This window comes from Microbacterium sp. NPDC090281 (genome assembly GCF_044769635.1).
Classification (GTDB): domain Bacteria; phylum Actinomycetota; class Actinomycetes; order Actinomycetales; family Microbacteriaceae; genus Microbacterium.
In genome coordinates this window covers 1199513-1255676 of record NZ_JBIVYH010000001.1, presented here as the reverse complement: position 1 = coordinate 1255676, position 56164 = coordinate 1199513, and the positions used below count along the sequence as shown (strand labels likewise).

At 69.6% G+C, this 56164-nt stretch carries 55 protein-coding genes (1 of these 55 only partly in view); 29 read left to right on the top strand and 26 right to left on the bottom strand.

The features are described from left to right. Positions 1-345 carry the 3' end of an ABC transporter ATP-binding protein gene (locus tag ACIQTX_RS05970; protein ID WP_402970154.1) on the top strand. The gene continues 711 nt to the left of window position 1, outside the view, so the window shows 345 of its 1056 coding nt (coding positions 712-1056); the start codon falls outside the window, past its left edge; it ends in the stop codon at positions 343-345. Beyond that, on the top strand, positions 342-1121 hold the full coding sequence (locus ACIQTX_RS05965; protein WP_402970151.1) for an ABC transporter permease: 780 nt from the start codon (positions 342-344) through the stop codon (positions 1119-1121). Before ACIQTX_RS05970 ends, ACIQTX_RS05965 begins: the two co-directional genes overlap by 4 nt. 118 nt (positions 1122-1239) lie before the next feature. On the opposite strand, the gene ACIQTX_RS05960 is transcribed toward ACIQTX_RS05965, so the two are convergent. Next, the gene (locus ACIQTX_RS05960; protein ID WP_402970148.1) at positions 1240-2235 is read right to left on the bottom strand and encodes an NADP-dependent oxidoreductase; all 996 of its coding nucleotides are present in this window, start codon (positions 2233-2235) and stop codon (positions 1240-1242) included. Between the two features lie 9 nt (positions 2236-2244). Continuing rightward, the gene (locus ACIQTX_RS05955; protein WP_402970145.1) at positions 2245-2955 is read right to left on the bottom strand and encodes an SDR family oxidoreductase; all 711 of its coding nucleotides are present in this window, start codon (positions 2953-2955) and stop codon (positions 2245-2247) included. Positions 2956-3059: 104 nt separating this feature from the next. Between ACIQTX_RS05955 and ACIQTX_RS05950 the strand changes: the two genes are divergently transcribed. After that, positions 3060-3665 (top strand): TetR/AcrR family transcriptional regulator, encoded by a 606-nt coding sequence (locus ACIQTX_RS05950; protein ID WP_402970142.1) that lies wholly within the window; start codon positions 3060-3062, stop codon positions 3663-3665. A gap of 21 nt (positions 3666-3686) precedes the next feature. On the opposite strand, the gene ACIQTX_RS05945 is transcribed toward ACIQTX_RS05950, so the two are convergent. The 5 genes from ACIQTX_RS05945 to ACIQTX_RS05925 form a co-directional block, all read right to left on the bottom strand. After that, positions 3687-5072, bottom strand: a complete 1386-nt coding sequence (locus tag ACIQTX_RS05945) for a DUF6716 putative glycosyltransferase (RefSeq protein ID WP_402970139.1) — start codon at positions 5070-5072, stop codon at positions 3687-3689. Then, the gene (locus ACIQTX_RS05940) at positions 5069-5941 is read right to left on the bottom strand and encodes an N-acetylneuraminate synthase family protein (protein ID WP_402970136.1); all 873 of its coding nucleotides are present in this window, start codon (positions 5939-5941) and stop codon (positions 5069-5071) included. The genes ACIQTX_RS05945 and ACIQTX_RS05940 overlap by 4 nt, the downstream gene beginning before the upstream one ends. Positions 5942-6034: 93 nt before the next feature. Further along, the gene (locus ACIQTX_RS05935) at positions 6035-7195 is read right to left on the bottom strand and encodes a cytidylyltransferase domain-containing protein (RefSeq protein WP_402970133.1); all 1161 of its coding nucleotides are present in this window, start codon (positions 7193-7195) and stop codon (positions 6035-6037) included. A gap of 14 nt (positions 7196-7209) precedes the next feature. Beyond that, positions 7210-8562 carry a polysialyltransferase family glycosyltransferase gene (locus ACIQTX_RS05930; RefSeq protein ID WP_402970130.1) on the bottom strand — a complete coding sequence of 451 codons (1353 nt, stop codon included), beginning with the start codon at positions 8560-8562 and terminating at the stop codon, positions 7210-7212. Further along, positions 8559-9539 (bottom strand): glycosyltransferase family 2 protein, encoded by a 981-nt coding sequence (locus ACIQTX_RS05925; protein WP_402970127.1) that lies wholly within the window; start codon positions 9537-9539, stop codon positions 8559-8561. The genes ACIQTX_RS05930 and ACIQTX_RS05925 overlap by 4 nt, the downstream gene beginning before the upstream one ends. A gap of 406 nt (positions 9540-9945) precedes the next feature. Between ACIQTX_RS05925 and ACIQTX_RS05920 the strand changes: the two genes are divergently transcribed. Together ACIQTX_RS05920 and ACIQTX_RS05915 are read left to right on the top strand one after the other, a co-directional pair. Next, positions 9946-10863, top strand: coding sequence for a hypothetical protein (locus ACIQTX_RS05920; RefSeq protein ID WP_402970124.1), 918 nt, complete (start codon positions 9946-9948; stop codon positions 10861-10863). 9 nt (positions 10864-10872) lie between these two features. After that, positions 10873-11175: a DUF4229 domain-containing protein gene (locus ACIQTX_RS05915; RefSeq protein ID WP_402970121.1), complete on the top strand. Its 303-nt coding sequence runs from the start codon at positions 10873-10875 to the stop codon at positions 11173-11175. A gap of 15 nt (positions 11176-11190) precedes the next feature. Here the strand turns inward: ACIQTX_RS05915 and ACIQTX_RS05910 are convergent, their stop codons facing one another. Genes ACIQTX_RS05910 through ACIQTX_RS05900 form a run of 3 tightly spaced genes read right to left on the bottom strand, consistent with a single transcriptional unit; the run spans position 11191 to position 12884 of the window. Continuing rightward, positions 11191-12165, bottom strand: a complete 975-nt coding sequence (locus ACIQTX_RS05910; protein WP_402970118.1) for a 1,4-dihydroxy-2-naphthoate polyprenyltransferase — start codon at positions 12163-12165, stop codon at positions 11191-11193. Between the two features lie 51 nt (positions 12166-12216). Further along, the gene (locus tag ACIQTX_RS05905) at positions 12217-12507 is read right to left on the bottom strand and encodes a DUF4287 domain-containing protein (RefSeq protein ID WP_402970115.1); all 291 of its coding nucleotides are present in this window, start codon (positions 12505-12507) and stop codon (positions 12217-12219) included. A gap of 14 nt (positions 12508-12521) precedes the next feature. Next, positions 12522-12884: a cupin domain-containing protein gene (locus tag ACIQTX_RS05900; protein ID WP_402970113.1), complete on the bottom strand. Its 363-nt coding sequence runs from the start codon at positions 12882-12884 to the stop codon at positions 12522-12524. 45 nt (positions 12885-12929) lie between these two features. Between ACIQTX_RS05900 and ACIQTX_RS05895 the strand changes: the two genes are divergently transcribed. Further along, positions 12930-13955: a DUF5937 family protein gene (locus tag ACIQTX_RS05895; protein ID WP_402970110.1), complete on the top strand. Its 1026-nt coding sequence runs from the start codon at positions 12930-12932 to the stop codon at positions 13953-13955. Between the two features lie 15 nt (positions 13956-13970). Here ACIQTX_RS05895 and ACIQTX_RS05890 read toward each other — a convergent pair whose 3' ends face one another. Further along, entirely contained in the window at positions 13971-14429 is a 459-nt protein-coding gene (locus ACIQTX_RS05890; protein WP_402970107.1) for an Lrp/AsnC family transcriptional regulator, read from the bottom strand. A gap of 72 nt (positions 14430-14501) precedes the next feature. Here ACIQTX_RS05890 and ACIQTX_RS05885 point away from each other — a divergent pair, with 72 nt between their 5' ends. Further along, positions 14502-15941 carry a DUF6421 family protein gene (locus ACIQTX_RS05885; protein ID WP_402970105.1) on the top strand — a complete coding sequence of 480 codons (1440 nt, stop codon included), beginning with the start codon at positions 14502-14504 and terminating at the stop codon, positions 15939-15941. Positions 15942-16072: 131 nt separating this feature from the next. Then, the gene (locus ACIQTX_RS05880; RefSeq protein WP_402970102.1) at positions 16073-16732 is read left to right on the top strand and encodes an SDR family oxidoreductase; all 660 of its coding nucleotides are present in this window, start codon (positions 16073-16075) and stop codon (positions 16730-16732) included. A 27-nt stretch (positions 16733-16759) separates the two neighbouring features. On the opposite strand, the gene ACIQTX_RS05875 is transcribed toward ACIQTX_RS05880, so the two are convergent. Further along, entirely contained in the window at positions 16760-18214 is a 1455-nt protein-coding gene (locus tag ACIQTX_RS05875) for an MFS transporter (RefSeq protein ID WP_402970099.1), read from the bottom strand. Between the two features lie 83 nt (positions 18215-18297). Here ACIQTX_RS05875 and ACIQTX_RS05870 point away from each other — a divergent pair, with 83 nt between their 5' ends. Beyond that, positions 18298-19365, top strand: a complete 1068-nt coding sequence (locus ACIQTX_RS05870) for a threonine aldolase family protein (RefSeq protein ID WP_402970096.1) — start codon at positions 18298-18300, stop codon at positions 19363-19365. Between the two features lie 12 nt (positions 19366-19377). Here the strand turns inward: ACIQTX_RS05870 and ACIQTX_RS05865 are convergent, their stop codons facing one another. Next, positions 19378-19983: an NUDIX hydrolase family protein gene (locus tag ACIQTX_RS05865; protein WP_105526273.1), complete on the bottom strand. Its 606-nt coding sequence runs from the start codon at positions 19981-19983 to the stop codon at positions 19378-19380. A gap of 72 nt (positions 19984-20055) precedes the next feature. Between ACIQTX_RS05865 and ACIQTX_RS05860 the strand changes: the two genes are divergently transcribed. Beyond that, positions 20056-20712, top strand: coding sequence for an alpha/beta hydrolase (locus ACIQTX_RS05860; RefSeq protein WP_402970093.1), 657 nt, complete (start codon positions 20056-20058; stop codon positions 20710-20712). 72 nt (positions 20713-20784) lie between these two features. Here the strand turns inward: ACIQTX_RS05860 and ACIQTX_RS05855 are convergent, their stop codons facing one another. Further along, entirely contained in the window at positions 20785-22542 is a 1758-nt protein-coding gene (locus ACIQTX_RS05855; RefSeq protein ID WP_402970090.1) for a siderophore-interacting protein, read from the bottom strand. A gap of 1 nt (position 22543) precedes the next feature. Beyond that, positions 22544-23536, bottom strand: coding sequence for an ABC transporter substrate-binding protein (locus ACIQTX_RS05850; RefSeq protein ID WP_402970087.1), 993 nt, complete (start codon positions 23534-23536; stop codon positions 22544-22546). Positions 23537-23692: 156 nt separating this feature from the next. On the opposite strand from ACIQTX_RS05850, the gene ACIQTX_RS05845 reads away from it, so the two are divergent. The 5 genes from ACIQTX_RS05845 to ACIQTX_RS05825 all read left to right on the top strand — a co-directional run bounded on the left by ACIQTX_RS05845 (position 23693) and on the right by ACIQTX_RS05825 (position 29232). Next, positions 23693-24436 carry a helix-turn-helix domain-containing protein gene (locus ACIQTX_RS05845; protein ID WP_402970084.1) on the top strand — a complete coding sequence of 248 codons (744 nt, stop codon included), beginning with the start codon at positions 23693-23695 and terminating at the stop codon, positions 24434-24436. Positions 24437-24491: 55 nt separating this feature from the next. Beyond that, positions 24492-25541 carry an iron chelate uptake ABC transporter family permease subunit gene (locus ACIQTX_RS05840; RefSeq protein ID WP_402970081.1) on the top strand — a complete coding sequence of 350 codons (1050 nt, stop codon included), beginning with the start codon at positions 24492-24494 and terminating at the stop codon, positions 25539-25541. Continuing rightward, positions 25538-26587: an iron chelate uptake ABC transporter family permease subunit gene (locus ACIQTX_RS05835; RefSeq protein ID WP_105526279.1), complete on the top strand. Its 1050-nt coding sequence runs from the start codon at positions 25538-25540 to the stop codon at positions 26585-26587. The genes ACIQTX_RS05840 and ACIQTX_RS05835 overlap by 4 nt, the downstream gene beginning before the upstream one ends. Continuing rightward, positions 26584-27357, top strand: coding sequence for an ABC transporter ATP-binding protein (locus ACIQTX_RS05830; RefSeq protein ID WP_105526280.1), 774 nt, complete (start codon positions 26584-26586; stop codon positions 27355-27357). Before ACIQTX_RS05835 ends, ACIQTX_RS05830 begins: the two co-directional genes overlap by 4 nt. Positions 27358-27618: 261 nt before the next feature. Beyond that, positions 27619-29232, top strand: coding sequence for an ABC-F family ATP-binding cassette domain-containing protein (locus tag ACIQTX_RS05825; RefSeq protein WP_402970077.1), 1614 nt, complete (start codon positions 27619-27621; stop codon positions 29230-29232). A 103-nt stretch (positions 29233-29335) separates the two neighbouring features. Here the strand turns inward: ACIQTX_RS05825 and ACIQTX_RS05820 are convergent, their stop codons facing one another. From ACIQTX_RS05820 to ACIQTX_RS05810, 3 genes are read right to left on the bottom strand one after another with little or no spacing between them, the layout of a single operon-like run. Next, entirely contained in the window at positions 29336-29995 is a 660-nt protein-coding gene (locus tag ACIQTX_RS05820; protein WP_402970074.1) for a response regulator, read from the bottom strand. Continuing rightward, positions 29992-31263: a histidine kinase gene (locus ACIQTX_RS05815; protein WP_402970071.1), complete on the bottom strand. Its 1272-nt coding sequence runs from the start codon at positions 31261-31263 to the stop codon at positions 29992-29994. Before ACIQTX_RS05815 ends, ACIQTX_RS05820 begins: the two co-directional genes overlap by 4 nt. 34 nt (positions 31264-31297) lie before the next feature. Then, positions 31298-32059 carry a DUF998 domain-containing protein gene (locus tag ACIQTX_RS05810; RefSeq protein WP_402970068.1) on the bottom strand — a complete coding sequence of 254 codons (762 nt, stop codon included), beginning with the start codon at positions 32057-32059 and terminating at the stop codon, positions 31298-31300. An 11-nt stretch (positions 32060-32070) separates the two neighbouring features. On the opposite strand from ACIQTX_RS05810, the gene ACIQTX_RS05805 reads away from it, so the two are divergent. Then, positions 32071-32241, top strand: a complete 171-nt coding sequence (locus ACIQTX_RS05805; RefSeq protein WP_402970066.1) for a hypothetical protein — start codon at positions 32071-32073, stop codon at positions 32239-32241. 18 nt (positions 32242-32259) lie between these two features. Here ACIQTX_RS05805 and ACIQTX_RS05800 read toward each other — a convergent pair whose 3' ends face one another. The 3 genes from ACIQTX_RS05800 to ACIQTX_RS05790 are packed head-to-tail and all read right to left on the bottom strand — an operon-like array spanning position 32260 to position 34448. After that, positions 32260-32655 carry a hypothetical protein gene (locus ACIQTX_RS05800; RefSeq protein WP_402970063.1) on the bottom strand — a complete coding sequence of 132 codons (396 nt, stop codon included), beginning with the start codon at positions 32653-32655 and terminating at the stop codon, positions 32260-32262. Positions 32656-32711: 56 nt separating this feature from the next. Next, the gene (locus ACIQTX_RS05795) at positions 32712-33119 is read right to left on the bottom strand and encodes a DUF6157 family protein (protein ID WP_402970060.1); all 408 of its coding nucleotides are present in this window, start codon (positions 33117-33119) and stop codon (positions 32712-32714) included. 33 nt (positions 33120-33152) lie between these two features. Further along, positions 33153-34448, bottom strand: a complete 1296-nt coding sequence (locus ACIQTX_RS05790; protein WP_402970057.1) for a PA2928 family protein — start codon at positions 34446-34448, stop codon at positions 33153-33155. 80 nt (positions 34449-34528) lie between these two features. Here ACIQTX_RS05790 and ACIQTX_RS05785 point away from each other — a divergent pair, with 80 nt between their 5' ends. The 8 genes from ACIQTX_RS05785 to ACIQTX_RS05750 all read left to right on the top strand — a co-directional run bounded on the left by ACIQTX_RS05785 (position 34529) and on the right by ACIQTX_RS05750 (position 46651). Continuing rightward, entirely contained in the window at positions 34529-35848 is a 1320-nt protein-coding gene (locus tag ACIQTX_RS05785) for a hypothetical protein (protein ID WP_402970054.1), read from the top strand. Further along, positions 35845-36945: a hypothetical protein gene (locus ACIQTX_RS05780; RefSeq protein WP_402970052.1), complete on the top strand. Its 1101-nt coding sequence runs from the start codon at positions 35845-35847 to the stop codon at positions 36943-36945. Before ACIQTX_RS05785 ends, ACIQTX_RS05780 begins: the two co-directional genes overlap by 4 nt. Continuing rightward, entirely contained in the window at positions 36942-38609 is a 1668-nt protein-coding gene (locus ACIQTX_RS05775) for a hypothetical protein (RefSeq protein WP_402970049.1), read from the top strand. The genes ACIQTX_RS05780 and ACIQTX_RS05775 overlap by 4 nt, the downstream gene beginning before the upstream one ends. Further along, positions 38606-39931: a CHAT domain-containing protein gene (locus ACIQTX_RS05770; protein ID WP_402970046.1), complete on the top strand. Its 1326-nt coding sequence runs from the start codon at positions 38606-38608 to the stop codon at positions 39929-39931. Before ACIQTX_RS05775 ends, ACIQTX_RS05770 begins: the two co-directional genes overlap by 4 nt. 37 nt (positions 39932-39968) lie before the next feature. After that, entirely contained in the window at positions 39969-44549 is a 4581-nt protein-coding gene (locus ACIQTX_RS05765; RefSeq protein WP_402970043.1) for an ATP-dependent helicase, read from the top strand. Positions 44550-44572: 23 nt separating this feature from the next. Then, positions 44573-45403, top strand: a complete 831-nt coding sequence (locus ACIQTX_RS05760; RefSeq protein ID WP_402970040.1) for an EI24 domain-containing protein — start codon at positions 44573-44575, stop codon at positions 45401-45403. Further along, positions 45390-46163, top strand: a complete 774-nt coding sequence (locus ACIQTX_RS05755) for a DNA-formamidopyrimidine glycosylase family protein (RefSeq protein ID WP_402970037.1) — start codon at positions 45390-45392, stop codon at positions 46161-46163. The genes ACIQTX_RS05760 and ACIQTX_RS05755 overlap by 14 nt, the downstream gene beginning before the upstream one ends. A gap of 80 nt (positions 46164-46243) precedes the next feature. Next, entirely contained in the window at positions 46244-46651 is a 408-nt protein-coding gene (locus ACIQTX_RS05750) for a DapH/DapD/GlmU-related protein (protein WP_028502548.1), read from the top strand. A gap of 27 nt (positions 46652-46678) precedes the next feature. Here ACIQTX_RS05750 and ACIQTX_RS05745 read toward each other — a convergent pair whose 3' ends face one another. The 3 genes from ACIQTX_RS05745 to ACIQTX_RS05735 form a co-directional block, all read right to left on the bottom strand. Beyond that, on the bottom strand, positions 46679-47887 hold the full coding sequence (locus tag ACIQTX_RS05745) for an Ig-like domain-containing protein (protein ID WP_402970033.1): 1209 nt from the start codon (positions 47885-47887) through the stop codon (positions 46679-46681). 89 nt (positions 47888-47976) lie between these two features. Beyond that, positions 47977-48636 carry a LuxR C-terminal-related transcriptional regulator gene (locus tag ACIQTX_RS05740; protein ID WP_402970030.1) on the bottom strand — a complete coding sequence of 220 codons (660 nt, stop codon included), beginning with the start codon at positions 48634-48636 and terminating at the stop codon, positions 47977-47979. Continuing rightward, on the bottom strand, positions 48629-49876 hold the full coding sequence (locus tag ACIQTX_RS05735) for a PspC domain-containing protein (protein WP_402970027.1): 1248 nt from the start codon (positions 49874-49876) through the stop codon (positions 48629-48631). Before ACIQTX_RS05735 ends, ACIQTX_RS05740 begins: the two co-directional genes overlap by 8 nt. Positions 49877-49991: 115 nt before the next feature. Here ACIQTX_RS05735 and ACIQTX_RS05730 point away from each other — a divergent pair, with 115 nt between their 5' ends. Genes ACIQTX_RS05730 through ACIQTX_RS05715 form a run of 4 tightly spaced genes read left to right on the top strand, consistent with a single transcriptional unit; the run spans position 49992 to position 53402 of the window. Next, entirely contained in the window at positions 49992-51584 is a 1593-nt protein-coding gene (locus ACIQTX_RS05730; protein WP_402970024.1) for a PspC domain-containing protein, read from the top strand. After that, on the top strand, positions 51584-51895 hold the full coding sequence (locus ACIQTX_RS05725) for a hypothetical protein (RefSeq protein ID WP_028502551.1): 312 nt from the start codon (positions 51584-51586) through the stop codon (positions 51893-51895). The genes ACIQTX_RS05730 and ACIQTX_RS05725 overlap by 1 nt, the downstream gene beginning before the upstream one ends. A gap of 9 nt (positions 51896-51904) precedes the next feature. Then, on the top strand, positions 51905-52645 hold the full coding sequence (locus ACIQTX_RS05720; protein ID WP_402970021.1) for a substrate-binding domain-containing protein: 741 nt from the start codon (positions 51905-51907) through the stop codon (positions 52643-52645). 40 nt (positions 52646-52685) lie between these two features. After that, positions 52686-53402 carry a GMP synthase gene (locus tag ACIQTX_RS05715; RefSeq protein WP_402970018.1) on the top strand — a complete coding sequence of 239 codons (717 nt, stop codon included), beginning with the start codon at positions 52686-52688 and terminating at the stop codon, positions 53400-53402. A gap of 29 nt (positions 53403-53431) precedes the next feature. On the opposite strand, the gene ACIQTX_RS05710 is transcribed toward ACIQTX_RS05715, so the two are convergent. Both ACIQTX_RS05710 and ACIQTX_RS05705 read right to left on the bottom strand, forming a co-directional pair. Then, positions 53432-53902 carry a glutaminase gene (locus ACIQTX_RS05710; RefSeq protein WP_402970015.1) on the bottom strand — a complete coding sequence of 157 codons (471 nt, stop codon included), beginning with the start codon at positions 53900-53902 and terminating at the stop codon, positions 53432-53434. Beyond that, complete coding sequence (locus ACIQTX_RS05705) at positions 53899-55113, bottom strand: cation:proton antiporter (RefSeq protein ID WP_402970012.1); 1215 nt, start codon at positions 55111-55113, stop codon at positions 53899-53901. Before ACIQTX_RS05705 ends, ACIQTX_RS05710 begins: the two co-directional genes overlap by 4 nt. 116 nt (positions 55114-55229) lie before the next feature. Between ACIQTX_RS05705 and purU the strand changes: the two genes are divergently transcribed. Next, complete coding sequence (gene purU / locus ACIQTX_RS05700) at positions 55230-56081, top strand: formyltetrahydrofolate deformylase (protein WP_402970009.1); 852 nt, start codon at positions 55230-55232, stop codon at positions 56079-56081. The last annotated feature ends 83 nt before the right edge of the window (positions 56082-56164 follow it).

Genomic DNA, 56164 nt, shown 5'->3' with positions numbered 1-56164 from the left:
ACCTTCGGATTCGCGGATGCCGCCGAGGCGGCGAGCGCCCGCGCCGTGGTCGCCCGGCTCAGTTCCGCCGAGGTCGCCGTCGATGACGCCTCGGTCTCGGTCGCGGTGCAGGACGGCGACCGACTGCTGCCCGTGATCGTGCGCGAGCTCGACGCCGCGGGCATCCTCGTCCGTCGCGCAACCGGTGTTCCGCCCACGCTCGACGACGTCTTCCTCGCCCTCACCGGACGCACGCTGCGCGAAGCCGGGGAAGGAGCGGATGCCGCGGGCGAAGCATCCGAATCCGCCGCCCCTGCCGACACCCGCACCGCTTCCGAGAACAGCACGACAGGAGTCCTCTCATGATCACCAACGACACGCTCGTGCGTCCGAATCTCGCGCGCGACACCAGGAACGTACTGACCCGCGAACTCAAGCCCGTGCTGCGCGACCCGTTCACGCTGATCTTCAGCCTGTTGCAGCCGCTCATCTTCCTCGGGCTGTTCGCGCCCCTGCTGATCGGCGATTCGGGCCAGCCGGCCGGCGAGACGCTCGCCTGGTTCGTGCCGGGTGTGCTGGTGATGATCGTGCTGTTCGGCACCGGGTCGACCGGCTCGAACCTGCAGTACGAGATGATGACCGGCTCGCACGAGCGCACCCTGGTCGCCCCGCTCGCCCGCTCTTCACTGCTGGTCGGACGCGCACTCAAGGAGATCGCGCCGATCGTCGTGCAGGCGCTCGTGATCGTGCTAATCGCCTGGCCGTTCGGGTTCGCGGCCGACATCCCGGGCCTGCTGATCGGCCTGGCGCTGCTGGCGGTGTTCGGGGTGGGCCTCGGCTCGCTGTCGTACTCGCTCGCACTGGCGACGAAGGACCGGGAGTGGCTGTTCTGGGGCGTGCAGCAGTCGCTGATCTTCCCGCTGCTGATCCTCTCCGGCATGCTGCTGCCCCTGGACGCAGCCCCCGAATGGATGCAGGTCGTCGCCTCGGTCAACCCCGTGAACTGGGTGGTTCAGGCCGAGCGGGCGCTGTTCGCCGGAGACCTGGGAGATGTGACCGTGCTCTGGGGCTGGGTCTCGGCGCTCGCTGTCGCTGTAGTCGGCCTGATCGTCGGAGTACGTGCGATCCGTCGCAGCAGCTGAGTTCTGCGGAGGTGCGCCGCTGGGTCGAAAGCCCAGCGGCGCACCATGGGGGTGTTCGGCCGTGGCACGCCGACAACAGCACGAGACGTCTGGATCCTCGGCACCCGCCTCGAGGGGGTCAGCCGTTCGTCACCACGATCTTGCCTCGGGTCACACCGGCGGCCAGGTCTGTGAGGGCCGCCGGCAGCCGTTCGAAGGGATAGGTCCTGGCGACGACGGGCCGGATCGCACCGCTGTCGACGAGCGCCGTGATCTCGCGGAGCTGGTCGCCATCCGCGCGCATGAAGAGGAACTCGTACCGCACGCCGAGATTCTTCGCCTGAGCTCGGACCTTCCGGCTGAGCGCGGCGACGGCGAGGCGAACGACGAGGTTCAGCCCCTGTTCCTTGGCGAATGCGGGGTCGGGCGGACCGGAGATCCCGACGACCAGCCCACCCGGCTTCAGGATTCGCAACGACTTCTCGAGGTTTTCGCCACCGAGGCTGTCCAGGACGAAGTCATAACCCGACAGCTCCTCGGCGAAGTCCTCGCGGCGGTAGTCGATGACGATGTCGGCTCCGAGCTCGCGCACGAAGTCGGCATTCGCCGAGCTGGCCGTGGTCGCCACCGTGGCTCCGAGATGCGCGGCGAGCTGGATGGCGATGGATCCGACTCCGCCGGCACCGGCATGGATGAGCACCTTCTGCCCCGCGCGCACGTTGCCGCGCTCGACCAATGCCTGCCACGCCGTGAGTGCGACGAGTGGAAGCGAACCGGCCTCTGCCATCGAGAGCCCGGCTGGCAGGAGGGCGAGATCCTTCTCCGCGACGGCGATCCGCTCGGCGAACGTGCCGATGCGGCCTGCGTCCGGACGCGCATACACGCGGTCCCCCGGCCGGAACATCTCCACGAGGCGCCCGACGCGGATCACCGTTCCCGCCAGATCGTTGCCGAGGACGAGCGGCAGGTCGTAGGGCAGGATCTGGGCGAACTCGCCCGCCCTGATCTTCTCGTCCAGCTGGTTGACCCCCGCGGCTTCGATGCCGACGAGCACGTCACGCTCGCCCACCTCGGGTTCGGCGACCTCGCGTTCCTCGATCGGCTGTCGATACTTGCTGACGACGAATGCGCGCATCACGGCACCTCAGGCGTCTGCCCGCAGCTGCTGGTAGACGGCTTCCAGGGGTGCACTGAGACCCGCCTTCAACTGCACCGAAGTCTGATCGGCGAGCACTTCATACTCGCCGCGCTCCGTGGCGTCGAGGACGGCGGCGACGAGGTCGGTGGGATCGGTCTTCGGGTCCGAGACGTGCTCGGCCATCGCCGTGTCTACATAGCCGACGTGCACTCCGACGACGTGCACTCCGGCTGGGGCCAGTTCGAGACGGAGCGAATTGGTGGCCGACCACAGCGCGGCCTTGGTCGCACTGTAGATCCCGCCGACGGCGTACCAAGCGAGAGCCGAATGGATGTCGATGATCGTGGCTCCGGAGCGCCCGGCGAGAAGCGGGGCGTAGGCACGGGCCAAGAAGAGCGGGCCGAGGAAGTTGGTCTCCACGTTCCGGCGGATGTCCTCGTCGGAGTGGGTGAGTATCCCCGCCGAGGGGACCGACGCGCCGGCATTGTTGATCAGCACGGTCACGTCGGGCGCCGCATCGATCGCGGCCCGGATGGACGCGGAATCCGTGACATCGAGCACGAGCGGGACGACACGCTCGTCGTCCCACTCGCGCGGTGTGCGGGCGCTCGCGTAGACCTTCGCTGCCCCTCGGGCGAGCGCCTGGGCGACGAACTGTGTACCGATGCCTCCGTTCGCTCCGGTGACGAGGACGACGGCTCCGTGGAGTGACGGCATGGGATGCTCTCTCTTCTTGCGACAATGAGTGATATCTGAGTGCGCGCGTAAGCGACTTCACTCATAACTGACTGCAATCAGTTTCTATTCCGAAAGAGAAGCACATGTCGACTTCCGAAGCGGCGACCGTCGGGCGTCGCGAGCGCAACAAGCAGCAGAAGCTCGAGCGGATCACGGCCGCCGCGGCCGAACTGTTCGCCGAGCGCGGCATCGACGACGTCACGACGCAGCAGATCGCCGAACGGGCCGACGTCGGCACCGGGACACTGTTCCTCTACGCCAAGACCAAGGGAGAGCTGCTGCTCCTCGTGCAGAACGCGCACTATGCGGTCGCGCTCGAGAAGGGGCGGGCGGGCGCCGAGGCGAAACCTGCCCCGCGAGAGGCGATCATCGCGCTTCTCCGGCCGATCGTCGAGTGCAATCGCGTCCAGGTCGAGAACGGACGCACCTACCTGCGGGAGATGGTGTTCGCCGATGCATCAGACGCACATCATGGCGAAGCGCTCCGCATCGTCGGCGAGACGGAGGAAGCGGTGGCGGGGATCCTTCAGCGCGAAGACGGGACAGGCGCCGAACGTGCAGCTGCCCTCGCTCGTATCGTGTCCGCCATCATGTTCCTCACCCTGACGCCGAGCGCGAACGTCGCGCTGAGCATCGACGAGCTCATCGACGAGATCGATCGCCAGCTCGCCGCCCTCCTCGGAGGCTGACCGAACGAACGTCCCACCCACTCAGCGGCGGAGGGAGTCGTGGAACGGATTGGGCTCGATCGTGTAGTCGCTTGAGGCATCTGCCCACGTGCCACCATCCGATGGTTCCCTGCGTCGACGCAGTGCGGCGAGGGCCCGCGTCGCCGGAGAGCCCACCGCGAGCGCCAGGGACCCCTGGACCGTGCGATCCTCTGCGCCGAGCACACTCGCCCGATGCCAGGCCTCATGCAGCGATCCGCCTCGGGCTGCAGGCACCCGTCTGGCGGGCAGCGCCCCCGAGCGTCGCAGGGCGACGAGCTGCTCGACCCGCTCCCACCACGTCGATTCCGCCTCGGGGTGGAAGTAGTTGTCGCGGAGCCAGTCGGGATGCGGATGCCGGAACCTCCCGGCGACGACCTCGCTGCGACCGCCGAGGAGGCCGCTTCCCACGAACACCGTGTTCAGCAGGCTCTTGCTCACCCCGAAGGAGTCGAGCGCGATCACGGGCACACCGACGGCCGTGGCCTCGATCGCGGCGGTGGAGCTCACCGTCACGAGACCGGCCGCCCGCTCCAGTGCAGTCGCCATGGAGTCGTACGAGAAGACGAGGTTCTTCGGAAGGCGCGAGGGCAGCAGCCCCGCATACGGCTCGCTTTCGAGGTGCGTCTCCGACTCCCCCGGCCGCGATCGCAGCTTCACCACCACGCGGCGTCCGGGCTCGGCCTCGGCGGCCCGGACGAGCATGGCGGCGATCTCGGCGCGTTCCTCCCTCGCGACGGGGACGAGGGCCTGCGCGGCGAAGACGATGTCGGTCGCCGCGGGCCGCACAGGTGTCGACGGCGGACGTTCGGCGATCGCGACGCCACCGGGGGCCCTGCCCACTGCGTCGACGCTGATGCGCTCCGGCCGCAGCATCCGCTGCCTCCTCCTGGCGAACGGCAGAGTTGCGAGCGCCACGGGCGTCTGCACGCCGATCCGGCGGCCGAGCTCCTCGAAGGCCCGCACCTCACGGTGCGAGTGCACCACCAGTAGGTCGGTGTGCCGACGGTAGTCGAGAGCCCCCCGCTGTGCGGGGATAGCCATGCCCGGCAGACCCGAGACCGTGACCGGCCGATGCTCCAGCGAGTCGATCACGCGCCCCATCAGCCGCACGAACGGCCCCCGTCCGGCGAGGAGCACCACATCAGGACGCTGCCCAGCCAGCCAGCCGGCCGCCTCCGCGAAGCCGATGCGGGTGACGTCTTCGTTGCGAAGCGCCGTTCCCGCGAGCGCGGTGCGCTGCTGTTCGATGCTCGCTGTGAGCGGCGTGCGCACCAGCAGCAGGTGGGGGCGGAGCCCCGGTACGGATCCCAGCAGCGATGCCGCCCACTTCACGAAGGAGTCGGCGTCCGCGATGGCGACGACGCGGATGCCGGAGGCCCCGGTCATGCGGGGACGCGGCGCAGTTTCGCCATCGGCGCCCGCTCGCTGTCGAACACCCGCTTGACGCCGTCGCCGGTCGCGCGCTCGATCACGCGGATGTCGCGCACCAGGTGCGCAAGCCCCGTCGGCTCGAGCGATGCTGCGTGGTCGGAGCCCCACATCGTGCGGTCCAGCGTGATGTGACGCTCGACCGCGACCGCGCCGATGGCCACGGCGGCGAGCGAGATCTGGAGACCGCGCTCATGCCCCGAGTAGCCGACAGGCACGCCGGGGTAGCGGTCGCGCAGGGTCGCGATCACCCGCAGGTTCGCCTCCTCGGGCTCCAGCGGGTAGGTCGAAGTCGCGTGCATGAGCACGACGCGATCGGTGCCGAGTGTGTCGAGAGCCCGGTCGATCTGCTCGATGGTCGACATGCCGGTGGAGAGGATGACGGGCTTGCCGGTCTCGCGCAGGGCGACCAGCAGCTCGGTGTCGGTGAGGCTGGCCGAGGCGACCTTGTGCGCCACGACATTGAGCTCTTCCAGGAAGTGGACGCTGGGAACGTCCCACGGCGAGGCGAACCAGTCCAGGCCCAGCATCGTGGCGTGGTCGCCGATCTCGACGTACTCGTCACGACCGAACTCGACGCGGCGGCGGTAGTCGAGGTAGGTCATCACGCCCCAGGGCGTCTCGCGCGGAACGTCGCGCATGTGCTCGGGCGTGGATATCTCGGGCGTGCGCTTCTGGAACTTCACGGCGTCGGCGCCGGCACGGGCCGCGACGTCGATGAGCTTCTTCGCGATGTCGACATCGCCGTTGTGATTCAGGCCGATCTCTGCGATGACGTAGGCAGGACGCCCGCCGCCGATCACTCGTGAGCCGATGCTGACAGTCATGATTCCTCCGGTGTTCGAGCGTTGGTGCTACCCCTCCCTCCTGGATACGGGCCGAGGATGAACACCGGGCGACCGCCGGGTTACCGGCATCGGTCAGCTCGACAACACCCGTTCGATCAGCTCCCGCACCGCGCCCTCTCCACCTCGGCGACGAAGCACGACGCGGGCCTCTTCGATCACCAGCGGATGCGCGTTCGCCACCGCGACCGGCCACCCCACGATCCGCATCGCCGGCAGGTCGTTGACGTCGTTGCCGAGATAGGCGATGTCGGCGAGCGGCACCGCGTTGTCCCGCGCCCAGTTGCGCAGCGCCTTCTCCTTGTCGTCGATGCCGTGCAGCACGGGCACCCTGAGCTTGTCGGCACGAGCGCGGACCACCGGGTTGACCTCGGTCGAGAGGATCAGCAGGGGAACACCGGCTCGGCGCAGCAGAGCGACCCCCATCCCGTCTTCACGACTGACCCGCACCCGTTCGCCACCGTCGGCATCGATGAGCGCGGTGTCATCGGTGTGCACCCCGTCGAAGTCGGTCACGACCGCGCGCACCGGGATGGGCCCCGGAACCTCGTGCAGGGCCGCGAGCGCTCGGGCGACCCTGAGCTGATCCGCATCGTCGATCTCGATCGCCGTCCACTCCGGCACAGCGGCGATCCGGATCCTGCCGAAGAAGCGATGCCTGCTCTCACGGAAGCCCGCGGCGCGGAACACATAGAACGCCCCGGTCTCGAGGTGGTGCGGGTCACGGTCTTGCCGCCTCGGTCGGTGCGCTGCCTCGTGATTGATCGCGATCGCGTCGCCGTCTTCGCCTTCCCGCCACAGGAACCCGTAGGTCTCGTGGGCCGCGAACACGCTGTCGGCCCGATCGGCGCGAATCTCCTCAACGCCCGCGGCGAGCGCATCGCTGGGGATGAACGGTGAGGTCGCCTGCAGGAAGGCCACGATATCGACCCTTTCCCCGGTCTCCTCGAGTTCATCCAGCGCGTGCAGGATCGCGCTCTCCGAGGTCGCGGTGTCGCCTGCGAGCTCGGCGGGGCGGCGGATGACACGGGCTCCCGCGCCCGTCGCCACCGCGGCGATCTCATCATCGTCGGTCGAGACCACGACCAGATCGATGCCCGATGTCGCAGCCGCCGCGCGGACGGCGCGCTCGACCAGCGGCACCCCGCCGACGCGCTGGAGGTTCTTGCGCGGCACCTGCTTCGATCCGCCGCGCGCCGGAATGATCGCCACCGTGAGGGGCCTGTGCTCGTTCATGGTCCACATCCTCGTCATCGTCCGCGTATCGCTCGCCAGGCGCGCCATGCTCGTTCGGCACGTCGTCGCACTCCGAGGCCGGTGAGTCGCCACTCCTCGATTCTGCTGACCCCGCCGGCAGGACGGAGTCTGCGACGCAGGGCATTCTCCGGCGGTGCGCCCGGCAGTCGGAGCTGAGCGAGCCGCCGAGGCGTGAAATAGCGATCCCGTTCCGCCGGGTCCAGATCGTGCAGCAGCTCCTCGGCTCGACCCCGCAAGTGGCCGGCGATCTCGGGCTGCATCGCATAGCCGACGGCGTCCACCAGCAGCTGCAGCCGCGCGGGATCGGAGTACGGGGACCGGTCGCGAGTGAGGGCATCGACCAGGGTCACGGGAATCCGGTTGCTGTTCTCGAACGGAGTCAGTGCTGCGAGTACCGCGTCGTTCCCCGTCGAACCGATCGTGCGCCCGAAGAGCGTTCGCGCGGTCGGCAGCGCCGTGGAGAACCCTGCGACCACCGCCACTGCATCGAGGCGTTCCGCGAGTATTTCCGCGATGAGCGGGCCGCGATACTCGATGAAGTCGATGCCGTGCGCGAGCGCCCGCGCCCGGACCTCCTCGGTCACCAGCGGCGGCGCCGCGGGGTGCGGTTTGAAGACGATACGCTGCGGCGACCACTGTGCCGCGTGATCGATCAGCAGCCCCTGGTGCTCGATCTCCTGAGCGGGCGTCATCAGACCGAGCGCAGACAGATACTGGCCGAGCACGAGCACGCTCGATACGTCATCGTGTGCGGGTCCGGGTCCTGCGGTGGCGGCCTCCCCCAGCGTCTCAGCGAACGAAGCCGGAGGCACCGACACGATCTCCACGTCGGGCGCGCCGACGAGAGGACGCACGCCCGGAACGACGTCGACGTGCACGACCCGCTCGATACGTGCCGTGACCGGATACGGCATCCGAACCCGCATCGGCGAGTACGTCATGAGTCCGTCACCGACGATCGTGATCCGCGCCTGCGAGAAGATCTCCATCAGGGTGCGCGCCGGTGCGACCTGCGGACTCTGCACGAACAGCTGGAGATCGCGCGGATCAAGGCCCCACGCGCGCACGAGCAGCCGTTCGAGCATCGGAAGGTCGGCGGCGGCCGGTTCCCACGAGCTCGGATGCAGCGGGCCGAGCAGGGCTTCCAGCGGTTCGATGCGGTCGAACCGTGCACGCAGCGAGTGCAGCGCAGGATCCTCCGAGATGCCGACAGCCGTCTCCGGTACGCGCGACGATGTGAACGGCACCAGTATCCGCTCCTCGCTGCGCTCGAGCACGCCGGCATCGAGCGCAGCCGCGGCTGTGGCGAGCCCATACGCACTGTGCAGCGCGAAGACCTGAGTCATGCGCCACGTCCCGCCTGACGGAGGATCCGCGCGAGAACCCGGCGCCGAGGGCCATCGAGACGCATCAGCGCAGATGACACCTCAGCGGCGGGGAGCGCGCGAAGCATGTCCCGGATACCCGTCCTCATCTCGCCACGCAGTCGCGGGGGCATCCGACGCGCACGCACGAGATGGTGGGAGCTGAGTGCGAGCACGGACCACACGACCTTGGGCAGGAAGCGCTCAGCCTCACGATCCTGCTCGACCATCGCGATGACCTCGTTCATAGCGCGCGCGAAGTCGAGCTGTCTGCGATCGCGCACCTGTGTGAGCGAGGTGGCGACCCCTCGTCGGTAGAGCAGAGCAGGTGCATCGACGACCGCGAACGACTCGGCCTGCAGATGCAGCCGCCAGATCCATGGTCGATCTTCTGCCGTGAACAGCCCCTCGGGAAACCCGGCGAGACCGCGGTCGATGACTCGTCGGTGGAAGATGCCGGCCCACGCGAACGGGTAGTCGACCATCGTCGGCTCATCATCGGGGAGGATCACCTCTCTCGGCGACTCCACACGATCGCGCCACGGGTGCGGCGCACGCACCAGCGTGCGTCGCGTGCCGGTGACCTTGACATGGTCGGTGCGCAAGAAGTCGCAGTCGAGCTCCCGCAACCGTTTCGCCAGAACGTCGAGCCGCCTCGGCTGCATCCAGTCGTCGCCGTCCACGAAGCAGAAGGCATCACCCTCGACGTGCGCGAGGCCCTGGTTGCGGGCGCTCGCGAGGCCGCGGGCAACCGGATTCCGCACGAACTCGGAGTGCGGAAAGCGCTCGGCATACTGACGCATGATCGCGCCGGTGTCATCGCGGGAGCCGTCATCGATCGCCACGAGTTTGATCGCTCGGGCATCGTCGAACTGTCGAGTGAGCGTCTCGAGCGTCGTACCGATATATTCGCCGGCGTCCTTGGCAGGCAGGATGACGGTGACGAGGGGTGTGCGCACGGGACTCCCGGAGACAGACGGTGTCCGGGAATGGTGCCAGGCGATCGTTGACGGATGTCGACGCGCAGGTGAACGTCGGGTGTCCGCGGCGACGGCGAAAGAATCGGCACTGAGGTGTGGTCCCGCACCCGAACGGAACCACACCTCCCAGTGCTTCGCACTGCCGAACGTCAGACGTTCGGGACGCGAGATCGCAGATACGACCCCGCCTGCCACGTGGCCGGCTGACCCCCATCAGCCGACCCCGAGACGCTTTTCGTCGTCGAGTTCGCTCCCCAGAGACGAACGCGACGCCACAGTAACATGATACATGCCAGCATGACGGAGCCTGCGAGTACGCCGAGTCCGCCGTCGACGATCAGGATTCCGGTTCGCCCCTTCGCTCTTCTTCGGCGACGATGGGAGCATGCTCTGGCCCTTCGGATCGACCTGGCGCCCGGTGCGGCAGAAGCGTCGCGACACCGTGGACCTGCGGTGGCTCAGTGCCCGCACCTGGACCAGACGCTGGTATCCGCAGGGCATCGACCTGGGCGAGTGGCGCGGACGACGCACCCTCGCAGTGAGCTGGTTCCGCCAGGAGCTCTCCGGAGTGCACCTCGCCTCGCGCGTGACGCTCATCGACCTGGAGCGCTCTCGCCATCTCGACGTCCTCCTCGCGGTCGCCGATGATTCCGACGAGCTGCAGCCGGCCACCATCCACGCCGGCGGTCTCGCCTGGTTCGGCGACCGGCTGTTCGCCGCAGCGACCGGCCGCGGCATCTGGGAGTTCGATCTCTCCGACATCCGAGAGGTGCGCGGCGCACTGGCCCAGCGACTCGCGGGCGGGAGCGGTCGCGGCCGTCGCACCACAGCACTCGTCGCCGTGCGCGCCCGCGTGCACCCGATCGCCCTGCGCTGCTCGTATCTCGGGCGAGTGTTCGACGGCGACGGCGACCCCCTCCACCGAGTGCTCATCGGCGAGCACCGCCCCGACGGGAGCGGCCGGATCGGCGAGTTCTCGATCCCCGGAGCTGACCACGACGATTTCGTCGAGGTCGACCGCTTCTCTCCCGACATCGCAAGCATGCAGGGAGCCGTCCGCTGGGGTGATCGCTACTTCGTGTCGCAGTCCGATCATCTGCGTCCTGGCACGCTCTGGAGCGGCGGACGCACAACCCTGGAAAGGGATGGCATCCCGCTCCCGGTCGGGTGCGAAGACCTGGCGCTCGACCCCGATGCCGAGCTGCTCTGGTCGCTCGGCGAGCACCCCTGGCGACGCGTCGTCCGCGGCATCCCCTTCGCCCGTCTCCGCATCCGCGACGGTGGCCCTCCGCGGCGAACGTAGACTGGAGGAGTGAAGAAGCCCGCGCCTTTCCTCGTCTACACCGTGCTGCGGCTGCTGGCGTTCCTCGTCCCGCTCGCCATCCTCTGGGTCTTCCCGATCTTCCGCGAGTTCTGGTGGCTCGCGGCGATCTTCGCCGCCCTCATCGGCATGAGCATCTCGATGCTGTTCCTGCGCACGCCCCTCACCGACGCCTCCGCCCGGTTGCAGGAGCGCCGTGAGAGCCGCTCATCCGCCGGTCAGGCCGACGCCGATGCCGAAGACCAGGCGGTAGACGACGCGACCGAGTCCGTCGACGGCGACCCCAAGGCCTGAGCGCGTCAGACCCGGTCAGGCCGCGAAGGCCCAGAACAGGGCGCCCGCATACAGCAGCGACGTCAGTGACGTGAGCGCGAGCGCGGTCACCAGTTCCTTCGGCTGGCGGTAGGACCAGACGATCGCGATGGCCGGAAGCCCCGCGAGCAGCGCCAGCAGTGAGATCCAGGCGATCGGGAACGCCAGCGCCAGGAATGCGGCGATGCCGAACGGCGCGAGCACGAACAGCGTGAACAGCACCTGGGTGGCTCTGCGCCCGATCAGCACGGTCAGTGTGCGCTTGCCGACCTCGCGGTCCTGGTCGATGTCGCGAAGGTTGTTGGCGAGCAGCACAGCGCAGGCGAAGAGGCCGGCGGCGATCGCACCGAGCCAGGCCTGCTGCGGCAAGGCGAAGATCTGCACCCACGTGGTGCCGAGCGTGGCGACGAGTCCGAAGAACACGAACACGAAGACCTCGCCGAGGCCGTAGTAGCCGTAGGGCCGCTTGCCTCCGGTGTAGAACCAGGCGGCGACGATGCACGCAGCGCCGACGGCGAGCATCCACCACTGTCCGGTGCGCACCACGATCGCGAGCCCCACGAGCGCGGCGAGCGCGAAGAAGACCAGACCGATCACGAGCACCGTGCGCGGGTTCACGCGACCGGATGCCGTGAGGCGTGCGGGTCCCACTCGGTGCGCGTCGGTACCGCGGACGCCGTCGCTGTAGTCGTTGGTGAAGTTCACGCCGATCTGCAGCAGCACCGCGACGGCGAGGCAGGCGAGCGCGATGACCCAGTGGAACTCGGGGCCGGTGCTGCGCGCGGCTCCCGTGCCGATGATGACCGGTGCGATCGCGAGCGGCAGGGTGCGCAGACGCGCGGCCCCGATCCAGTCGCCGGCCGTCACCGGGCCCGCTTCGACGACCGGACGCCTCGCCGGGTTGCCGCTGGTACGGGCCGGGGTGCGCTTCGCGCTCTGGGTCTTCTTCTTGCGCTGGGAGGATGCTGCCACGCAGGGAATCCTACTGGCCGCGGCGATGCCCGACCTCAGCGAGACCGACGATCAGGGGTTCGGGTTGCTGTCCTTGCCGTCGAGCCAGAGCGTGTCGGACGGGTCGCCGTGCGCTCCGCCCTTGCCGACGTGCTTGTCGCTGATCTGCGGTCCCTTCGTGATCACGTGCACGAGTGCCATCGCGTGTCCCTGCCCCAGCTGGTAGTCCTCCTTGAGCCACGCGACGATGGGCGTCGCCTTGGTCGTCTGGTCGAACCCCTTCTCGGTGGCGAGTTCGATGAACTGCCGCGGGTTGAGGCCGGTCTTGGTCTCGATGTTGTCGAGGTATGCCTGGAAGGACATGGTGCTCCTGGTGCTCAGTCCTCGTCGAGGAACGTCTGGATGATGGTGGCGGAGGCGTGGATGCCGATGATCTTGAGGACCCCGTCACCCACGTTGGTGAAGCGATGCGGGATGAAAGAAGGGCCGGTGGCGGTGTCTCCCGCTCCGGCGACGAAAGTCTCCTCGCCCACGGTGATGGAGGCAACGCCCTCGATCACGACCCAGGTCTCAGGATAGGGATGCCAGTGCAGCCCAGGACCTTCCCCGGGCTGATTCTCGACGAAGAAGTACGAGACCGCGGCACCATGCTCGGCCCCGACGAACTTGCGGCTGCGGCCAGTGCCGATGCGGATGTCAGCGCCGGCGACGACCCCGAAGGCAGGCGATGTGCTGTTCATGGCTCCAGTCTCGACAGCCTCGCGTGCAGTCCCTAGAGTTTCGATGTGGATCGAAAGTCCGGCCCGATCGAGGGCGTCGAGCACCCCGACCATCGCGTCGAGTTCCATCTGAGCCCGGGCGACGTCGAGGCGGTGCGGTTCGGCATCTCCCCGGGCCACGAGCTGGCGCACGCCGTGCGGGTGCTGCGACGACCGACTGCGCATCCACTGCAATGGGGATGGCTGCGCGCCGTGCGAGACCGCTTGCCCCGAGAGCACTTCGCCCTGCTCGCGACCGTGATCGGTGACGACGGTTACCTCCCCGACTTCCTCACGACCGCGCCTCGATGGGATCTGACACCCGAGACCGAGCTCGACGAGCTGCGGGGCGCACCCCTCGAACCGATGCGGGTCGACCTGGGGAAGATGATCCTGCGTTCGACCGGAGCCCGACAACGGGCGCTGCGCGAGATGCAGGATCACCCGGAGCGCGCCCGCGGGATGATCGCCGACGCCTGGGCTGCGGTGTGGGACGCGGCGCTCGCCCCGGTGTGGCCGCAGCTCGATCGTCTGCTGCGCGCCGACATCGCGGTCCGCGCCCGCATGATCGCGAGCACGGGCATCGCGGGAATGGCCGGCGACCTGCACCGCCAGGTGACCTGGAGCGAGGGCGCCGTCCGCGTCTCGCTGCGCCGCCACAGCGAACAGGTCGACTGCCGCGGCAGCGGCCTGGTGCTGGTCCCCTCCGTGATGTCGTCGTGGGGCTGCATGGTGCTCACCGAGCCACCGGCGCAGCCGACACTCTTCTATCCGGCCCGCGGGGTCACCGCAGGCTGGGCCCGTGATGCCACCGCCATCGCCGACGCTCTCGGCGCACTGCTGGGACCTGCCCGCGCCGGCATCCTGCTCCGCGCCGGCACCGCACGCACGACGTCGCAGGTCGCGCACGACGCGGGCATCGCCGTGTCCACGGCGTCGCATCATCTCGCGGTGCTGCGAGGGGCCGGGCTGATCGACAGCGAACGCGAAGGCACCAGGATGCTGCACCTGCGCACCCCGCTGGGCGAGGCGATGGTCGGCGCTGTCCTCTGACGGTCAGCCGGGAAGCTACTCGACCGCAGCCACGGGGATGATCGGCCGGTGCTCGTAGTAGGTCTGCAGCACCACGGTCGTGCGGGTACTGACGTTCGCGGCGAGACGCACGTCGCGCACGAGCCCCTCGAGCGCACGCGGAGAAGCGACGCGGACGAAGAGCATGTAGCTCGCGTCGCCGGCGATGGAGTGGCAGGCCTCGATCGCGTCGAGGTGCTCGAGCAGCTCGGGGGCGTTGTCGGGCTGGGCCGGGTCGAGCGGGGTGATCTCGATGAAGGCCGAGAGCGGGGTGCCCACCTGCTCGGGGTCGAGGATCGCCTGATACCCGGAGATGACGCCCCTCGTCTCCAGCCGGCGCAGACGCGACTGCACCGCCGACACCGACAGACCGACGGCATCCGACAGCTGAGAGAGCGTGGCGCGGCCGTCACGGGAGATCGCGGTCAGGATCGCGCGGTCGACAGAGTCATCCATAGCTGTAAGATTATCGTCAGGATTCCGTATATGCCGGAATCTTTCCGTCAAACTCTCCGATCGGAGGTCCCGATGTCCCTTCTTTCCGCCAACAGTTCCGCTGTCCAGGCCATCGTCGGCGAACCCGAGGTCGTCGAGGACGCATCGATCGCCGAGCAGTCCGCCGCCTGGGCACAGCTCAAAGATGCGGCGATCGCGATCCGCGAGATGCAGATCAAAGACGGCTCGATCCCGGATGCCGCGCACCACTCCGCCGCCCGCGCGCTCGTCGGTGCGATAACTGCCGCGATCCGCGCGCTCGCCCCCGCCTTCCCGCACGACGCCGAGTACCTCGCCGCCTCGGTGGTCGACTTCGACCGCTGGGCCGCCTCGGACTTCGGCGTACCGGACTTCCTCGACTCGCTGATGGCCTTCCAGCCGCAGCAGCACCGCGTCGACGGCATCCGCCACCTCGTGGTCTTCCCGATGTACACGCAGAACGGTTCGAGCGAGCGCCTGGTCGAGGCGCTGATCGTCGAGACGATCTGGCCGGAGTTCATCGCGGCACTCGAAGCAGGCGACTACGGCAACAAGCTGTTCGTCTCGCTGCGTCTGGTCGACTTCACGCCCGGCTACGACACGAACTCGGCCGTGCTGTTCCCCGAGACCGTCGCGATGCGCGAGATCCCGACCTTCACGTGGGGCGCGATCTTCCAGGACCGCGAGGCGGCCCGCTACCGTCGCGTCACCCGCGCGGCGGCTGCGATCACCAACCTCGATCTGCCGGAGCGCGCAGCCGCGATGCTCGACGATCAGCAGATGGCCGAGAAGACCTTCGTCATGTGGGACATCATCCACGACCGCACGCACATGCGCGGCGATCTGCCATTCGATCCGTTCATGATCAAGCAGCGGATGCCGTTCTTCCTCTACTCGCTGGAGGAGATGCGCTGCGACATGACGGCGTTCCGCGAGTCGGTGAAGATCGAGCGTGCCCTCGCAGCGCGCATCGAGGCCGGCGAAGAGCTCACCGAGATCGAGCAGGAGACGCACGACTACGCGCACCTCGTGCAGTACGCAGTGATCTTCGACCGCATCTTCCGTTTCTCGATCACGGGCACCCGCACGCGCAACTACGACGCGGTCGGCGGACAGCTGCTGTTCGCCTGGCTCCACCAGCGCGGCGTGCTGCACTGGACCGACACCGCCCTCGCGTTCGACTGGGACAACGTGCCGGACGCCGTGGTGGCTCTGGGAGATGCGATCGACGACCTGTACTGGCACTCGATCGACCGTCCGAAGGTCGCGCACTGGCTCGCAGCCTACGAGCTCGTCCGCGGCACCCTCACCCCGCACCCGGCATCGCAGTGGGCCAGAGGCCTGTCCGACGAGATCCTCGCCGGCGCGCCGAAGGGCTACACGGACGCCGTGATGGATGACGAGTTCCCGCTGTCGATGTTCTTCGAGACCCTCGACAAGAAGATGAAGCCGGTCATCGAATCCACCGTCGGCATCCGCGGCACGGACGTTTGATGACCACGCGCGCACAGCGCGCGTTCCGAGTGTGACGCTGGGGCGCACCGCACTGCGGCCGGAACCTGTTCTGCGGATCTCTCCGCAGGTTCCGGCCGCAGAAGCCCCTCCGATCCGGAAGAGTGGATGACATGGCTGAACACACCGACTCGCATGCTTCGGGGCGCACCGTCGTCCTCGCCGGAGCGACCAGCACGGCCGGCCTCGCCGTGACACGCGCCCTGGTCGCCGCGAACGCCCGCGTCATCGCCACCGGACGCTCGGCTGAGCGCCTGCAGGAGCTGGCGGATGCCGGGGCGCAGATCGAGGTCGCCGACGCGACATCTCTCGACGAGATGACCGCTCTGGCCACGCGCATCGGCCCTGTCGACGCGGTGGTCCCGCTAGTCGGCGGCTGGCGTGGAGGCGGGGGGCTTGCCGGACAGTCGGATGAGGACTTCGCCGCGCTGCTGCCGGCACTCGAAGCCGTTCGCGCCACGAGCCGGGCGTTCGACGGCGCCCTGCGCGCCTCCGATGCCGGACGCTTCGCGATCGTCTCATCGACCGCCGTCGCACGTCCCCTCGCCGGAGGGGCGAACTACGCCGCGGTCAAGGCTGCGAGCGAGGCCTGGGCCAGGGCGGTCGCCCAGGGGTATGCCAAAGCCGCACGGGATGCCGGAGAGCCGCTGCGTGCGGCATCCGTCGTGCTCCGCGCCAAAGCACTCGATCCCGACGCCCTCGCTGCACGGATCATCGCGCTGTGGGACGAGGACGCCGCCGAACTCAACGACCGGGTGATCGACCTGGGTTGACCGCCGACCGTCACCGAGATTCGACCGTCACCGAGATTCGGGCGGCACCCCCGGGATGACCGGCGGGGCCTCAGCGTGCCTGGTTTCGACCACCTCGTCTTCGCGGGGGTCGGCAGCGCCGTCGAGCGCCTGCTCGCCGTCGCCCTCTTCGCCGTGATCGATCTGCTGCTCCGGAGCTTCGGCGTACAGCTCGGTGAGCTTGCGATAGGAGCGGGTGAAGAACGCCAGCGTCGCGGCGACGACCATGATGAGTCCGGCGAACAGGCAGATGAGTGCGATTCCTCGCGCCTCACCCTCGCCGAGCAGCCACCCCCACTGCTGCTGCCCCTGAGCGGTCCTCATGTAGGGGATGATCAGGAACTCGGCGATCGGCGCGATCAGGAAAGCGGTGAGCGGGGCGGCCGCCGCCTCCATCGCAGCGGCCACACCGAACACTCGGCCCTGACGCTGGAAGGGCACGACCTTCTGGATCACGGTCTGCTCCGCAGCCTCGACCGGCGGCACCAGCGCCATGTAGATCCACATGCCGACCACGTACAGCGGCCACCACTCGCGCAGCATGAACACCGAGCCGAGCAGCCCCATCGCGATGACCACGAGCAGCATCGTGCGCATGGGCTTGGGGCCGAGCCCGAACTTCGCCACCAGCCCTCCGCCGATCAGGAAGCCGGTCGAGGCGAACGCCAGTGCGAAGCCCCAGGTCTGCGCGTTGAAGAGCGTCAGCCCGTAAGGGTCCATGAGCGCCATGTAGACGCCGCCGATGAGGTTGTTGAACGTCGAGAAGATGATCAGGGCGAACAGCCCGGGTGCGAGCCGGATCGCCCGCACACTGCCACGGAAGTCGAGAGCGCTCGACGCGTTCGGGTCGGGCTCGGGAGTGCCTTCGGGGATGCGTACGAACAACAGGTGCGCGAAGGTGAGCGCCATGGCCGCGATCGCTATCGCAAGGGTCCACCCCATGCCGAGGAAGCCGATCGAGAGGCCCGAGAACACGCTCGTGACGAGGAACGCGATGCCCTGCACCGTGCCGACGAGACCGTTGGCGTTCGCGCGCTTGTCTGCGGGGACGAGCAGGGTGACCGTGGTGGAGAGGGCGATGTTGCGCAGCTGCTCGATCACGCCGCCGAACAGGATGATGCCCGAGAACACCCAGAACCAGGGCCCGCCGAGGTCGAGGAGCGCAGCCTCGGGCTGCCAGAGATAGAGGACCCCGGCGATGAGGAAGGCGACCGCCGAGATGACGCTCGAGAGCACCATGACCGTGTGCTTGCGATTGCGGTCGACAATCGTGCCGAAGGCCATCGCGAAGAACGCGACGAACAGCATGTAGGCCCCGCCGATGATGCCGGTGGCGAGCACCGACTGCGTCTCGATGTAGACCCAGAATGTGAGCGCGAACCAGAGGAAGCTCGTCGTCACGTTCGCGATGAGAGTGTTGACGAGAACGTTGGCGAAGGCCGTCTTCGCTGCGGTGCGCTCCATGCCATCGAGGGTAGGACCGGGCTCCGACATCCGGAACCCCCTCCCCGCACCGAGAGCGGCGCGCGGACAATTAGGCTGGGGAGGTGAGCATCCAGCATGACCCCGCGATCCGGGGCTTCGCCAGTGACAACTACTCCGGTATCCACCCCGAGATCCTCGCGGCGATCGTCGCGGCGAACGGGGGTCACCAGAGCGCCTACGGCGAGGATGCGTACACCGCCCGCCTGCAGGAGGTGTTCCAGGCGCACTTCGGCGAAGGCGTGGAGGCGTTCCCGGTATTCAACGGCACCGGCGCGAACGTGACCGGCCTGCAGTCGATGCTGCCGCGCTGGGGTGCGGTGATCGCGGCATCCACCGCCCACATCAACGTCGACGAGGCTGCGGCCCCGGAGAAGATCGGCGGCTTCAAGCTGCTCACGGTCCCCACCGACGACGGCAAGCTCACCCCCGATCTCATCGACCGCGAGGCCTGGGGCTGGGGAGACGAGCACCGCGCACAGCCGCTGGTCGTCTCGATCACGCAGACCACCGAGCTCGGCACTCTGTACACAGCCGACGAGATCCGCACGATCGCCGACCACGTGCACGAGCGCGGTATGAAGCTGCACCTCGACGGGGCGCGCATCTCGAACGCGGCCGCCGCCCTCGACCTGCCGCTGCGGGCGTTCACCCGCGACGCCGGCGTCGACGTGCTCACCTTCGGCGGCACCAAGAACGGCGCGATGCTCGGCGAGGCGATCGTCGTGCTGAACCCCGAAGCCGCCGACGGCCTGAAGTACTCGCGCAAGTTCAACATGCAGCTCTCGTCGAAGATGCGTTTCGTCTCGGCACAGCTGATCGCGCTGCTCGAGGGCGACCTCTGGCTGCGCAATGCCCAGCACGCGAACGCGATGGCCGTGCGCCTGCGGTCGGCGATCGAGGCCGGCATCGCCGACGGGTCGATCCAGGGCGTCGGCTTCACCCAGCCCACGCAGTCCAACGGCGTGTTCGCGACGCTGCCTGACGGCGTCGCCGACCAACTGCGCGACTCGTTCCGCTTCTACGACTGGGATGCCGCTCGCAAGGAAGTGCGCTGGATGTGCGGCTTCGACACCGAGGAAGCCGACGTCGACGCATTCGTCGCCGAGCTCTCCCGCCTCACCAGGGGCTGAGACGCCGCGCGGTCAGCGCAGAAGACCGAGGCTCGCGAGAGCCTGACGGATGAGCGTGCCGCGGCCGTTCTCCATCTCGGCAGCGACCGCATCGGAACCCGCGGCCTCCGGCGAGAACCAGGTGACCTCCAGCGCGTCCTGACGCGGCTCGCACGTACCGGTCACCGGCACGACGAAGGCCAGCGATACGGCGTGCTGCCGATCGTCGTGGAACGCGCTCACACCGGGCATCGGGAAATACTCGGCCACCGTGAACGGCAGCGGCTGAGGTGGCATCAGCGGAAACGCCATCGGACCGAGGTCGTTCTCGACGTGCCGGAAGAGGGCGTCACGGACGGTCTCGCCGAAGCGGACGCGGCCGGAGACGATCGTGCGGGTCATCTCGCCCATCGGCGTGGAACGCAGCAGGATGCCGATCTCGGTCACCTGACCTGAGCCGTCGGTGCGCACCGGGATGGCCTCGACGTAGAGCATCGGCAACCGGCGTCGGGCTTCTTCGAGCTCGAACTCGCTCAGCCAGCCCGGGTTCGCATCGGGTACGGGACGGTTCGCGTCCGGGAAGTCACCGAGACCATCGTCGTCGGGCTCCGGATCAGGATCAGGTGTGCGGACCGCCATGTGTCCTTTCTACCAGCCGCCCCTGCGAACCGACACCGCGTGCATGTCTGTCGTCCCTGGCAGGATGACGGTGTGAGTGAGAACCTGACGATCGACGACACCGCGACCAGATGGTCGACCCCCGAGCGTGGGCGGATGCCGCTGCTGGTGCTGCTGCACGGGTACGGCGCCGACGAGCACGACCTGTTCGGACTCGTCCCCTACCTTCCTGCGGGAATCGCGGTGGCGTCCGTCGCTGCTCCCCTCGCCCCGCCGTGGCCGATGCCCGGCCGGTCCTGGTACCCGATCGAAGGACTCGACGGGCGCAGCGCTGAGGCCGTGACCACCGCCGCGGAGGCCTTCTTGCGATGGCTCGACATCGCAGCGGGAGATGCCCCCTCGGTCGCCCTGCTGGGCTTCTCGCAAGGCGCAGCCGTGTCGCTGCAGGCTCTCCGCCTCGCCCCGGAGCGCTTCGGCGCCGTGGCGGTCCTGAGCGGCTACGCAGCGCCGGGCGAACTGCCGCACGATGAGGAGCTGGCCGAGCTGCGCCCACACGTGTTCTGGGGACGAGGCACGCACGACGACGTCATCCCGCCCGCGTTGATCGATCACACGGCCCAGTGGCTGCCCGCGCACTCGGAGCTGTCGGGTCGGGTGTACACCGGACTCACGCACAACATCTCCGAAGAGGAACTGACCGACGTGAACCGGTTCCTCACGAAGTGGATCGACGGCATCGCCGCGAGCTGAGCCCCGGCGGGCCGTGGCGGTACCGCTCGGCACCCTCCGAGGTGAACGGTACCTCCACGGTCTCGCGGACGCTCAGGCGCGGACCAGGAAGGTCGCCTCGATCCCCCAACCGAGGGGCTGCACCTGCTCCGTCGTCCAGCCCGCAGCGGCTGCGAGCTCTCCCAGCGTCTCGCTGGAGCGGAACGGCGCACCGGTCATGGCGAAGCCGATGATCTGATGCTCCTCGACGCCCGGGCTGAGTGCGTCCGGCCTGCTCGATTCGAGGAGGATCACGCGTGCCGCGTGCGGCGCGAGCTCGTCGAGGAGAGCGACGGCCTCGGCATCCGTCCGGTGCGCGAGAGCAAGAGCGAGCACCGCGACGTCGACCAGGCGACCGGTCCACCCGGCGGACGGATCCTGCCCCACCGCCTCGACGACGGCGTCGCGCACCCGCCCGTGCTCATGCAGGGCGACACCGATGCCGCCGCGTCCACCGTCCTCGAAGGCGCCGAGAACCGCGGGGGCGCCAGGGCCCACGACGAGCAGGCTGGAGACCTCCTGCCACATCGGGTCCGCCACGAACCCGTCGAGCAGGTAGGCGAGCCGGCCCGCATCCTCGATGAGTTCCTCGACGTGCGCAGCATCCGATTGCGCCTGCGTCGCGAGAGTCGCCCCGTGCGCCCGCTCCCACGGAGAGACGCCGTCCCGCAGCGCGTGGTCGAGATCACGCAGCGCCAGCACGGCCTCCGCCTCGAGACCGTCGAACTCCTCGCGATGATGCTCCTCGAGAAGGTCCTCGCCGAAACGGCCGAGAGCGAGCGACTCGGCATCCCCGATGACCACTTCCGCGGAGACGAGGATGCCGCGCAGGGCCTCGATCGACCGGGCAGCCACCCCGAGCCTGGCCGCCAGATCCCGCACCGACAGCGGCCCCTCGGCGAGAGCATCCACGATGCCGAGGCGGACGGCCGCTCGCACGACGAGCCATGGCACGGGCGATGCCGGTTCGGACACGGGTGGCAGCGCGTGCTCCGATGGGTCGGCTCCTTCGGAGACGGTCTCGGCGTGCCAATAGCCCGTGATGTTGATGCGCTCCTTCGCGAGCCCCCGCTCACGTTGCAGGTAGCGCCTCACCGGCAGCAGCGCGCGGCTCTCCGCCGCCGCCCACGCGTAGCCCGCGCCATCCTCCGGAAGCACGAGGGCTCGCACGACCGCTTCCAGAGCAGCGGCGTCGCCGGCCGGTGCGGTCGCCCAGGTCACGGTGTCGCCCTCCCGCAGGTTCAGCTCCTGCTGAGCGGTCTCCTCCTCGACGACCAGGAGTACGTGCGCGACGGCGTCGGTCGGGCGTTCGTCGAGGAACCGCCCCACCGCCGGCAGGCCGGTCTCATCGGCGATCAGCACGATCCAGTCGAGCTCCTGCGGCAACCGCAGCGACGACTTCGGTCCGACGAAGCACAGGTCGTCGCCGGGTGCGGCCGACTGCGCCCACGTCGCGGCGGGTCCGTCGCCGTGCAGCACGAAGTCGAGCGCCATCTCCTGCGCACCTGCGTCGACCCAGCGCGGCGTGTAGTCGCGGGCGAGCCGGTTCTCGGCGGCCGTCCACTCGATGCCGTGCGGCAACTGGATGGGTAGCGCCGATTCCAGATCGTCGTCTGAGGCGAAGATCAGCTTGATGTGGTCGTCGAAGCCGGGAGCCGCGAAGGCCCGGTGAGTGTGCCCGTCGACGACGGTCTCCCCGAGCGCCTCCCCACCGACGACGATGCGTCGCATTCGAGGGGTGACCTCCTCGATGCGGCGCACCGTCACGCGGCGCACGACCAGCGGATGCGAAGTGAATGCGCGCTGTGCCATCTCAGCCGAACAACTCCTCGATGATGCCGAGCAGAGCGAGCGACTCGTCGTAGTCGCCACGGGCCACCCAGTAGGGCAGCACGTGGGCGGAGCCGCTCTGGAACGCCGGGAGCGCGGCGAGGACCGGGTTCTCCGACAACGTGTCGATGTCGCCGATGTCGGTGTTGAAGCCGGTGATGAAGACCGTGGGCTGCGTGATGATCTGCCCCACCTGCTCGGTCGACAGCTCGAAGGAGTCGCCACCGGGGGTGTACGGCTCGTAGTCGCCCTCGGCGAAGATCGGCGCGGACTCGATGCCGACGGCGTCGAACACCACGGGAAGCCCCATGTCCTCGCGGGCGACGTACACCGTGCCGTCGGGAAGGATCGACAGGAATGCGGACGGAGCGGTCGGCACCGTGATGTTCGCGGCGACCTCGGCCACACGGTCCTCGTAGGCGGCGAGCGCCTCGTCGTAGACCTCGCCCTTGTCGAAGACGTCGTCGGCGAGGAATGAGTACTGGTCCTGCCAGGTCGCCTTGTCGCCGCTGACGAGAACGGTGGGGGCGATGTCACTCAGGTCGTCGTAGGCATCGGTGGCGAGGAACAGCGGGAAACCGACTCCACCGCCGATGATCAGGTCGGGCTCGAGCGCGAGGATCGCCTCGAGGTCGAACCCGTCAGCGCTCCATGTGATGAACTCGGTGCCCTGCTTCTCGGCGTCTTCCGCCCAGAAGTCCGAGAACGACGCCTCATAGCCGAAGTCCGCGGAGGTGAGGGCCGCCACCGGCACGTCGAGGTCATACAGGTAGCCGGCGAGGGCGTGATTCAGTACGACGACCTTCTGCGGGTCGGCGGGGATGGTGACCTCGCCCTGTTCGGTGGTGACGACGCGGGTCGTGGCGTCGCCGGATGCGCCTGCACCCGATTCGGGGGCGGGATCGGTCGCGCACGATGCCAGTGCGAACAGGGCGACCACGGGGAGCGCAGCGAGGAGACGGATGGATCTGGACATGGAGACCTCGGGGATCGACGGATGCGGGATGACCCGACGGGCACGCGGCGGACGGGCGCTGCTCGGGTAAGGTAAGGCTATTCTCACTAACCGGTCGATCCGTGACGCATGCGACATCGACGCTGACGGATACGACATGTCTCGGAGGAGAACAGCGTGCGATCCACCGCTCTCGCCGGCACCGTCCCGGAGAACTCGATCCGCTTCCTCGGACACGACACCCACGAGCACGACGAACCCCACGTCGTCTACGTCGTGACCGGGTCGGCGGTGCTGACCGTCGACGGCGTCGACATCCCCCTGCGCCGACACGAGGCGGTATGGATGCAGCCGCACGTCCCGCACGCCGTACGGATTCGCGAGGGCGGGACGGTCCTCGGCCCCATCCTGGAGGACGAGGCCGCCCCTTCGGCGCGCGTGCGCGTTCTCGGAGTGGTGCCCGCGCTCGTCGACGTCATGACCACGGCGCTCGTTGCGGCGCCCAGCACCGACGAGCAGATCCTGCCGTTCCGTCGGGCGATCGCCCGTGTTCTGCACGCCGTATCGCGCCCCTACTTCCCGGTCATCTACCCCGAACATCCGGCCGCTCGCCGGCTCGCGAAGGATGCCCTGCGCCTCCCCCTCCCCCTCGACGAACTGGCGGCCCGCCATCGGATGAGCGCGCGCCAGGTGCAGCGCATCTTCGTCGCAGAGACCGGCTGGTCGTTCTCCCGCTGGCGCGGACGGACTCGAATGAACGCAGCCGTCGCCCATCTGGTCGGCGGCGGCGACCTGGCCACGGCCGCGCGGCTCTCCGGGTTCGGCACCAGGGCAGGGCTCGTTAAGGCCCTCAGCAGGGAGACCGGGATCACGGCCGACCGTCTGACAGCCGACCCCCGCGCTGCGCTCACACAGTCCTGAACCGCGCGGAGCGACCGTCGGAAGCTGTTAGCGTTTCGGCGTCCAGAGGAGCCCCATGACCACCGCCACGCGCACCGCACCGGCCTCCGACGCCGGCGTTCGGCAGACGCGCACCCGGCGCCGTGTCTTCGGGCTGATCGTCTCCCTGGTCCTGCTCACTTCGCTCTGCGTGCTCAGTGTGGTCGTGGGGTCAGCCGCGCTGCCCCTCGATGTGGTCTGGCAGGCCTTCGTCGCCCCGGACGGATCGGTGAGTCAGGTCACGGTCACCAGCGCGCGCGTCGATCGCACGGTGCTCGGCATCCTGGTGGGGGCCGCGCTGGGCATCTCCGGTGCGCTCATCCAGGCCCTCACCCGCAACCCCTTGGCCGACCCCGGCATCCTGGGGGTGAACGCCGGGGCGGGCTTCGCGGTCACACTGGCCGTGGCCTTCCTCGGGATCACCCGGATCGACCAGTACCTGCCGTTCGCCTTCGTCGGTGCCATCGCGGCGTCCGCGCTCGTATACCTCGCGGCGGGTGCCGGTCGTGGATCGGGATCTCCGGTTCGACTGACCCTCGTCGGAGTGGCCTTCGCCGCCGTGCTCACCGGGTTCTCGCACACGCTCGCACTCATCGACACCGAGACCTTCGACCGGATGCGCTTCTGGGGCGCGGGAACGCTCGCCGACCGCCCGGCCGGCACGATCGACGCAATCCTCGTACCCTTCGCGCTCGGACTCCTGATCGCCGCTTTCTGCGTGCGTCCGCTCAATGCCCTCGCCCTGGGCGAAGACACCGCCAGGGCCGTGGGGGTGCGGCTCGGCGCGACACGGGTGGGGGTCGTGCTGGCGGTCGCCCTGCTGTGCGGAGCCGCGACTGCCGCCGCCGGTCCACTCGTCTTCGTCGGTCTCGTCATCCCCCACGCCGTGCGCTGGATCACGGGCCCGGACTGGATCTGGATCACGCTCTACTCGGCGGTGCTCGCACCGGCGCTGGTGCTCAGTGCCGACATCCTCGGCCGCATCGTCGTGATCCCCGCCGAGCTGCAGGTCGGGGTGGTGCTGCCGCTGATCGGCGCCCCGGTGCTCATCGCCCTGGTCCGCGGCCGGAAGGCGAAGGCACTGTGAGCGCGGTGCTCGTCTTCCGCGCCGGCCCGCTCTCGATGCGCACCACCCGGCGGATGCTCCTGGTCTGCGCCGCGCTCGTCGCGGTCGCCCTCTGCGTGGCGGTGTGGGCGATGACCCTCGGCAGCTACGGCGTGAGCGCAGGAGAGGTGATCGGATCGTTCCTCGGCCGGACCGACGGCGCAGTGCGCAAGGTCGTCATCGAGTGGCGGGCACCCCGCGTCATCGCGGCACTGCTGTTCGGCGCCGCTCTCGGCATCGCGGGCAGCATCTTCCAGTCGCTCACCCGCAACCCTCTGGGGAGCCCCGACGTGATCGGCTTCAGCACCGGGTCGTACACCGGCGTGATCCTGATGATGCTGACCGGTGCGACCGGGTATGCCGCCTATGCCGCCGGCGCTCTGGTCGGCGGTGTGCTGACGGCAGCGCTCGTCTACGTGCTGGCGTTCCGGCGAGGCATGCAGGGCTTCCGCCTCATCATCGTCGGTATCGCGATGGGCGCGCTCCTGAACTCACTCAACACGTGGTTCAGTACCAGGGCCGATGTCGACCTCGCCCTTCGCGCGGCCGTGTGGGGTGCCGGCTCCCTTGCGGCAGTCGACTGGACCACGCTCGGATTCGCCGCGATCGCCATCGTCGCCGTGCTGCTGTGCGCACCGGCAGCACAGCGGCGGATGCGACGACTCGAGCTCGGCGACGACGCCGCGGCCATGCTCGGCATCCCGCTCGAACGCACCAGAGGCATGCTCATGCTGCTCGGCGTCGCAGCGGTCGCAGCGGTCACCGCCGCCGCAGGGCCGATCGCCTTCGTGGCTCTCGCCGCCCCGCAGATCGGACAGCGGCTGACCGGACGAGGCACCTCGGTCGATCTCGTCGGAGCAGCACTGACCGGGTCGGTACTGCTGCTCGTAGCCGATGTGATCGCCCAGCATGCGATCCCCGACGTCACACTGCCGACCGGCGCGGTGACCATCTGCATCGGCGGGATCTATCTGCTCGCGCTGCTCATGCGCGAGAGCAGGCGTTTCACCGGAGGAGGACGACGATGACACGACTGGCAACCGAAGCGCTGCGCGTGGGCTACGGCGGGCGGGGCGTACTCGATGGCCTCGACGTGCACATCCCCGATGGGGAGCTCACCGTGATCGTGGGCCCGAACGCCTGCGGAAAGTCGACTCTGCTGCGCGCCCTCGCCCGGCTGCTGCCTGCCACCGGAGGGCGCGTGCTCCTCGACGGCGGCGACATCACTCGGTTGTCCACCAAGGAGGTGGCGCGGCGGATGGGTCTGCTCCCCCAGAGTCCGCTCGCCCCGGAGGGCATCACCGTGGCCGACCTGGTCGGTCGCGGCCGCTACCCCCATCAGAGCGTGCTCTCCAGCTGGTCGACGGAGGACGAGCGTGCGGTCGCCGAGGCGATGGCCGCCACGAACGTCACCGACCTCGCGGAACGCAACGTCGACGAGCTCTCCGGTGGGCAGCGCCAGCGCGCCTGGATCGCGATGGCGCTGGCCCAGGAGACCCCGATCCTGCTGTTGGACGAGCCGACGACCTTCCTCGACATCGGCCACCAGATCGAGGTGCTCGAACTGGTCACGCGTCTGCATCGGGAAGGGCGGACGGTCGTCGTCGTTCTGCACGACATCAACCAGGCCGCCCGCTACGCCTCGCACCTGATCGCGATGAAAGGCGGGCGCATCGTCGCCGAGGGCGATCCTCGCGACATCGTCGATGCGCCACTGCTCACCGAGCTGTTCGACCTCGAGGCGCGGGTGATCGCCGACCCCGACACGGGTGCCCCCGTCGTGCTGCCCGGCCGCTGAACCCCTTCTGCTGAAACCCGGACCGACACGCCCGGGGTTGCGAGAAGCCGACACGCCCGGGTATCGTCGGGGAGTCCTGTCCGCCGTGTCTGGAAGTCCTTTGATCTGATCCGTCGCCTCCGCGCTCCTCTTTCCGCGCGCTGACCCGACGATCGCCGACTCCACGGCAGACCTCCCCCTCTCGCGACGTTCTCTGCGTCCCGTCGAGGCCTGGCAGAGGTCCGGTTTCAGTGCACCCTTCGCACTCGACAGGAGACACTCATGTCAAACCCCACCCTTCATGCATCGGTCACCCTCGACCACCTCACCTTCACCTGGCCGGACGGCACGGTAGCCCTGGACGGCGTCTCCGGAGCGTTCGGTTCCGGGCGCACGGGCCTCGTCGGACGCAACGGCGCGGGCAAGTCCACGCTGTTGCGACTGATGGCCGGCGAACTCGAACCGTCTTCCGGCTTCGTCGTGACATCCGGTGAGGTCGCATACCTGCCGCAGCAGCTGACACTCGACGTCGACCGTCGGGTCGCAGACCTCCTCGGTGTGTCCGCGGCGCTCGACGCCGTGCGGGCGATCACCGCGGGCGACGTCGACCCCGCCCACTTCGACACGGTCGGCGACGACTGGGACATCGAGGCGCGCGCCGAGGCGTCACTCGCCGAAGCCGGCCTCGATCCGGAGTTCCTCGACCGCAGGGTGGGCGAGCTTTCGGGCGGAGAGTCGGTGCTCGTCGCGATCGCCGGCATCCGCCTGCGCCGTGCGCCGATCACGCTCCTCGACGAGCCGACCAACAACCTCGATCGCGATGCCAGGGCGAAGCTCGCGGCGATGGTGCGCGCCTGGAAGGGCACGCTCATCGTCGTGAGTCACGACCTGTCGCTGCTTGAGCTGATGGACGACACCGCCGAGCTCTACGCCCAGACGCTGAGCGTGTTCGGCGGCCCGTATTCGCAATGGCGCGCCTGGTTGGACACCGAGCAGGATGCTGCGAGGCAGGCCGAGGTCACAGCCGCCCAGGCGCTTCGCAAGGAGAAGCGCCAGCGGATCGAAGCCGAGGTGAAGCTCGCCCACCGCACACGCACCGCGAAGAAGGCGGAAGTCGAGAAGCGCGTTCCGAAGATCGTCGCCCACGGCCGCAAGATGGCTGCCGAGGTGTCGGCGGGCAAGCTCCGCACCGAGGTCGGAGCGAAGGAGGATGCCGCACGTTCGGTCCTCGACGAGGCAGGACGCCGCGTGCGCTCCGACGCCTCGATGAAGATCGAGCTGCCGGATCCACTGGTGTCCCGCAGCCGCCGGATCGCGACGATCGGCGATGAGGAGCGGGCTTGGGTGATCCAGGGACCGGAGCGCGTCGCTCTGATCGGCCGGAACGGTGCGGGCAAGACCACGCTCCTGGAGCGGCTGGTCGGGGGAGGTGCTCCGGCCGAGGGTGCGCTGCTCGCCGAGGCTCACACCGACCTGATCGGCTACTTGCCGCAGCGGATCGACGGCCTCGACGAGCAGCGCACGGTGTTCGAGAACATCGCCGCCGCGGCACCGCACGTGCCGGAGAAGGAGCTGCGCAACCGGCTCGCGCGGTTCCTCATCCGAGGGGCCACCGCGGAGAGACCGGTCGCGGCCCTCTCCGGTGGCGAGCGCTTCCGCGTCGCTCTGGCGAAGCTGCTGCTCGCCGACCCCGCACCTCATCTCGTGGTGCTCGACGAGCCGACGAACAACCTCGACCTCGACACGGTCGGCCAGCTCGTCGAAGCCCTCCGCGCCTACCGGGGCGCCGTGCTCATCGTGAGTCACGACGATGCTTTCCTGCGGCGGCTCGACCTCGATCTGACGCTCGAGATCGACGCCGAAGGTGCGCTTCAGGAGGTCTCGCTGGAGCAGTGAGGTCGATGGAGCGACGATGCCGGGTGCCGGGGAGCGATCTCCTCGGCACCCGGGCTCGTCACCGCACCGGCGCCATCACACCAGCCACGTCACACCAGCGACGTCAGACCAACCCGGCCTCGTAGGCGAGGATGACGGCCTGCACGCGGTCGCGCAGATCGAGTTTCATGAGGATGCGTCCGACGTGGGTCTTCACGGTCGACTCCGACACGTACAGGCTCTCGCCGATCTCGGTGTTGTTGTAGCCCTTGGCGATGGCGAGGAACACGTCGCGCTCCCGATCGGTCAGCACGCTCAGCCGCGAATCGTCGGACTCGGACTGTCGGGGCAGGCGAGTGGCGAAGAGGTCGAGCATCGACCGGGTGACGCGCGGCGAGACGAGGGCGTCGCCGGCGGCGATCGCCCGGATCGCGGTGGTCAGCTGCGCGGGCGGCGTGTTCTTCAGAAGGAACCCGCTCGCCCCGGCGCGGAGGCTCCCGAACGCGTACTCGTCGAGGTCGAAGGTCGTCAGCACCAGAACGCGGCTCGACGGCGTGCCCCTGACGATGCGCCTGGTGGCCTCGATACCGTCCATCTCCGGCATCCGGATGTCCATCAGGACCACATCCGGACGCAGATCATCCGCCAGGTGGACGGCCTCGGCCCCCGACACCGCCTCGCCCACCACCTGGATGTCGTCTTCGGCGTCGAGCACCATCCGCATACCGCGCCGGATCAGCTCGTGGTCATCGACGATGAGCACCCTGATGCGTTCCTCGGTCATGCCTGTTCCTCCTGTTCGGGGATCTGCACCCGCACGCGCCATCCGCCCTCCGCCAGCGGGCCTGCCTCCACCGTTCCACCCGCCAGTCGTGCCCGCTCCCGCACACCGACGAGGCCGCGACCCGAACCGACCGACGGTGCGGGCGGTCCCTGCCGCCCGTCGTCGGTGACTTCGATCACGAGGATGTCACCTCGGAAGTCGAGCTTCACGAGCACCTCGCGCGGATCCTTCGCGTAGCGCAGGGCGTTCGTGAGCGACTCCTGCACGATCCGGTGGATCGTGTTCTGCAGCGCGGGCGAGGAGGGCGCCGTCCCCTCGGTGCGCACCGTGACCGGCAGCCCGGCGGTGCGGAAGGTCTCGACCAGTGCGGTCAGCTCGCTCAGCCCGGGGTTGGGGCGCAGCGGACTCTGCTCCTCACCGTCGTCGCTGTCATCGCCGAGAGCGCCGAGCAGCTGTCGCATCTCGACGAGCGATTGCCGCCCGACCTCGCCGATCTCCTGGATGGCACTCTTCGAGCGCTGCGGATCCTTCTCGGCGAGCGCGCTCGCGCCGTCCGCGAGCGACACCATGACCGACACGCTGTGCGCCACGACATCGTGGATCTCGCGGGTGATCCTGGCACGCTCGGCCAGGGTCGCGATGCGCGCCTGCTGGTCGCGTTCGCGCGCGAGCTGGTTTGCACGGTCGAGGATCGCCCCGATGTACCGGCGCCGGTCACCCACGGTGACTCCGAGCAACGCCGCGATCAGCATCACGACGAGGAAGAGCAGACTGCCCGGCACCGAGGTGAGCGCGCTGTCCGGGTCGCCGCGGCGCAGCCAGTCCAGCGCCGGGAGGATGAGAATGCCTGCCGCCACGGTCACGCCGAAGGCGAGCCACCCGCTGCGGTTCGAGCGGTAGACGAAGAGCGCATAGAGCGCCAGTGCGATGCCGAGGGGCTCCGCGAGGGTGTCCGTCGCGAGAGCGACCACCGCGATGACGGCGAACACCCCGAACGTGAGCCAGGGTCGCTGTCGTCGCAGGAGCAGACCGATCGCACCGACGACGGCGAGGATCAGCGGGATCACGATGGGTGCGAGGGGCGACCAGACTCCGGACGACAGCGGGGTGACCACCGCCCAGAACGCGCTCAGGAGGAGATAGACGGTCGCGAGCAGCCCGTCGACGAGCCAGGGATGGCTCCCCCAGAAACGCCGCACCACTCCGGGTGGCCGTGGCAGATCCACCGCATGGATCCCCCCGTCGGCGACGGGCGCTGACTCTCGCATATGACGACTCTACGCACCGCACTTCGCGGTTCCCTCAGCGGGAGACGGCGACGAGCGAACCCGTCACCGGGCTGCGCGAGGTGCTCCGGTGAAGATCGGCGGCCTGCGGTGCCGGCTTCCACGACTCCCTCCGTACCCGGCGCCGCCGCTGCGCGACCGCCGTGTCCATTCCGAGGATCGCGAGCCAGCCCATGCCGATGGTGGTGGCGACGAGCTCGAAGATGCTGCCGATGTCGGTGCGGAACTGCAAAAGGGACAGGATGCCGCCGGCCGCAGCGATCACTGCGGTGGAGATGCCGGCGCCCAGCGAGAGGACCCGCAGCGTCCGCCGTCCTTCGACGAACGACACCTGGAGCATCGCGAACGCGGCCAGGGCGAAGGCGAGCACAGCCACCGTCGTATGCACCAGGTCCTGCCAGGTGAACGCCGGACCGACCGGCAGCGGGCATCCGGTCGTGCAGGTGACCTGCGAGGCCACCAGGAACAGCGAAGACGCCATCGCCACCGAGAACGAGGGTGTCCAGACGCTCAGCCACGGCACCGTCGAGCGCAGTCCGCGCGCAGCCCAGGCCACCGCGAAGCCCCCGGCGACGAGGAGCAGCAGCGCGAGCTCGAACCACCCTGCGGTGGGTTCCCCGTCGGCCCCGAGACCACTCACATACAGGACCCGGTCGATGCTCAGCCGGGCGACCCAGATGATGGTCAGCGCTACGGCGACGAGCACGCTCCCGCCGATCGAGGCGATGACGCGAAGGGTGGTTCCGGCAGGGTGAGAGGCGGTGTTTTCGGTGGGCATATGGAGACGGTATGAGCGGGAGCATCCCCGTCGCGTCGACCCGAAGTGCCCACTGCGAAGGGGCGTCGTACCTGAGTACGACGCCCCTTTCTCCGGTCGACTCCTACCCGAACGCCGTCACGGTCTTCGGCCTGCTGGGCGCCGCCGCGCTCACTTTCGGCCTCCTGCTCCTCCCCTGGTGACAGGGAACGCGCGCGAAGTCAGGTGTCGATCCAGACGGTCGCGTTGACGGCGGCGATCTTCTGGATGAGCGCGGGCAAGAGCGTCTGCGCACCGCGTCCGAACGTCATGAACAGCCGCACGAACGACGCCTCGTCGAACAGCACCTCGCGCGGCACGTCCGACAACAGGTCGAGCAAGGTCGAGACGGCGCTGTCGAGTGCATGCACCCGTCGGTCGGTGTCGGGTTCGTCGATCCTGATCGTCCCGAGGCCGTACGATCGGACGCCGTCGTTCGCCTCTCCGGTCCATTCGAACGCCGACAGCTCGTCTATCGCCACCGGTGCGAAGACGGTCAGGGTGACGATCACCCAACCGAAGTCGACTTCGTCATCTTCCACGTCCACGTCCACGTCCGCGTCCACGTCCCCGTCCACGGTCGTCTCCGCGTCGTCTGCCTTAGCGGGCAACCCACCGCTCTCGTCCTCCACCCTCATGCCCGTCGGCTCCGCATCGCCCTCGTGTGCGCGACCTCGGGGTCTACGGCGAGCGCCGCGTACTGCTCCGATTCCCGAGGCACCAGCGCGACCCGGCCTTCGGCGTCGTGATGGAGGCCCCATCCGTAGCGCTTGCCCAGCGGCGAGGAGCGCAGGCACGGCTGCCCCTTCGAGAAGAACGCCTCACGGGCCGAGGCGTCATCCACCGCGATGCCGTTGCGCAACGCGTATGTCTCGAAGATCACGTCGTCGGAAGTACGCGCGTAGGGTTGTTCGGCGATCAGACGGTAGTGCGTCGCCGCGATCGACGGCTTCTCGGCGACCGGCGGCTCCGTCGCATGATCGGCCGGACAGTCCTCGGCGACCTCGATGAAGGTGTCGACGTAGTTCGTGGTGTGCGCCATTCGTCCAGCATCGCGCTCCCGTGGGTCTGCGCGCTACCCGAACGACACCATCCACCAGGGCACGGCACCCACCTCGACCTCACGGAAGGAGCCGTCGTCTTCGAGCACGAGGAGTCGATCCGCCGACCAGGACTCCGGGGCTGCGGCGATCACCGCCGTGGTGCCGGAGGGGCCGGTCAACGCGCGGACGGCGTCGGCCTGCATCTCGACGGTGTCGATGAGCTTCCCGGTCGCGATGTCCACGCTGCTGAGCAGCACCCGGTCGGCGTTCACCGACTCGCGGTGCTGGACGAGCACGAAGCCCTGCCCCGCGCCCGCCGGCGCCACGACGTGCTCGACCGAAGGCATCGCCCCGAAGGCCTGCTGCAGGAGCGCCTCGACGTCGTCCGCGTCGATGCCGGCGAAGTCGCCCGGCAGGAACTGCCCGGTCTCCAGAAGCACGCCCAGACGCGGCTCGAGTCCGACGACCGGGAGCAGCCGCGCATCGACGAGCTCGGTGCGGACCACCTGCGCCGGATCGGTCGAGGTGATCACGAGCGCGTCCCGCTGCACGGCCTCGGCCACCGGGACGATCTCGAACCGTGTGCCGTCAGGAGTCGCCGCCACCTCGACCTGCTGCGTGAGCACGGTCTCGTCGAGGAAAGGCCCCGACCCCAGCGTGTTCTGCCACCGGGTGGTGACTGCGGCGTCGGCCGGCACCGCCTGCGTGCTGCCGACCGCGATCTGCATGAGCGCCCCGGAGCCGGTGAGCGCGACGACGGCGTCGACCTCGGGGTCGTATCCGTACGCGCTGGCGGAGAGCACGGCATCCGCTCCGATCCCCGGAACGCCATCACCTTCGACCCGCACGGCACCGGTCGCGGCATCCAGGATCACCAGACCGTGATCGCTGCCGATGTAGACCGACGAGGCATCGCCGGCGAGCACGACCGCGTCGCCGATGAGATCTTCGTTCAGGCGCTGATCCCACAGCTGCTCGCCATCGGAGAGTCGGATCGCCGCGACCCGCATCTGGAACATCGCCTCGAAGGGTCCGGGGCGCGAGTCGTCGTGGTACACCAGCACCGCAACGTCGTCGCCGTCCATTCCGATCACCGCCGAGGACGGCACGATCTCGATGTCCCTGGTCGTCGGCATCAAGAACTGGGTGGCGAGGAAGATCAGGCCGCCGATGATCAGCGGCGCGAGCATCAGGAGCAGGAACCGGCGACGGATGCGACCACGCACCCGCTTCGGATCGCTCGGCGCCCGCAGAGGCAGAGCCGACGAACCCAGCGGAAGGACGGTGCTGCCGTTGAGCGTGTACCCGGTGGTCGTGTTGGTGTCCATGCCGCCAGGATGCTGCGCGGCCGACGCTCCCGATCACGGATTCTCCCCGCCGCTCGCACGCCTCTATAGGCTGAGCGGATATGAGCGCCGCAACCGAGCTCACGCCCCTGGAACCCGCCTCCACCGCGTCGGAGGCGCTGCAGCCGCGCGCCCGGGTGATCGCCCATGCGTGGCAAGAACTCGGGCAGGACGTCGCGCCCCTCAGCAACGGCTCCGGCCACCCGCTCGCCCGCACGGTGAAGCTGATCCTCGAGCCGCTCGTGATCCGCCCCGTGCAGAACCCGGGCCTCGCCGGCGGAGCGCTGCCGTGGGATGCCGCCTCTCAGCTGCACGCCCGCATCCTCGCGGCAGGCCCGGATCTGGCAGCGGCATCCGCGTGGTTCCTGCGCCTGAAATCCGCCAGGCGCCGGCTTCGCATCACCGATGGCAATCCACAGGAGAAGTACTTCCCGCGCTGCTTCGAGCTCGCCCGCACCGTCGGGATGCCGGGTGCCGATGCCGACGACCTGGCCACAGACGCCGTCACCGAGATCGCGCAGGCCTCGGGCGATTCCCTCCTCGGACGCATCCGCGAACTGCTCCGCGATGCCGACGAGGTGGCGCGGCTCGAAGCGCTGCTGCACGAGACCTGGTCGGGCCGCTTCCCGCAGCCCCTGGCAGCGCCTTCGTCGGAGGTGGTCAGCGCAGCGCTCGACGGGTGCCCGGTCGGGGCCGCCGCTGAGGCGTTCGAGGCGCTGCTGACTCTCGACGCGGGCTCCGCAGCGGCTCTCGCGCTCAGCGAGAGCGGCGCCGCACGAGCCCTGGGTCTGACCGCGCATCCGGCACCGCCTGTCCCCCTGGTCGGGAGCACCGCCTCGAAGCGAGGGCTGCCCCGCCCGTTCGACAGGTCGATCTACGAGCGGCTCTTCGCGGCGCTGTCCGGCGGTGCGCCCGTGGAGAGCGACCTCGACGGCAGCGAACTGATCGCTGACGAGATCGCCCGCTCCGCATTGCCGTGGGAGCTCGCCGACGAGCGCAGCCGCATCGCGATGCTGCTCGGGAGGGAGGCGAGTCGGGCCCTGGACGCTGCCGGCCCGTCGCTCGCGACCGCCGCACACCGGCAGCTGGGCTCGCGCTGGCACCGCGAGGCCTATGTGCGGCGCGCGCTGCGGCTGCCCGCCGAGGTGAGCGGTGTGCCTGCGACCGTGCTCGACGACATCCATGACGTCCGGCCGGCGTATCTGCGTCGCCTCTGGGTGCGCGTGCACGGGCGCGAGCTTCGCAGCCAGCAGCTCGATGCCGACGACCTCTGGGACATCCTCGACGGGGTGCTCCGCTCGGTCGTGATGGATCAGCGACAGCGGCTCAAGATCGCGATGGGCCGCGGCATGCCGGCACCCGCGCTCCCGGGAGTGGCATGAGCACGCGGATTCGGGTGCGCGACGGTCGCGCCGAGATCACGACCAGATCGCACGACACCGCCGTGCCGGGCACTCTCGCCGAGCGGCCTTCGTTCTTGACCGCGCTCGTCGAGGCGAAGGGGGCGATCCTCACCTGGGACGCCACCGCGACCCCTCACCTGCCCGACGCGGAGGTGCACGACGCACGTGCGGCGAGCGCCTGGCTGGACGATGTCTACGGTTCCCCCGTCGCTGATGCCGTGCGCCGCGGGACCGACACCATCGTGGCGCTCGATGCTCCGGCTGATCCTGCAACCGTCGCAGCGGTGTTCGCGCTGGGGAATCTGAGCTGGGCACGCGCATGGTGGCCGGCGAGCATCGGCATCCCCGCCCTGGAGCCTGCGATCCTGGCCGCGGAGATCGCGGTGCAGAGCCACCGCATCTCGCATCTTCTCGACGACGACGATGCCGTCGAGCGTGCGGTGCTCGATGCGTACGAAGCGCCGTCGGCACTCGCTGCGCTTCCCTCTTCCCTGGCCGCAGAAGGCGCCGCCCTGGCCCTCGCGCTCGACGCCCTGGCCGAGGACGACGGCGTCGAGCTGCAACCCGCGACGACCGCGGAGCCGCGCGCGGAATGGGCGCTGGCTGCCGGCGGTGAGCGCGACGCTCCCCCGGCGAACGGCATCGTGGTCGCCCACGGTTCGGCGCCGGTGCGCTGGTCCGACGTGCCGGCCCAGACGGTGGATGCCGCGGCCGAGGCCAGGTGGACACTCCTTCACGGCACCGACGCGCCCTTCCTGCACGTCGAGGTCGCGGCCGTGGTCGGTCTTGCCTCCATCCCCGCCTTGCACGCCCGCTTCGGCCCCGCCGAACTCGAGCTCGACGTCGTCTTGGCACTCGACGGGTCGCACTTCATCGGTGAGACGGCGGTCCCGGCATCCGCACTGTTCCTTCCCCTCTCCGCGCGCACGCTCTGGGTGCACGATCCCTCCCTGGCCTCGTCTTCGGGCGACCCCGAGTCGGCTGAAGATCGAGCTCGGGTGATGGCGTTCGCCGCGGGAAGGCTCGCTGCATCCGACGCTTCGCTCGCCGAACGTGCGGCAGGAGCACGGGTGTGAGCCCCGACCAGGAGCAGCCTTCGAGCGCGATCCGCGGCCGAGTGCCGGCAACAGCTCGGTGGCGGGCCGGGCGCGACCTCAACAACGAGGCGGCGATGCTCCTGCACCAGGGGCGCGTCGCCGATGCGGCAGCGAAGCTCCGAGACGTCGCGGCGATGACCCTGGTGCCGGATGTGGACGGTGAGGGACTCGACCTCCGCGCCCGGTCGCTGCTGAATCTCGCCGCAGCTCGGGAGTTCGAGGGAGCGCTCGACGACGCGGTGCACCTCGCCGATGAGGGACTCGCCGCGGCCGCAGGTGCCATCACGTTGATCGGTGACGAGCGCGCCACTCGCACCGTGCAGATCAACGGCATGATCGCCCGGGCGCAGACCCTCACCCTGATGGATCGGTTCGTCGACGCCTTCACGGGCATCGATGGAGCCGAGGCGCTGCTCGACGACGATCTCGATCAGCGCGAGCTGCTCACCTTCTCGGTGCGCAACGCCCGCACGACCCTGCTGATCCTGACCGGACGGCTCCAGGAGGCGGAAGACGAGGCGACGCGCGCGTTGGAGGTGGCGATCACCGTGGGGCCCGAGCTGTCCGGTCACGCCTACGCGAACCTCGGCGTCATCGCCCAGCGCACGGGCGACGAGATCGCGGCCCAGCAGTATCTGACGCTCGCGCAGCAGGCGCAGGAGCACGGCGGTGATGCCGCGAGCAGGCAGCTGGCCGTGGAGAACCTCGCACGTTCGGCGATGCAGCAGGGTCGTCACCGCGAGGCGGAAGACGGCTTCCGCCGGGCGGCGGAGCTCGCCGCCGCAATCGGTCTCACCACGCGTCTGGCCGCCAGCAGGACCGGGCTCGCGGCCGTATTGCTGCAGGAGGGGCGGGCAGGGGCCGCAGTGAAAGCCCTGCGCACACTGCTCGCGGAGCTCGATCCGGATGCCGCGGTGCACGAGCGCCTGGAGGCCTTCGCCTTCCTCGGCGATGCGGAATCGGCGAGGCACCGGTATCCCGCCGCCGACGAGGCCTACCGCGCGGCACGGGACCTGGCCCGCTACGCCGGCGACCGTTGTCGGGTGAACCTCCGTCGCGCCGAGATGCATGCGGAGTGGGCGGCGATGTCGATCACCCCGCGCTCGCGGTTGCAGCGGCTGGAACTGGCACGCGACCTCGCGGTCCCGGTGCTGCTGGCGACCGAGGCGCTGCGCGACGGCTTCGCTCCCGGGCCCGTGCGAGAGCGCTGGACGCTGCAGGTCGCAGCCCCCGCCCGTGAGCTCGCGTTCCGCCTCGCCCGCACGCTCGGCGACGCGACGCTGCTGTTCGAGCTCGTCGAGAACGCCGCCGCAACCGTGACCCTGCAGACCGATGCCGCCGCGGCCTTCGACGACGAGATCCCGTCCCCGATGGAGGGGGCCGCCCTGTCGTTCGAACGCGCATCGGCCCTCGAGGACCGTTCCGCGAAGGAGAACATGGTGGACGACGGCGGCGACGAGCTCCCTGCCGCGGCTGCCGGCCTGCTCACCGCGCGTGCATCGACGCCACACCCGCGCTTCGCACCTCCGCCTCGCGTGATCGCGATTCCGGGCGCAGCCCCGGTGCTCGAATCGTGGATCCGCCTCGCGGAAGCGGAGTACGGGGTCGCCGTGCGCGCCGAGACGGCGGTGGCGGCGTGGTGAGGAACTGGCGGGACATCCCCGAACTCACGGTGCCGCTGAGCCCGTCGCTGACCGACCCTTCCGCGGTGCTGGAGAATCTCCCGGCGGGCGGACGCCCTACCGCCCGCCTCCGCTACGTCGACGGTGAGGACCTGTTCATCAGTTGGGTCTGGGAGCATCAGCGCTCCTCACCCCGGATGACGCTCGTCGAGCGCTCCGTGGCGACTCCGGTGCTGGCCGAACTGGCTCGGGCGCTGCCGACGCCGTTGCCGGGAGAGAACGGCATGGACGCGCTGCGGCGAGCGCTCACGGACGGCGTGCTGCTGGACCGCGAGCGCGAGCGACGACTGGCCGACGCGCTGACCACGACGCTGATCCCCCCGTGGCTGACCCGAGAGCTCAGGGCGTTCACGTCAGCCGGACTGCGACCGCACCTGCGCGTCCAGCTATCGCCTTCGACCGCGCAGCTGCCGTGGGAGCTGCTGGGCGCCGCGGGCGAACCGCGAGGCATCGATCTCGCCGACGTGTCGGTGCTGTTGCCGGCGACGCTGCGCAACGACCCGGCTCGCACGGTGTCCCCCTGGCGGTCGTCCGCTCCGGTCGTCGCCGTGCTGGACCCGGTCGTTCCCGGCTACTCGGCGGCGAGCGAGCTGGGCAGTGTGCTCGGTCCGGTGGCACCGGGTTCCGCGCTGGCGGAGATGGCCACGCGCCTCGACACGCGTCTGCGCCCCGCAGGTGCCGAACGATTCCGTCGGGCGGATATCGGACGGGTCGTGCTGACCGAGGCCCTCGCCGACGCCGGACGCCTGCTCTACGTCGGACACGTCACCTCCTCGACGCACGCCCTCGACGCCAGGATGCACCTCTCCGACGGCGCCGACTCACCGGGAAGCACTCCGCTCATCGGCGCGCACCGTCCCTACACGGCCGCCGAGATCGCACTCGGGGCGCCGGGGCTTCCCCCGCTGCGAGCACCGAACCGTGTCGCCCTCATCGCGTGCGACTCGGGGAGCGACATGCGCTTCGCCGAACCAGCAGGCCTCGTCGCCGCGTTCGCACACCGGGGAGCCGAGTATGTGACTGCGACCCGTTGGACGCTGCCGACCGAAGCGGGGCTCCGGCGGCTCGTGCCGCAACTCGGCGACCGCGTCGACGGCATGCTCGCCGACGCCGTCATCGCTGTCGACGCGGCCCATGAAGCTCCCGATCCCGTCGCCGCGCTGGCCTCCTGGCAGCGTGAACAGCGTCGTCGATGGACGTCGACGGGAGACCCCCGGCACTCCCCCGTCATCTGGGCAGCGCTCGCCACCGCGTGGGCTCCACCGCCGCCGCCCGTCAGCTGACGACCCCGATGTCCCCGGCCTCGACGAAGATGGAGTGATGAGCGACGTGCTCGACCGCTTCACCCCCGCCACGCAGGACTGGTTCCGGGGTGCGTTCCCCGCGCCCACTCCCGCACAGGCGGGTGCGTGGGAGGCGATCTCCGCAGGCAAGCACGCGCTCGTGGTGGCTCCGACCGGTTCGGGCAAGACGCTGTCGGCTTTCCTCTGGGCGATCGACAGCGTGTTCCGCGAGCGCATGACCGAAGCGGCTGCTCCCGCGAAGGGCGAGCCGCGCACGCGCATCCTCTACATCTCGCCGCTGAAGGCGCTCGGCGTCGACGTCGAGCGCAACCTCCGCTCCCCGCTGATCGGCATCGGGCAGTCGGCCAGGCGGCTCGGAGTGGCGGCCCCCGCCGTGACCGTCGGGGTGCGCTCCGGCGACACCACGTCGAGCGACCGTCGCAAGCTCGTGTCCGATCCGCCCGACATCCTCATCACGACCCCCGAGTCGCTGTACCTCATGCTCACGAGCCGCGCGGGTGAGACTCTGCGCGGCGTGCACACGGTCATCATCGACGAGGTGCACGCGGTCGCGGCGACCAAACGCGGTGCGCACCTCGCGGTGAGCCTGGAGCGTCTCGACGCTTTGCGCCGCTCGCACGGTGTCGAGGCGGCAGCCCAGCGGATCGGTCTCTCGGCCACGGTGCGGCCCATCGATGAGGTCGCGCGATTCCTCGGCGGCTCGGCACCGGTCGAGATCGTGGCACCTCCGGCGTCGAAGACCTTCGAGCTCAGCGTGGTCGTGCCGATGGACGACATGACCAATCCGCCGCCGCCACCCGGTGTGCCGGGCGAGGCCGCCGATGCCGAGTACACCGAGGTCACCGGCTCCGTCTGGCCGCATGTCGAGGAGGCGATCGTCGACCGCATCCTGCAGAACAACTCGACGATCGTGTTCGCGAACTCCCGCCGTCTGGCCGAACGGCTCACCGGTCGCCTCAACGAGATCTACTCCGAGCGCATCGGCGTCGAGCTGCCGGTGGCGACGGTTCCGGCGCAGATGATGGCTCAGGCCGGAGCGACAGCTGGCGCCGATCCCGTGCTGGCCAAAGCGCACCACGGCTCGGTGTCGAAGGAGCAGCGCGCCCAGGTCGAAGAAGAGCTCAAGTCGGGCATCCTGCGCTGCGTCGTCGCGACGAGCAGCCTCGAACTCGGCATCGACATGGGCGCGGTCGACCTCGTCATCCAGGTCGAGGCGCCGCCTTCCGCCGCATCCGGTCTGCAGCGCGTCGGCCGCGCAGGGCACCAGGTGGGCGAGATCAGTCGAGCCGCGCTCTTCCCCAAGCACCGCGGCGATGTGCTGCACACCGCGATCGTCACCGAGCGGATGCTGGCGGGCAAGATCGAGGCCATCCAGGTGCCGCGAAACCCGCTCGACATCCTCGCGCAGCAGACTGTCGCGGCAAGCGCACTCGGTGCCATCGGGGTCGAGGAGTGGTTCGAGACCGTCCGCCGGTCGGCACCTTTCCAGGCACTCCCGCGGTCGGCGTACGAGGCGACGCTCGACCTGCTGGCCGGCCGCTTCCCCTCCGACGAATTCGCCGAGCTGCGACCGCGACTCGTGTGGGATCGCGATGCGGGCACGCTGACCGGGCGTCCGGGTGCGCAGCGCATCGCGGTGACCAGTGGCGGCACCATCCCCGATCGCGGCCTGTTCGGGGTCTTCGTCGCGGGCGAGACCACCGGGGCGCGCGTCGGCGAGCTCGATGAGGAGATGGTCTACGAGTCGCGGGTGGGCGACGTGTTCACGCTCGGTACGACGAGCTGGCGGATCGCGGAGATCACCCACGATCGCGTCAATGTGATCCCCGCCTACGGGCAGCCCGGCAAGGTGCCGTTCTGGCACGGCGACGGCATCGGCCGACCGTTCGAACTCGGCGAGGCCCTGGGGGCGTTCTCCCGCGAGGTGTCGGCGGCAGCTCCCGAGAAGGCGGCGCAACGACTGATCGACGCGGGGCTCGACGAGCAGGCGCGGGCGAACCTCATGGCTCATTTGACCGAGCAGCGCGAGGCGACGGGCACGCTCCCGACCGACCGCACCCTCACGGTCGAGCGCGGCCGCGACGAGGTCGGCGACTGGCGGGTCATCCTGCATTCCCCATACGGCATGAAGGTGCATGCGCCGTGGTCACTGGCGATCAACGCCCGCGTGCGCGAGCGCCTCGGCGTCGAGGGGTCGGCGGTCGCGAGCGACGACGGCATCATCGTGCGCATCCCCGACGCCGAGGCCGAGCCGCCCGGTGCCGAGCTCTTCGTCTTCGAGCCTGACGAACTGGAGCATGTCGTCACCGAAGAGGTGGGCGGTTCAGCGCTGTTCGCCTCCCGGTTCCGCGAGTGCGCCGCGCGAGCGCTGCTCATGCCCCGCATGAACCCCAACAAGCGCACGCCGCTGTGGCAGCAACGACAGCGATCCGCACAACTGCTCGAGGTGGCCAGGCGCCATCCGACCTTCCCGGTGATCCTCGAGACGCTGCGCGAGGTTCTGCAAGACGTCTACGACCTCCCCTCGCTGCGCAAGCTCGCGACGGCGATCGCCGATCGCCGAGTCCGCCTCGTCGAGACCGAACCGGGCCAGCCGTCGCCGTATGCCCGCGACCTGCTGTTCGGCTACGTGGGCGCGTTCATGTACGAGGGCGATTCGCCGCTCGCCGAGCGCAGGGCGGCAGCGCTCTCGGTCGACCCGGCGCTGCTCGGAGAGCTTTTGGGCACGGTCGAGCTGCGCGAACTGCTCGACCCCGACGTGATCGCCCAGTTCGAGCGCGAGGCCCAGCGTCTCGACCCCGACCGTCGCGCCCGGGGCCTGGAGGGAGTCGCCGACCTGCTGCGGATGCTCGGGCCGCTCGACGCCGATGAGGTCACGGCCCGCCTCGACCCCGACACCGTCGGCGACAGTTCTGCTGCTGCGATGCTCGAAAACCTGATCACCGCGCGCCGGGCGATCCCGGTCACGATCGCGGGTGCGAGCCGGGTCGCCGCGATCGAGGATGCGGGGCGCCTGCGCGATGCGCTCGGGGCCGCTCTGCCCACCGGTATCCCCGTGGCGTTCCTCGAACCCGTCGCCGACCCGCTCGGCGACCTCGTCGCCCGCCATGCCCGCACCCATGGCCCGTTCACGACGGATGCCGTCGCCACGCGATTCGGTCTCGGCGCGGCCGTCGCCAGACACACGCTGCAGCGCCTCGAGACAGCGGGGCGCGTCACGAGCGGCTACTTCCTGCCCGAGGCTGCCGGCAGTGGCGATGCCATCGAGTGGTGCGACACCGAGGTGCTGCGTCGCCTGCGAATGCGATCGCTCGCGGCCATCCGCGGATCGGTCGAACCGGTCTCGCCCGAGGCGTACGCACGGTTCCTGCCCGACTGGCAGCACATCGGGCGACCGCTCGAAGGCGTCGACGGCGTGCTCAACGTGATCGAGCAGTTCGCCGGCGTACCGATCCCGGCGAGCGCGTGGGAGTCGCTGGTCCTCCCCTCCCGGGTGCGCGACTACTCCCCCGCGATGCTCGACGAGCTGACGGCAGCCGGCGAGGTCATCTGGTCCGGCCACGGCACCCTGCCGGGGCGCGACGGCTGGGTGTCGCTGCATCCGGCCGATCTCGCGCCCTTCACCCTGCCGGAGCGCGACGCCGAGATCGCGTCCGACTCCCTGGAGTCCCGCATCCTCATCGCCCTCGACGTCGGCGGCGCCTACTTCGCGGCGCAGTTGAAAGACATGGCCGCGGCCGAGAACGAACAGTCCGTACTCGAGGCGCTGTGGTCGCTGACCTGGTCGGGCTACGTGACCAACGACACCTTCGCGCCGATCCGCTCTCTTCTCGCCGGCGGGTCACAGGCGCACAAGGTCAAGCGCCGCGCACCCCGTGCCCGCACCTATCGCGGCGTGTCTTTCACCGGTTCTGCCGCGCCTCGGCCGCCGTCGATCGGCGGACGCTGGTCGTTGCTGCCCGCGCTCGAGACGAATGCCGCACGCCGGGCGACCGTCACCGCGGGGCTGTTGCTCGACCGCTACGGCGTCGTCACGCGCGGTGCCGTGCAGGCCGAGGGCGTTCCCGGTGGCTTCGCCCAGGCGTACCGCGTGCTCGCCGGTTTCGAAGAGGCTGGCCACTGCCGCCGCGGCTACGTGATCGAGAAGCTGGGAGCTGCGCAGTTCGCCGCCTCCGGCACGGTCGACCGGCTGCGCACCTACGCCGGGCTCGCCGATCCCGCACCCCGCAAGGCTGTGACCCTCGCCGCGACCGATCCGGCGAACCCCTACGGCGCCGCACTCGGCTGGCCCAAGCTCGACGGCGTCTCCCACCGTCCCGGTCGCAAAGCGGGCGGACTGGTCGTGCTCGTCGATGGCGCGCTCGTGCTCTCCCTCGAACGCGGGGGCCGCACCGTGCTGGCGTTCACCGACGACGGCGAGGTGCTGCGGGCCGCGGCATCCGACCTCGCCGCCACCGCACGCAACCGCCGCCTCGACACCCTGACGGTCGAGAAGATCAACGGCGAGGGCGTATACGGCACCGAGCTGGCACTCGCCCTGCAGGAGGCGGGTTTCGTCGCCACACCCCGCGGCTACACGCTCCGCAAGGCCGTCTGAGCGATGCACCTACGCTGGAAGCCATGATCCGAGAGTTCGCCACCGGCATCAGCACCCTGCTGCGGGGGTTCGGGCTGTGGCGCACACGGCCGGGGCTCATGGTGCTCGGGCTGATCCCGGCGATCATCGCCCTCCTCGTGCTCGCTGCGGCCCTCATTCCGCTGGTGATCGGGATGCCGTCGGTCTCGGCCTGGCTCACCCCTTTCGCCGAGGGATGGGGCGAGCCGTGGCGGGGTCTGCTGCGCACCGCGGTGGGCCTCGTGGTGGTAGCCGCAGCACTCGCCCTGGCCAGCGTCGTCTTCAGCGCGTTGACCTTGACCATCGGCGACCCGTTCTACCAGCGCATCTGGCACGCGGTCGAGCTCGACCTCGGTGAGGCACCGCCTGCCGACGGCGGCAGCTTCTGGACGACTCTCGGCGAGGGGCTGCGACTGGTGATGCTCGGCATCCTGATCGCGATCGTGGTCCTGCTGATCGGACTCATTCCGCTCGTCGGCGGCTTCCTCGGCCCGGTCTTCGGCGTCATCCTGACCGGTCGTCTGCTCGCGCGCGAGCTCACCGGACGCGCCTTCGATGCGCGCGAGCTCACCCCGGCTGATCGTGCCGCACTGTTCTCGGGCAGTCGCGCACGGGTACTCGGCTTCGGTGTCGCCACCCAGCTCTGCTTCCTGGTGCCCGGTGGTGCCGTCGCGATCATGCCGGTCGCCGTCGCCGGGAGCACGATGCTCGCGCGCGACCTGATGGCGCGCACCCCCGTGACGCCCGCGTCCGTGCCCGCAACGCCTCCACCGACCGCGACCGCGACCGCTCCACCGTCCGCCCCTGCCCCGAGGCTCCCCGATGCCCGAGGGTGACACCGTCTTCCGCACGGCGCGGCGTCTCGACGAGGCCCTGGCCGGCGCAGAGGTCACCCGCTTCGACCTTCGGGTCCCACGTTTCGCGACGCTCGATCTGACCGGGCAGCAGGTGCACGCCGTGGTCGCACGTGGCAAGCATCTGCTCCTGCGCGTCGGCGAGAGCACTGTCCATTCGCATCTGCGCATGGACGGCGCCTGGTTCGTGTACCAGCCGGGCGAGAAGTGGCGGCATCCGGCCTTCAAGGTGCGCGCGATCGTCGGCACGGCGCATCGCGAAGCCGTCGGCGTCGACATCGCCGAGCTCGAGGTCGTGCCCACCCGCGACGAGGATCAGCTGGTCGGCTACCTGGGCCCCGATCCGCTCGCCGAAGACTGGGATGCTGCCGAGGCTGTGCGACGGCTCGGGGCCGATACGCGCAGCATCCACGTCGCCCTCCTCGACCAGCGCAATGTCGCGGGTTTCGGCAACGAGTATGCGGCAGAACTCCTGTTCCTGCGCGGAATCCTGCCCACGACGCCGACGCCAGAGGTCGATGTTCCCGCTCTTCTCGGGCTCGGCGTCCGCACGATCCGCGCCAACCGCGACCGCCCGGACCGCACTTTCACCGGCGTCAATCGACCGGGACAGACCACCTGGGTCTACGGCCGTGCCGGGCGCCCGTGCCGGCGCTGCGGCACCCTCATCAGACGCGGAGAGCAGGGCGCAGATCCGACCCGCGAACGCGTCACGTTCTGGTGTCCGTCCTGCCAGCGCTGATCACATCCATCCGCGGGAATGAATCCGCCCCGACCGTGGTTGTTGATATATCCGGAGAACACCGGAGCACGGGAGGAATCGTGGGCAAGAACTACGTCGACATCGAGAACGATCAGGGCGCGACGTTGCGGTACCGCAAGCACGCGAACGGTCGAGGTCTCGTCGCGCATGGCGCGAAGGTGCATCCGAAGGCGCACATCGAAGCGGGTGCCTATATCGAACCGGGCGCACGCGTCGGCGCCGGGGCGACCATCGCCCGCGGCGCCTGGATCGATGAAGACGCCGTGATCGGCGAAGGCGCGTTCGTCGACGCTCACGCGCACATCGGCCACGGCGCCGCGATCGGCGATCACGCCTACGTCGGAGTCCGCACCGATATCGGGCCCGGAGCGCGCATCGTTCGAGGCGCCAGGATCGGCGACGATGAAACGGTCGCCGCAGGTCTCACCATCGCCACGGACCAGAAGGGCCTGTGGCTCGCGGCTTGAGTCCAGCCGCGCAGCTCCGGACGACGATCATCTCCGAGTCGTCTGTCTCCCTGATCGCGTGACCGCGGCTACGACGAGCGCCCCCGCGAGCAGAGCGAACCCGACCCCAGGCAGCGCTGCGTTCATGCGCAGACCGCTGTCCGCGAGCGTGCCTGAGTCCCCGGCGGAGCCGCCGCCGGCGTCGGGAGTGGGCACAGGGGGCACAGGGGGCACAGGGATGAGCGTTCCGGTTCCGGTGCCGCGCGCCGTCTGTCGCCCCGCGAGACCGGCGAAGTAGACCGATTGCTGAGATGCGGCATCGGTGGTCGCGAGCACGGCTTGGAACTCGGGCTGCTCCGCAGACGTGATCTGCGTCGTGAGACGGAACTCGCGGAGCAGGCCGACCGGCACTGCCGCCTCCGCCGCGACGCTCACCACCTGCGTGGCTGCTTCGAGTCCCGGCGATACGGGTGTGCAGGTCGCCGAAGAGATGGGAGCAGGCGCCCCGAACTGCGCATCGCTCGGATACGGATCGCCGGGCGTCCAAGCAGCGTCGCGGTACTCGAGCTGAAGCGCGGCGCAATCGACGCTGGTGGCGCCGTCCATCAATGCGAGATCCAGGTTGAAGAGCGGGACACCGCTGAAGTAGGTCCACTCGAGTGAAGCCCCCTCGACCAGGCCCCCGCGAACGCCCGCGGCGTCGTCGCTCACATCGGTGATCCGATAGAGACGAACGCTGCCGGGGAACGTGCCATCGGACACGACGATGGGAACGGCGAAGACGGTCGGCGTCTCCGTCGCCGTCGCCGCGCTCACCTTGGCTTGCAGCGTCGCAGACCCACTGACAGCAGTGTGCGTGTCCACATACGGGGCGAAGGTCACCGTCACCGTGCCACCTGCACCCGTGACCGTCGCGATGGTCTCCCCGGCATCCGAGAGGATCGGAAACGGGACGAGGTCGCCGACCGAGAATGCCACCCCGCCTGAGCTTTCGAACGTCATCGAAGCGGTGTCACCGGCGACCGTCGCGTCGGGGATCGAGAACGTGAACGACACATCGACGAGCGATCCGTCGGGGACAGCCGTGGGATCACCCGTCTGCTGCCACGGCGTCGTCAGCACGGGGGAGATCGTGACCGAGGTGAAGGCCCCTTGCACCTCTGCCGCGGAAGCGCGACCGGGCGGAGAGAACACGGCGAGAGTCAAAGACCCCAGGACGACGACGTTGAACACGACGAACGCTCTACGCACACGCATGGTCGCTCCGCTCCGGCCGACCCGCCAAGGGCCTGGCACATGGTGAGACGCCCAGAATCTCGTGACTCGTCGCCGCGCACAAGCCCCACTTAGAGCAGGCGCCGCTCCGACGCCCATGCGGTGAGTTCATGGCGCGACGACAGCTGCAGCTTGCGCAGCACCGATGACACGTGAGTCTCGACCGTCTTGATCGAGATGAAGAGCTCCGACGCGACCTCTTTGTAGGCGTAGCCGCGGGCGATCAGGCGCATGACCTCCTGCTCGCGCGCCGACAGCCTGTCGAGCTCGTCGGTCGCCGTCGCGGTCTCTCCCGCCACTGCCCCGAATGCATCCAGCACGAAGCCGGCGAGCCGCGGGGAGAACACCGCATCGCCCCCTGCCACAGCGTGCACGGCCTTGCTCACCTCGATGCCCGACGAGCCCTTGGTGATGTATCCCCTGGCGCCGGCGCGGATCACCCGCACGACATCTGCCGCCGCATCCGACACGCTCAGCGCGAGGAACCGTGCCGCGGTGGGCGCCGAGCCGCGGATCACGGCCTCGCCCCCGGCCGCATCGTCTCCGCTCCCCCCTGGCAGGTGCACATCGAGCAGCACCACGTCGGGTCGGGTCTGACCGATCACGGTGATCGCCGATGGCACGTCGTCGGCCTCGCCCACGACGTCGACGCTCGCATCGAGGTCGGCGCGCAGGCCTGAGCGGAAGATCGAGTGGTCGTCGACGATCACGACCCGGATGCTGTCAGCCACGGTTCTCCTCCCGCGAGGGTGTGGGTCGAGACGCGGGCCGGTCGTGGTGCGCGCCCGTCGTGATGCTGAGGTGGACCTCGGTGCCGCTCTCGTCGCTGCGGACGGCTCCTGCCCCGCCGGCACGGCGCATCCGGCCGATGATCGATTCCCGCACGCCGAGGCGGTCGCTCGGCACGTCGTCGAGCAGGAAGCCGGCGCCCCGGTCGCGGATGAAGACGTCGACGCCCGTCGTGCTCCCCTCGATGTACACCGAGATCTCGCCGCCCGCATGCCGTGCCGCGTTCAAGATCGCTTCCCTGGCCGCTGCCGCGAGCTCCCCGCTGGCACGCTCGGTGGAGAGTCCAGCGGATACGACCTCGATGCGCACCGGATAGTCGAGCTCGAGCGCCCCCGCGTAATCGCGCAGGTCTGTCGGGAGGTCGCTGTCGGCTGGGGCATCGCCGTCGTACAACCAGGCGCGCAACTCCCGCTCCTGCGCCCTCGCGAGCCGTGCGGCCTCGCTGGACGCTCCCGCCCTGTTCTGGATCAGGGCGAGCGTCTGCAGCACCGAATCGTGCAGGTGGGCGGCCATCTGGCTGCGCTGCTCCTCGCGGATGCGGCGAGTGCGCTCCCCGGAGAGCTCTCGCCACCGCGGGATCAGTGTGGACGAGATCACGGCGGCCAGTCCGACGAGAGGGATCAGCACCAGCACGACCCCCGACGAGGCCACGGGCCAAGCCAGCAGGATCACGAACAGCAGCGCGAGCAACAGGATCGCGAGGATCCGGATGCTCAGGGTGTGCCGGGGCCCGCGAGCGGTGTCGGTGCGATCGATGAGCGTCGCCCACAGCCCTGCACCGGTCGCGAACGCCACCGTGCCACCCACGACGAAGGCGGCGAGGTCGGGCGGGATCGTCCCGCTGAGCCAGTCACTGCCGCCGCGCCAGACGAGGACGACGAGCATCCCGACCGCGGCGGGAACGAGGAGCAGCCACGCGACCGGCATCCGCCTCGTCGGCGCGCTCTCGCCCTCCGCCAACGGCATGAACGTCCAGCACCAGGCATAGAGGAGGATGCCGGCGCCGCCGCACAGTGTCAGGGCGATGAACAGCGCCCGCACCAACGACACCCGCACACCGAGATGGCGGGCGAGCCCCGTGCTGACCCCGGCCACCAGGCACTCACGATCCCGGGTCAGGGGTGGGCGCGGCGGAGCAGCCACGCGCGGAGGTCGCGCAGGAGCGTGCGCCGAAGAGGACATGTCGCCAATCCAACCATCCGCACGGCCGCTCCGGGTCCTCCCCTGCTCAGAATCAGGGGCCACTCAGGGGTTCCCCCCATGGCAGGCCACCGCCGGTTGCCGCCAGGATCGAAGCATGACGATTCCGACTGCGCCACCACCCCCTGCCGACCACGCCGCTCCGGCCGTCGGCACCCCGGGCTCCGACATCCCTCGGGGCGCCGATCGGTTCCTCCTCTGGGTCGCCGGCCTCGGCGTCGCGCGGTCCGACGGCTGGCTCGGTGGCGTCGCCGCCGGCATCGCCGCGCGCCTGCGCATCGACCCGCTGATCGTGCGTGGCGTGCTCGTGGTCGCGGCCCTGTTCGGCCTGCCCGTGATCTTCCTCTACGCCGCGGCCTGGGCGCTGCTGCCCGATGTCGACGGACGCGTCCACGTCCGCGATCTGCTGCGGCACGACTACCAGCCCGTGCAGTGGGGCATCTTGGCGATGGCCGTCATCGGACTGTTCCCCACCGCTCCACTCGCCGGTCGCCTCTTCGGACTCGGCTACGACGGCTGGTCGACGCTCTCTCTCATCAGTTGGATCGTCGGGATCGCCCTCGTCGCCGCCCTGCTCTTCCTGATCGTGCGCGCTGCCAGCCGAACCCCGGGTGCTTCCGCGCCTGATCTGCCGATGGCTTCCGCAGATCAGGCGGCCCCGGCCGCGTCCGCTCCCCTCGACGGTTCGGGTACCGCCGAGGGGACGGGCGCCACTCTCTCGAACGAGGCGCCTGCCGGTGTCGACACCGTGATGACCGCGCCGACAGCACCTGCTGCTCTGACCTCCGATGCCGCCGTCTCGGCTGCTCCTCCGGCCCCTCCGGCTCCGCTCGCCCCTGGCACGCAGGATCCGGCCGCGCTCGAGGCCTGGCGCGCTCAGCACGCCGCCTGGAAGGAACAGGATCAGGCATGGCGGCGCCAGCAGCAGGATGTCGAACGGGCTGCCCGTGACCAGCTGCGCCGCGAGCGCCAGGCCGAGGCCGCGGTGTTCGCCGCAGAGGCAGCCGAGCGCCGTCGCATCCGCCGGGCATCTAACCCGCGGGCGGGCTTCGCGTTCGCCGCGACCATGATCGGTCTCGCCATCATCACGGGCGCCGCCGTCGGGCTCGCCACAGGCGGCGCGGCACTCGGCGGCGCGCTGGGGCTGCTCGCCGCCGCCCTCATCCTGGCGCTCGGGATGATCGTCGCCGGGGCCTTCCGCCGCCGCAGCGGCTTCCTCGCCTTCGTCACCGTGCTCACGCTGGTGGGCGGTCTCGTGGCCGGCGCGTTCTCTGCCTTCCCCGGAGTCACGCTCGGCTACGCCTCGATCGGCAACAACGCACCAGCCCATGTCCGTCAGCCGTTCGGAGACGTGTTCGTCACTCTGAACCCGCACGACGACGGGCCCCGGAGGATCGTCGTCGACAAGGGATCCGGAAACACGTTCGTCTACGTCCAGCCTGGAGTGGAGCTCGATCTGCAGGCCACCGTCGATACGGCCACCGTGTCGTGGACGCGGCGGGACGAGGAGACGGGCCAGACCGTCGACAGCGGGGTATGGCCCGTGAGCGAACGCGACGGCGACTCGTCCGTGGCGGTGAAGATCGCTGCGGAGAACGCTTCGACCACCACCGTCCAGCCCGTCACCATCAACCAGACCAGCGGCGAGATCGCCGTCGTCATCATCGAGCCCGTGAAGGAAGACCAGTGATGAGCACGCCGACGATCACCGAGACGACCACTCCTCCCCGCACCCGCTGGGCCGCCATCATCTGGGGCCTCCTGTTCGCCGTGATCGCGGCGACCGCACTCTGGATGCTCGCCGATGACGACCGCCGAGACGCGGTCGCAGACGGACTCGTAGCCTTGACACCGACCACGATCGTCACGATCCTCCTGCTGACGGTGGGCGTGCTGCTCCTCGTGGGCGGAGCGGCCGGCCTCATCCGCCGAGCGCAGCGGAAGCTCGCGGCCACCACGCCTGCTCCTGGCCCCGAGATCTCTGACCCGCTCGCCGAGTAGCCTTGTCCCATGGCGAATCAGGGAAGACGGCCCGCGAAGGGCGCAAGCAGGGGCACGCCTGTGCGCCGGAACAAGGCCGCCCCCGCCGAGCGGTTCCCTCCGCAGAAGCCGAAGAAGCCGACGACCAAGGTCGTCTTCGATGCTCCTCAACCTGAATCCGATGAACCCCGCACCTTCCGGCTGGGCGCCGTGCCGGGGGCGACACCCGGCAAGTGGATCGATGCGTGGAAGCAGCGGATGCCACGAGTGCCGCTCGAGCTCGTTCCGATCGAGGCCGCTACCCAGCGTGCCGCGCTCGACGGGGTCGACGCGGCGCTGGTGCGTCTGCCGCTCACCGACGATTCTCTGCACATCATCCCTCTGTACGACGAGCTCCCCGTCGTCGTCGCCGCGGTCGATTCGCACCTGATGGCGGCCGCTGAGCTCACCGGCTCCGACCTCGAGGGCGAAGTCGTGATCGGCCTGACCGACGATGTGCTCGGCCCGCTCGAGCTGCCGGGTACCTCTCCGGCGCGGTTCGCCGCACTCCCGACGAATGAGGCGATCGTGACCGCCGCGTCCGGTGTCGGCATCGTGATCGTGCCGATGTCGCTGGCGCGGATGCATCACCGCAAAGACGCCGACCACCGCGTGCTCGCCGACGGACCGGTATCGACCGTCGCCCTGGTCTGGCCGCGCGAGCGCACGACGCCCGACGTCGAGACGTTCGTCGGCATCGTCCGCGGCCGTACGACCAACTCCTCGCGGTGACCGCGTCGGAAGGCCACCGCGCGATCGTTAGAATCTCCTGATGGCCTCGCTTCTCTACGTCTGCGTGCGGCCCGAGACCGGGGCGGCGGATGCCGAGCACGCCTCGTTCCGTCGGGCGCTGGGCGTCGACGTGGTCGACCGGCTCGATCTGCTCCAGACGCCCCTGCACATCGAACGCCTGCGGGGATACCGCGGGGTCGTGGTCGGCGGCTCGCCCTTCAACGTCTCCGACCCGGTGAAGTCGGCAGAGCAGCTGCGCGTCGAAGCCGACCTCCGGACGCTCGCCGATGCGGCGATGGCGGCCGAGATCGCCGTGTTCTTCACCTGCTTCAGCATCGGGGTGGTCACCCGCATGCTCGGCGGCGAGGTCGTGACCGACACGCCTGAGCCTGCGAGCGCCACTGTGATCGACACGACCCCAGAGGGCGCGGCCGACCCCGTGTTCGGGCCCAGCGGCTCCGCCCTGACGGTGTTCACGGCGCACAAGGAGAGCGCGGCGAGCACGCCGCCCGGCGCCGTGCTGCTGGCGACCAACGCGGCCTGCCCGGTGCAGGCCTACCGCGTGGGTACGCACCTGTACGCCGCACAGTTCCACCCCGAGCCCACCCCGCGCGACTTCGCCGACCGGATGACGTTCTATCGCACCACCGGTTACTTCGACCCGGACGAGTTCGACGCGGTGCAGCAGCAGGTGCTCTCAGCATCCGTCACCGAAGGCGCTGCCCTCCTGCGGCGCTTCGCCGAGACCGTCGCCTGAGTCCGCGGGCCTGAGTCAGCGGGCCTGGGTCAGCTCGCTGCCGCGTCGCGCAGCAGTGTCACACGCTCGCGCAGGTATGCCTCCAGCGGCATGAAACCGCCGGCCGCGCTCCAGCGCACGGACGGCACCCCGTCGATCAGGGCGAGCGGACCGGATGAGCCGCCGGCATCCACGGCGTCCACATCGATCACGCTCCATCCGACGTGCACCACATCGCCCTCGTCGAAGCCACCGCGCAGAGCCTCCGCGCGACGCTCGGCACGCTCCCTGGCCGACTCGGCCGTGTATCCACGGCGTCCGGGGTCGGCCGCCCGCAGCACTTCGGCGGTCGCCAGCGCATGCGTGTCGGTCAGCAGCAGAACGCCCAGATGCCAGGCCTCGCCGACCCGCACGATGCGACGCCCGCGCCAGCGGGAGTCGCGTTGCTCGCCGAGTCCTTCCTTCGAGACACCGGCGAGATCCTGAACGGCCTGCGTCAGGAGCGCGGATGCGGTCGTCACAGCTCCCCCTGCACAGCTTCGCCTGCACGCGCGGGCCCGACGACTTCGGCACGATCTCCGCGCAGCGTCATACCGATCAGCGGGTACAGCAGCACCGACAGCATGCCGGCGCCGACCAGCGCAGCAGCGGTGCCGGTGTCGAGCATGTCCTGATCCACGCCGATCGCGGTGACCGCGACGATGATCGGCAGGCCGGTCGCGGCGAGCAGACCGAGCGCCGTCCGGTCGCGGACGCTCATCCCCGCCGGTGCCGAGAGCTGTGCGGCCGATCCGCGGATCACGAGCAGCGCGATCAGGAAGATGGGGACGAGGGCCAGGGCGCCCGACGAGGTGAGCAGCGCCTGAAGGTCGAAGGTGACGCCGGTGTAGAGGAAGAAGATCGGCACCAGGAACCCGAAAGCGATCGCCTCGATCTTGCTCTCGACCTGCTCCGCCGACTCCTTCGGCGCCCGCGCCATGATGATGCGCCAGACGGCGCCCGCGACGAAGGCGCCGAGCAGCATGTCGAGGTCGAGCATCACGCTGAGCCCGACCAGCGCTGCGATGAGCAGAATCACGAAGCGCACCCCGAACTGGTCGGACGTGTGCAACGTGGCGAGGACGATGCGGTGCAGCCGGCCGTGAGGTACCCGATGCGCCAGCAGGACCGCGAGCCCTGCCAGCACCACGAAGGTCAGCAGGATCGCTGTGGCGAGCGGGGTCGTGCGGGTGCTGAGGAAGATCGAGATCGCGATCAGGGGCAGGAACTCCCCGACCGCGCCGATCGCGCTGATCGCGCGGCCGAAGGGCGTGTCCAGCTCGCGGGCGTCGCGCAGGATCGGCATCAGCGTGCCCAGAGCGGTCGAGCTGAGCGCGATGCCGATCACGACCATCCCCTCGCCGGGGGCGAAGAAGAAGCCGAGGCCGATGCCCAGCACGACGCTGAGGAGCCAGCCGAGCGATGCCCGTGCGAGCGGCTTGCCCGCCACCATCTTGAAGTCGATCTCGGTGCCGGCGACGAAGAACAGCAGTGCCAGTCCGAAGTCGCTGAGCTTCTCGAGCAGCGGGCCGGGCTCCACCCAGCCGAGCACCGCCGGGCCGACGAGGATGCCGAGCACGAGCTCGAACACCACGATCGGCACCCGCACCACGGGGCGCACACCGCGCGCGAGCAGCGGCGCGGCAACAGCCAGCAGGGGGATCAGCACCAGGCCGAGGTCGCTCGCATCCATGCTCTCAGGGTAGGTGAGAGCGCAGCCGCGCGGTTGCAGGGCACCGGGTGATCTTCCGCGATTCGCCCGCTCGGCGCATCCACGGCAGAATCGATGCACACCCTCGAGGAGCCCCCATGTCTCAGCCCGATACCGCCCGCCTGCTCATCGCCTGCGACGACCAGCCCGGCATCGTCGCCGCCGTTGCCGGCGTGCTCGCCCAGCACGGGGCGAACATCATCTCCCTCGACCAGCACTCGACCGACTCCGAGAACGGACGCTTCTTCCAGCGCACCGTGATCCACCTCGACGGGCTTTCGGCGGCCCGCCCCGCCCTCGAGGCCGACATCTCGACGGTCGCCGAGCGCTTCGGCATGGAGTGGTCTCTGCACGACGTCGCACGGCGCAAGCGGGTCGCGATCTTCGTCTCGAAGTACGACCACTGCCTGATGGAGCTGCTCTGGCGCACGCAGCGCGGGCAGCTCGACATCGACATCACGATGGTCGTCTCCAACCACCCCGACCTGGCCGAGGCCGTCCGCTCGTTCGGCGTGCCGTTCGTGCACATCCCCTCCGGCGACAAGACGGTGATGGAGGAGCGTCAGCTCGACCTGCTGCGGGGCAACGTCGACCTGGTCGTGCTCGCCCGCTACATGCAGATCCTCACCGACGACTTCATCACCCGGCTCGATGCACCGGTGATCAACATCCACCACTCGTTCCTGCCCGCGTTCATCGGCGCCAACCCGTATGCGCGCGCCAAGGATCGCGGCGTCAAGCTGATCGGCGCGACCGCGCACTACGCGACGGCCGACCTCGACGAGGGACCGATCATCGAGCAGGACGTCACCCGCGTGACACACTCCGACTCGGCGGCCCAGCTGCAGAGCCGTGGCGCCGACGTCGAGCGTCAGGTGCTCGCCCGCGCAGTGCAGTGGCACGCCGAGGACCGCGTGATCGTGCACGGCAAGTCCACCGTCATCCTCTAGCCCGGTCCGTCTGGCTCCGGCCCGCGCCCCCGCCCGTCTGGCTCCGGACCGCGCCTCCGCTCCGGTCCGCACTCTCCGCTCCA

Bases quoted from the DNA above. Each gene is read 5' to 3' on its own strand.
- ACIQTX_RS05935 (WP_402970133.1), bottom strand. From the start codon at position 7,195: ATGAACGAGCACAGGCCCCTCACGGTGGCGATCATTCCGGCGCGCGGC.
- purU (WP_402970009.1), top strand. From the start codon at position 55,230: ATGTCTCAGCCCGATACCGCCCGCCTGCTCATCGCCTGCGACGACCAG.
- ACIQTX_RS05960 (WP_402970148.1), bottom strand. From the start codon at position 2,235: ATGCGCGCATTCGTCGTCAGCAAGTATCGACAGCCGATCGAGGAACGC.
- ACIQTX_RS05840 (WP_402970081.1), top strand. From the start codon at position 24,492: ATGACCACCGCCACGCGCACCGCACCGGCCTCCGACGCCGGCGTTCGG.
- ACIQTX_RS05945 (WP_402970139.1), bottom strand. From the start codon at position 5,072: ATGACCGGGGCCTCCGGCATCCGCGTCGTCGCCATCGCGGACGCCGAC.
- ACIQTX_RS05815 (WP_402970071.1), bottom strand. From the start codon at position 31,263: ATGCGAGAGTCAGCGCCCGTCGCCGACGGGGGGATCCATGCGGTGGAT.
- ACIQTX_RS05720 (WP_402970021.1), top strand. From the start codon at position 51,905: ATGGCGAATCAGGGAAGACGGCCCGCGAAGGGCGCAAGCAGGGGCACG.
- ACIQTX_RS05715 (WP_402970018.1), top strand. From the start codon at position 52,686: ATGGCCTCGCTTCTCTACGTCTGCGTGCGGCCCGAGACCGGGGCGGCG.
- ACIQTX_RS05735 (WP_402970027.1), bottom strand. From the start codon at position 49,876: ATGTCCTCTTCGGCGCACGCTCCTGCGCGACCTCCGCGCGTGGCTGCT.
- ACIQTX_RS05705 (WP_402970012.1), bottom strand. From the start codon at position 55,113: ATGGATGCGAGCGACCTCGGCCTGGTGCTGATCCCCCTGCTGGCTGTT.
- ACIQTX_RS05885 (WP_402970105.1), top strand. From the start codon at position 14,502: ATGTCCCTTCTTTCCGCCAACAGTTCCGCTGTCCAGGCCATCGTCGGC.
- ACIQTX_RS05830 (WP_105526280.1), top strand. From the start codon at position 26,584: ATGACACGACTGGCAACCGAAGCGCTGCGCGTGGGCTACGGCGGGCGG.
- ACIQTX_RS05965 (WP_402970151.1), top strand. From the start codon at position 342: ATGATCACCAACGACACGCTCGTGCGTCCGAATCTCGCGCGCGACACC.
- ACIQTX_RS05850 (WP_402970087.1), bottom strand. From the start codon at position 23,536: ATGTCCAGATCCATCCGTCTCCTCGCTGCGCTCCCCGTGGTCGCCCTG.
- ACIQTX_RS05820 (WP_402970074.1), bottom strand. From the start codon at position 29,995: ATGACCGAGGAACGCATCAGGGTGCTCATCGTCGATGACCACGAGCTG.
- ACIQTX_RS05890 (WP_402970107.1), bottom strand. From the start codon at position 14,429: ATGGATGACTCTGTCGACCGCGCGATCCTGACCGCGATCTCCCGTGAC.
- ACIQTX_RS05760 (WP_402970040.1), top strand. From the start codon at position 44,573: ATGATCCGAGAGTTCGCCACCGGCATCAGCACCCTGCTGCGGGGGTTC.
- ACIQTX_RS05795 (WP_402970060.1), bottom strand. From the start codon at position 33,119: ATGGCGCACACCACGAACTACGTCGACACCTTCATCGAGGTCGCCGAG.
- ACIQTX_RS05875 (WP_402970099.1), bottom strand. From the start codon at position 18,214: ATGGAGCGCACCGCAGCGAAGACGGCCTTCGCCAACGTTCTCGTCAAC.
- ACIQTX_RS05730 (WP_402970024.1), top strand. From the start codon at position 49,992: ATGACGATTCCGACTGCGCCACCACCCCCTGCCGACCACGCCGCTCCG.
- ACIQTX_RS05930 (WP_402970130.1), bottom strand. From the start codon at position 8,562: ATGACTCAGGTCTTCGCGCTGCACAGTGCGTATGGGCTCGCCACAGCC.
- ACIQTX_RS05725 (WP_028502551.1), top strand. From the start codon at position 51,584: ATGAGCACGCCGACGATCACCGAGACGACCACTCCTCCCCGCACCCGC.
- ACIQTX_RS05855 (WP_402970090.1), bottom strand. From the start codon at position 22,542: ATGGCACAGCGCGCATTCACTTCGCATCCGCTGGTCGTGCGCCGCGTG.
- ACIQTX_RS05780 (WP_402970052.1), top strand. From the start codon at position 35,845: ATGAGCACGCGGATTCGGGTGCGCGACGGTCGCGCCGAGATCACGACC.
- ACIQTX_RS05785 (WP_402970054.1), top strand. From the start codon at position 34,529: ATGAGCGCCGCAACCGAGCTCACGCCCCTGGAACCCGCCTCCACCGCG.
- ACIQTX_RS05880 (WP_402970102.1), top strand. From the start codon at position 16,073: ATGGCTGAACACACCGACTCGCATGCTTCGGGGCGCACCGTCGTCCTC.
- ACIQTX_RS05955 (WP_402970145.1), bottom strand. From the start codon at position 2,955: ATGCCGTCACTCCACGGAGCCGTCGTCCTCGTCACCGGAGCGAACGGA.
- ACIQTX_RS05900 (WP_402970113.1), bottom strand. From the start codon at position 12,884: ATGAACAGCACATCGCCTGCCTTCGGGGTCGTCGCCGGCGCTGACATC.
- ACIQTX_RS05940 (WP_402970136.1), bottom strand. From the start codon at position 5,941: ATGACTGTCAGCATCGGCTCACGAGTGATCGGCGGCGGGCGTCCTGCC.
- ACIQTX_RS05805 (WP_402970066.1), top strand. From the start codon at position 32,071: ATGAGCGGGAGCATCCCCGTCGCGTCGACCCGAAGTGCCCACTGCGAA.
- ACIQTX_RS05950 (WP_402970142.1), top strand. From the start codon at position 3,060: ATGTCGACTTCCGAAGCGGCGACCGTCGGGCGTCGCGAGCGCAACAAG.
- ACIQTX_RS05755 (WP_402970037.1), top strand. From the start codon at position 45,390: ATGCCCGAGGGTGACACCGTCTTCCGCACGGCGCGGCGTCTCGACGAG.
- ACIQTX_RS05825 (WP_402970077.1), top strand. From the start codon at position 27,619: ATGTCAAACCCCACCCTTCATGCATCGGTCACCCTCGACCACCTCACC.
- ACIQTX_RS05905 (WP_402970115.1), bottom strand. From the start codon at position 12,507: ATGTCCTTCCAGGCATACCTCGACAACATCGAGACCAAGACCGGCCTC.
- ACIQTX_RS05765 (WP_402970043.1), top strand. From the start codon at position 39,969: ATGAGCGACGTGCTCGACCGCTTCACCCCCGCCACGCAGGACTGGTTC.
- ACIQTX_RS05810 (WP_402970068.1), bottom strand. From the start codon at position 32,059: ATGCCCACCGAAAACACCGCCTCTCACCCTGCCGGAACCACCCTTCGC.
- ACIQTX_RS05865 (WP_105526273.1), bottom strand. From the start codon at position 19,983: ATGGCGGTCCGCACACCTGATCCTGATCCGGAGCCCGACGACGATGGT.
- ACIQTX_RS05745 (WP_402970033.1), bottom strand. From the start codon at position 47,887: ATGCGTGTGCGTAGAGCGTTCGTCGTGTTCAACGTCGTCGTCCTGGGG.
- ACIQTX_RS05790 (WP_402970057.1), bottom strand. From the start codon at position 34,448: ATGGACACCAACACGACCACCGGGTACACGCTCAACGGCAGCACCGTC.
- ACIQTX_RS05920 (WP_402970124.1), top strand. From the start codon at position 9,946: ATGCTCTGGCCCTTCGGATCGACCTGGCGCCCGGTGCGGCAGAAGCGT.